Raw genomic sequence first — 52,586 nt, forward strand, 5'->3', positions numbered from 1 at the left:
CGAGCAATGGCCGGGCCTGCCGATCATCATCGCCAGCGGCTATGGCGGCGGGGCAGAAGCGGCCGAGCCGGGAACGGCACGGTTGGCCAAGCCCTACGACCTGTCCGCGCTCAGCGCTAAGTTCCGCTTCCTGGGGCTGGCCGTGGCCTGATCAGCACGCGCGGCGCAGCCATACCGGGCTACCACCAATCTACGGGAACCCCCCTGAATTTGCCTCGTTCATCAACGTGCAAGCCATGCAATCCGCTGGCGCCGTTGGAGAACACCATGTCGAATGCCGCCACGTCGCTGACCGCCAGTACCCGGCTCCTGCGGGTGCTAGCCGCGCTCGCCCTGCTGTTCGGCGCCGGCACGCTCACTGCCTGCAACATGATGGAAGGTGCCGGCGAGGACATCTCCGCCGGTGGGGATGCGCTGAACGACGCTGCCGAGGACGCGAAGGACTGATCGTCCACAACGCCGAACAAAGAGCCGCGTGGGCGGCACAAGAAAGGGTGGCTTCAGCTGGAGCCGCCCTTTTTTCATGGGACGAGGATCCTGCAGCGCTCGGCGCAGCAACGACCCGCTGGATAAAGAACGGGCCGCCTGCCTGGGGGGATGGCAAGCGGCCCGCAACTTCGAGGGAGGGTTGAAACGCACCGGCATGACGTCCGGTCGTTCCTGAAACGTCTATACAGCAGGAGGGTTCCGCACCAACTCGAAATAAGCAGCCGGCTCTTTAGGAAGGAACTTCGGGCGCCTGGTCCGACTTTGCCGATGGTGCGGTGCCGCACCTGTGCTGTTGCCACGCCAGTCGGAAGGCGAGCCTGATGCTGTGTTGGGCATTGCTGTTCTTTATCTTCGCATTTATCACTGGCGTAGTGGGATTTGCCGGTGTGGCGATGGTTTCCGCAAGCGTGGCGAAAATGCTCTTCTTCGTCTTCCTGGCCTTGCTCGCCCTTACATTCGCAGCCTATCTGGTGCGGGAATGATGCAGCCTGGGAAGAAGCCGCGGAAGCCGCGGGAACTTGGTTTAGGCCTGGCAGTTTTGCCGGCAGCCTGCCTCTGGTGCGGGCAGCCGAACGCGAGGTCACCTTGAGCATGCAGTTGATTTCCGTCAAACTCGGCACATCCCAGCCTGACATGGTCATGCGGGATCTGCCGGGCATGCCGCTTCCGTGGCCGCATCGCGTGATCTCGCAGCAACTTGGGTCGAGAAGGGACTGGGCCTTGTCGAGTTCGTCGAACCAGAGTCGCGCGGCGAGCAGCAAGACCTTTCCCGCCCGCAGCGACAAGGAGCGGTCCGCGATCGACGTGGACTACGACCGCTGGCTGAACCGCCGCATGCATCAGCTCTACGATCCCGTGCTCGACGAGGCCATTCCTCCGGAAATGGCCAAGCTGCTGCTCCAGTTCGAGGAGAAGCCGCAGGACGGCGAGGACGAGAAGTAGCGCCGGCAGGCGGGTGGATTGGCCGTGCCCGGTTGGGGAGGGCCGGTGGCTTGTTGTCCGGGGGAGTTGAAATGGCGACCATGGCGGCGGAGATCGCGCAATCCCTGCCTTATCTGAGGCGGTATGCACGCGCGATCACCGGCGATCAGCGGCGCGGCGACATCCAGGTCCAGCGCTGCCTGGAGCGGCTCCTGGCGGACCGGTCGAACAGCGCCGGGCTGTCGCTGCGGCTGCTGCTGTTCCGGACCCTGACGCGGAGCTGGAACGACCGGGCCGAGCCGGAGCCGGCGCCGCATGCGCCGATCGCCAACAACGCGATCCTGGACCACCGGGTGCGCGAGATCGCACCGGCCAGGCGCCAGGCGCTGGTGCTGTCCGTGCTCGAAGGCTTCACCACGGACGAGATCGCCCAGATCCTGGAAGTGGCGCCGGCGGAGGCCGAGCGGCTGATGACCCTCGCCAAGGCGGACCTGCGCGACCAGCGGCCGACCCGGATCATGATCATCGAGGACGAGCCGATCATCGCGTTGGATCTGGCCGGGATCTGCGAGCGGCACGGCCATCAGGTGGTCGGGTTCGCCGCCACGCGCGACGAGGCGGTGGCCAAGGCCCAGGAAGAGCGTCCCGGTCTGATCCTGGCCGACATCCAGCTGGCTGATGACAGCTCGGGAATCGATGCGGTCACCGACATCCTGAAGCAGATGACGGTGCCCGTGATCTTCATCACCGCCTTCCCCCAGCGGCTCCTGACCGGGCAGCGGCCGGAGCCGACCTTCCTGATCACCAAGCCGTTCGACGCGGACACCTTGGCCGTGTCGATCTCGCAGGCGCTCGCGACCGCCGCGGCGTGAGCGATCGGCGGCGCGGAAGCGGGACATGGTCGCTGGTCGATGCGCTGCCAGCACGTCTGCGCGGCCTGAAGGCTCGCCTCGCCGTGATCGTGGCGCTCGTGCTGCTGGTGCCCACTGCGTTTGCGATCGTCCAGGCGATGCGCGTGCTGAACGAGGACAGCCAGCGCCAGCGCGCCACCCTGGAGCGCACGCTCACCCTGTTCGTAGGCTATCACGACCAGATGGCCCTGCAGGCCGCCAGGCTCCTGCTCAGCCTCGCGGAGCGGCCCGCCGTGGTCGAGGCGGATCCCGTCGTCTGCAGTGATGCGCTGGCCGCGGAAGCCAACCAGAACGCCATGCTCCTGGTGCTCGCCCGCGCGGACGCGGAAGGCAGGGTGATCTGCAGCTCGCGCCCGAACGCGGTCGGGGTCTCCTATGCCGAGCGGCCATGGTTCCGGCAGCTTGCCAGCGGGCAGGCCAACCTGGTCTCGAGCGGGGTCATCATCGGGCGGACCCCGATGGTCGGGCGCACCATGGTGGTGGCCGCCACCATCGGCGGGCAGCGCCGGCCCTTCGACGGCACGATCAGCGCCGGCCTGGCGCTGGAAGCGCTCATCGCCCTGCCGCGCTCGATCCAGCTGCCGGCGGACGCGGTGGCACTGGTGGTCGATACGGACGGGGCGATTGCCACGACCCGCGGCGAGGTCGAGCCTTTCGGCCTCGATCCGGAGGCGATCCGGGGCCTGCTGGCCAAGCCGGGCGTGCCGCTAATTCGCGCCGACAACGAGGGCCGGACCTGGCAGTTCCTGGCTCGCCGCAGCGACGTGCCGAGCATGCGCACCGCGGTGCTGGTGGGGCTGCCGGTGCAGCGCTGGAGCTGGCTCGACGCCCGGTTCCAGAGCGGCATCCTGCTGCCGACCTCCATCCTGTTCCTGTCGGTGTTCGTCGTCTGGGTCGCGACCGACATGCTGATCACCCGGCCGCTGCTCAGGCTGGCGAAGGCGGTGCGGCGCTGGCGGCGGGAAGGCGAAATGCCGCCCTTGATGCTGGACGGGGCGCCGGAGGAACTGGAGGAGCTGGCCCACGCCTTCACCCGCGCGGCCACCGAGATCCGCGAACGCGACGCGCTGCTCCACGCGTCCCTGCAGGAAAAGGACCTGCTGCTTCGCGAGATCCACCACCGGGTCAAGAACAACCTGCAGATCGTCACGAGCCTCTTGAACCTGCGCGCTGGCTCCCTGCGCAATGCCCAGGCGCAGCGGGCGATGCGCGAGGCGCAGCTGGGTATCAAGGCGCTGGCCCTGGTGCACCGCAAGCTCTACGAGCGCGTCGACCTGAAGCAGGTGGCGCTCGACGAACTCCTGGAGGAGCTGTGCAGCCTGGTCCATGACCTGAGTGGCGAGCTTTCCCCGCAGGTGAGCCTGGCCGTTTCCCTGGATCCGGTCGTGGTGGTGGCCGATCAGGCGACGCCTCTGGCGCTGCTGTGCAGCGAGCTACTGACCAACGCCGCCAAGCACGCGTTCCCCGACAATCGGCCCGGCACGATCGAGGTCCGGCTGGAGCGGCTGGAGGACGGGCGGGCTCGGCTGACGATCGCCGACGACGGCGTCGGCCTGGAAGGCACGCCGCCGGCGGCGCCGGATGCTGCGACCGGGCTCGGCACCAGGCTCGTCCAGATGTTCGCCCGGCAGATCGGCGGCGACCTCTCCGTCGAGAGCGGAGCCGGTGGCACGCGCACCACCCTGGTCTTTACCCCGCTCAAGGCCTAAGTCTCAAAGGAGTGAGGTGACGGATCGATGCATCCTGCAGGCGGAACCTTCCCCAGCCTGGTGCGTTGATGCGGTACTGGACCAATGCTCGGATGGTCGACCACGGGGGGGCCGCTGAGGCAGATGCGAACGAGGGAGCGATTGATCCATGTCAGTTTTCCGTGAGGATATCGTCGCGCTGCTGCCTCATCTGCGGGCATTCGCGCGCAGTCTGACCTCCGGTAACAGTGCCCTGGCCGATGATCTTGTGCAGGACACTATGGTCAACGCGCTGCAGGCGCAGGCACAGTTTCAGGAAGGCACCAATCTCAAGGCCTGGATGTTCACCATCCTGCGCAATCGCTTCCACAGCGTGATCAGCCGCAAGCATGTCACGGCCGAGGTCGAGCAGGACGAGACGATCGAGAACCACTGGTGGCAGCCAGCCTACCAGGAAAGCGCCATCGAGCTGGATGCCTTCCGCCGCGCGTTTCGCCATTTGAGTGCCACTCATCGCGAGGTGTTGGTCCTCGCTACCGTCCATGAGCTGCCCTACGAGAAAATCGCCGAGATCTGCGGCTGCGAGGTCGGCACGGTGAAGAGCCGTGTGGCCCGGGCACGGTCCATCCTCAAGAAGATGGTGCTGGAGGGGGAACTGCCGGTCGACGCGTCGAAGGTCCCGGTGCGCCGGATCGAGCCGAAGGTTGACATCGCGGTGCCGAGCGAGGCCCGCCGCCTGGCCGTGGCCCAGGCCGTCCAGGAGGATCTGGCGCGGCGTACTGGCCGGCCCATCCACTGACGACCTCTTCTTAGGTTCTTTCGTTCCTGCTGGAGGCGCCGCAAGGCGCCTCCTTTGCATTCTAGTACCGGTTCCGGTGCAAACGGCGGTCGCCGGCCGCGCCGGATTGAGGGGCCGGGTCTTGTGGAGGAGGAGGCAGGGCCAAGCCATAGCCACGCTGATGCGGATCGAAGATGGTCCGCCCCGGGCGCCGGATGCGGCGGCCCAGATCCATGGCAGAACGGATGGCGCAGCATGAAGATCGGGAGCCGGCTGGCGGTCGGCCGGGCAGGGATGATGGTCGTTTGCTGGTTGGGGGTACTGCCTGCCTGGCAGTGCCCGGTCTGCATCGGCCTGGAGGACCAGAATGGCTAGTCCGCGGGTGCTGCTGCTGGTCAACCCGAACAGCCGGCGCGGTGCCCTGTATCTGGATCGGCTCCTCGACCTGTTCGTCAGCCTGAAGGTCGAGGTAGTCCGGCCCGACGGGGATGGCAGGCTGGATGCGACCAAGGTGATCCGGGAGCACGTCGGCCGGATCGACATGGTCGTGGTTGGCGGCGGCGACGGCTCCGTCCATGCCGCCCTGCCGGGCCTGCTCGAGAGCAATCTGCCGCTGCTGGTAGTGCCGCTCGGCACGGCCAACGACCTGGCGCGGGCGCTGGAACTGCCCACCGACCCGCTGGAGGCGGCTCGGCTGGTGGTGAATGGCAGGCAGCGCCGGATAGATGCGGGGCGGGTCAACGGCGTGCCGTTCGTCAACGTCGCCAACATGGGGGTCAGCGTGGACATCGCGCGCACCCTGAACGGCGACCTGAAGCGCCGCTTCGGCGTGCTGGCCTATGCGATCGCGGCTTGGCGGGCTCTGTCCCGCCCGCGCCGCTTCCGTGCGGTGATCCGCCTGCCCGGCGAGACCCTGCAGGTGCGCAGCATGCAGCTCGCGGTGGGCGCCGGGCGCAACTATGGCGGGGGCATGGTGATCAACGAGGATGCCCGCATCGACGACGGTCTGCTCTGGCTCTACAGCATCGCACCCCGCTCGCTCTGGCAGCTGGTCAAGGATGTGTTCGCGCTTCGGGCGGGACGGCACCGCGATGCGGAACGGGTCACTACCCGGTCGGCCCCCTGGTTCGAGATCCGCACCCGTCGGCCGCGCACGGTCACGGCCGACGGGGAAGTGGTCACCCGCACGCCGATCCGCCTGGAAATTCTGCCGCAGGCGCTGCTGGTGGTGGTGCCGCGGCAGGTGGGAACCGGGGCGGCCACGACCGGTTGATGTGGCTGAGGAGGGATGGGCGCTGCTGCCTGTCCGGCTTGGCGCGCATCTTCACCATTATGGGATGCGTCGCTGCATTAACGAACTAACAAGGACGAGCGATCATGCACCCCAAGCGTCGTGCCGCCTTGGCCCTCATGCTGGCCCGCGACTCGCTGCTGTCGTGCCACCGTCTGGCGCGGCACATCGTCGACGAGGTCGACGGCGGCAGGGCGAAGGCTTGGGGACAGGCCTATGCACGGCGCATCGAGCTGTTCGAGAGCATGATGCGCTGCCTGATCGACTATGGCGTGCGACCGGGCGACCTGCAGGCCAAGCTCAAGTCGGTGCCGACCGAAGAGAAGGTGCCGGTGAACCTGGAGGCGGTGCTGGAGGCGGAAGCCCGGTTGGAGCGGCACCTCCAGTTCTCCCTGCGCAACACGATCGACGACCCGGAACTGTACCGCCTGCTGGCTCAGGCCTTCGAGCAGGTGCGTCAGTTCCGTGCCCATGGCGAGTTCCAGCGACTGCCGGTGTCGCGGCACGACGCGACGCCATTCCCCAGTACTTCCGCGCAGCTGGCCGGAGGGTTTGCCGGGACGGCGCTGCAATAGGCCCCACGTCGGATCGGGAGGGGGCTGACCGCTTTCGTGGCCACGTGCCGGTCATTCGGCGGGCGGCAGGCTGTCGAGCTGCTCCGCGCTGAGGCCGACCCGGATCGTCCCGTCGCCCTCCTGCTGCAGACTGGCGGTTTCGAGCCGGACCGGCTTGGCCCCGATGCCCAGGAAGCCGCCGAGCTCGACCACGACCGCTTCGACCCGCTGGTCCGCATCGATCACCAGATCGCTGACCCTGCCCACCGTCTGGCCGGTCACGTCCATGACGCTCTGCCCGACCAGTTCGCTGTCGCTGAACGCGTTCTGCGGAACACTCGACGTTTCGACATCCTGCGCAATGGCGGGAACACCGCCCAACAGGATGGCCGCCAGGAGAATGGCGGACCGCTGCATCAGACTGCTCCTTTTTCCAATCGCTGGTTATCTGGCGGAGCGCGCCGGAGAAGGTCGCACCCCTGCACCCGACTCAATCCGGTCCGGCGCCATGGGTTCCACGTGCTTGAAATCGGGGCGGGAACGCAGGAGTCGTTCCCGTGTTAAATCGACAGGCGAGGAGGACTTGGGCATGCCACAGGATCGGGAAGCGTTGATCAGGGAGCGGGCCTACCAGATCTGGATCGAGCGGGGCCGGCCGGAGGGACAGGACGAGGCGAACTGGCACGAGGCGATCGAGCAGGTCGAGCGCGAGCAGCAGGCCGGGGCGAAGATGGCCCAGGAGAATGCCGGCCAGACCATCGGCCGTCCCAAGCGGGGCTCGATCGTCGCCGACACCCGCCCGGCCGAGGAGCCGGAGAACCAGACCAGTGAACCGCCACCGGTGCATGCCGAAAAGCCGGCGCCCAAGACCAGGCGCGCAGGCTCCAAGACCACCGGCAATGTCGAGAAGAAGCCGGGCAAGGCGGCGAAGGCCGCGGTGGCGCCGGAGGCCGACCAGCCGGCGGCCAAGCCGCGCAAGAGCAAGGTCAAGTCCGCCAGCATGGAAACGCTCTGACCGGGCGGTTCCTCCAGACAGGTGAAAGGATCGGTATCATGACCGTTCAGGAGAAGCAGAAGGTGCCTCTGGGCGACCGCAAGAAGCAGCCCGACCAGGCCGATCTCGACGAGGCCCTGGAAGAAACCTTTCCTGCCAGCGATCCCGTGTCGGTGACCCAGGGAATTACCGGGATTCCCGATCGTGCCGACAAGGACGAGCAGCCGAAGAAGCCTCAATCCTAGTCCCAGAGGAACTTTGCAGCTACTCGGGTGTTGTTATGACGGCGGCCGGTGGTTCCATCCATAGACTATGGAGAAGCACGGGCAGGGGCGATGGGAACGAGTTCATCCCAGCCTCGATCACGAAACCCGCACCCGGGAGACAGGCTCATGAACTGGGACATCATCGAAGGCAACTGGAAGCAGGCCAAGGGCAAGGTCCAGCAGCAGTGGGGCAAGCTCACGGACGACGATTTCGACCGGGTCCAGGGCAAGCGCACCGAACTCGCCGGCAAGATCCAGGAGCGCTATGGCGTCACCAAGGACGAGGCCGAGCGCCAGATCGACGCCTGGGCACGCGACTACCGCCACTGAGCCGCAGCCTCGCCGGTTCATGTCGCCGCCGGTCGCGAGACCGGCGGCGACGCTGATTCCGGCGCCGGCTCAGATCCGGTCGAGCAGGCGGCGGATGCGCATGAAGGCGGTCTCCAGGCGCGTGGAGGACAGGGCGAAGCAGATCCGCAGATGCTGCTCGTTGCCCTCGCCGAACGTGTAGCCGGGTGCCGCGCCGACCTTTTCCTCGCGCAGGAGCCGCCGCGCGAACTCCAGGCCGTTCATCGGCGCCTTGATCCGCGGGAACAGGTAGAAGGCACCTTCCGGAATCAGCAGGTCCAGCTTCGGGTGACTGCCCAGAATCTCCTGCGCCATTGCCCGATTGCGGCCGCAGCGGGCCACGAACTCGTCGGCGAACGCATCGCCCTGGTCCAGTGCCGCCAGCCCGCCATACTGGACGAACGCGGTGGCACCGGTGTTGTTGACCTCGGAGAGCACCGCCATCGGCACGGCGAGCTGCTTCGGGTGCACCATCCAGCCCAGGCGCCAGCCGGTCATCGCCCAGCCCTTGGACCAGCCGTTCAGGATGAAGACCGGCTCCTCCGGCTCGGCCAGCGTAACGAAGGACGGGGCGGGCGACGGCCGGTCGAACACGTTGCGGTGGTAGACCTCGTCCGAGATGATCGCGATGCCGCGCTCGCGGCAGAGCATCAGCAGCGCCACCTGCTCCTCGCGCGACATCACCCAGCCGGTCGGGTTGGACGGCGTGTTGACGTAGACCGCCTTGGTCTTGGGCGTGATCGCCCGCTTGACGTCGTCCAGGTCGAGCCACCAGCGCTTGGGCCCCTCCTGCAGCCGCACGTCGACCGTGCGCCCGCCCAGCACCTCCACGACCGTGCGGATGTTCGGCCAGTAGGGCGAGACCAGGATCACCTCGTCGCCCGGCTCGACTAGGCACTGGCAGGTGATCATCACCGTCAGCATGGTCGAGCCGGGCACCGAGACCCGGTCCTCGTCCAGCTCGATGCCGTAATGCTTCTGGTGATAGCGGAGCAGGCCCTCGCGGATCGGCAGGTGGCCGCGGGTCCAGTTGTAGAAGGTCTTGCCGTCGTCCAGCGCCTGCTTGGCGGCCTCGTTCACGAAGGACGGCGAGTTCAGGTCGCTCTCGCCGAACCAGAGCGGAATGACCTCCGGATCATCCAGGCCTTCGCGGGCGATCTGCCCGATGCCGGACGGCTGGAGATCCAGGACGAACTGCCGGATCGGACCCATGCGACGACTACCTCGATCGGAAATTGTGGCGATACGCTGTCAGGCCAGCCGTGCCTCGAGCACGCGGCACCAGTGATGATAGAGCACGAGATGAACCTGCTGGACCAGGGCCGTATCGGTCGCGGGCACGGCGAACAGGTGGTCGACCTGGCCATCCAGCGCGTTGCCGCCGTCCCCGGTCAAGGCCACGGTGGTCATCCTGCGCTCACGCGCCGCCTCGAATGCCGCCAGCACGTTGGGCGACCGCCCGGAGGTGGTGAAGCCCACCAGCACCCCACCCTCCGTGCCATGGGCCTGGACCTGGCGGGCGAACACGTCGGCAAAGCTCGCGTCGTTGCTCCAGGCGGTCAGGAAGACCGGGTCGGCGGCCAGCGAGAGGACCCGATAGGGCCGCCGGTCGCGCTTGAAGCGGCCGACCAGCTCGCCGGAGAAATGCAGGCTGTCCGCTGCCGAGCCGCCATTGCCGCAGATCAGCATCGGCCGGTCGGCGGCCAGGGCCGCCACCATCGCCTCGGCGGCGGCTTCCACCCGCGCCTCGTCGAACGCCGCCAGGCTGTCCGCCAGCACCAGGCGGCTCGCCTCCGCCCAGTCCAGCCAGCTCGTTCCGTTCATCTCCACCCCAGGCACTTCCTTTCCGGGCGCTGCGTGCTGCGCGGGCGTGCTATAGCACCCGCCATGACGGAAGCGGAGACCAGGCAGCGCTTCGCGCAGGGCCTCATGCGCGCGGCGGGCGTGCGCGACCCGAGGGTCGCGGGCGCGTTCGCTTCCATCCCGCGCGAAACCTTCCTGCCACCGTCGCCCTGGCGCATCGAGGGGCCGGGCGGGGGCTTCGCCAGCAGCGATCCCGCAGCACTCTATGGCGATGTGCGGGTGGCGATCGAACCCGCGCACGATCTGTGGCAGGCGGAGCCGCAGCTTTGGGCCTTCGTGATCGATCGCCTGGCCGTGCCCGCCGGCGGCAAGGTGCTGCTGGTGGGTGCCGGCAGCGGCTACCTGGCCGCCATCCTGGCCGATCTGGTCGGCAGCACGGGTGTGGTCACCGCGTTGGAGGCCTTGCCGGCGCTGGCCGAACGGGCCCGCCTGGCGCTGCGGCCATGGGCGTGCGTCCAGGTCCTGGCGATGGATGCCGGCGATCTCGCCCGGCTGCCGTTCGACCGGATCCTCGTCACCTGCGGCATCACCGGCCTGCCGGTCGGATGGCCGGGCCAGCTCCAGCAAGGTGCCAGGCTGGCGGCACCCTTCACCGGTGCCGATGGCGGTGGCGTCCTGCTCCTCCTGGAACGCCGGCTGGACGGGATCGGGGTGACGCCGCTGTCTGGCGTGCACATCCAGCCGGCACTGGGCGGGCTGCGCGATTCGCGTCAGGAGCGGGTCCTGGACGGGGTGCTCCTTGCCGACAAGGAGGCCCTGTGGCGGGCCCGCAGCCTCCAACCGCAGGACAGGACCCGGCCGGCCGAGCGCATCTACGGTTTCGCCGGGCAGGTGCTGAGCATGCAACCGCTCGGCCAGTAGGAGATTCTTTACCACTATGACGCTAGCTTGGCCGGACGGAGCGGCTGCCCGCCCGGCAACCTGTCGGATTTCTTCTGCCCGATGAACCTTCCCGATCCCTTCGACCCCGGTCCTGGCGAACCCGCCGACGACTTGGCCACGACCTCGGGCGGGCCGGCCGGTGGGCCCGAGAGCCGGCCGGCCGACACGCCGCAGACCCGGTCGTCCGCATTCCGGCTGGCCTATCTCGATCCGGACTTCATGCTGCGCAAGGACCTGCGCCCGGTCCGCTTCCAGCTGGAACTGCTCAAGCCCGACCTGATCCTGGAAGAGCACGGCATCGATTCCACCGTGGTGGTGTTCGGCAGCGCGCGCGTGCCCAATGACGGCGAGGCCGAGGCGGCGCTCGCCGCGGCCGAGGCGGCCAGCGCCGGCAATCCGGACGATCCGCGGCTAACACGGGCGCTGGCGATCGCCCGGCGGCTCGCCACCCATGTGCGCGGCTACGCGGCGGCCCGGCGGTTTGGCCAGCTCATCGCCGAGTTCAGCAAGGCCCATCCCGGCCAGGAGCTCACCATCATCACCGGCGGCGGGCCCGGCATCATGGAGGCTGCCAATCGCGGCGCCTCGGAGGCCGGGGTCAAGACCGCGGGGCTGAACATCGTGCTGCCGCACGAGCAGGCGCCCAACCCCTATCTGACCCCGGAGCTGAGCTTCCAGTTCTACTATTTCGCGCTGCGCAAGATGCATTTCCTGATGCGGGCGCGCGCGCTGGTGGCCTTCCCGGGCGGGTTCGGCACGCTGGACGAGCTGTTCGAGACGCTCTGCCTGATCCAGACCGGCAAGAGCCGGCGGATGCCGGTGCTGCTCTACGACAGCGCGTTCTGGACCAGGCTGATCAACTTCGAGATGCTGGTGGAAGAGGGCATGATCAGCCCGGACGACCTGGACCTGTTCCAGTTCGTCGACGACGCCGACGAGGCGTTCCGGATCGTGACCGACTATCACCTGAACAACCCGCCAAAGCGGGTGGGGCGGGGCAGCGTCTGAAGACCAGGCCGCCGAGGAGAGATGGCATGCAGCTCTACTATGCACCCGGCGCCTGCTCGCTCGCGGCGCATATCACGGCGCGCGAGGCGGGGGTGCCGGTCGACCTGGTGAAGGTCGACATCCCGACCGGCCGACTGGAGGACGGGCAGGACTATCGTCAGGTCAACCCGCGCGGCTACGTGCCGGCCCTGGTGCTGGACGATGGCGAGCTGGTCACCGAGGCGCAGGTGGTGGTGCAGTACCTGGCGGATCTGGCGCCGGCCTCCGGCCTGTTTCCGTCGCCCGGCACCCGCGACCGGCTGCGGGTCCAGGAATGGCTGGGCTATGTCGCGACCGAGCTGCACAAGCCCCTGGGCTCGCTATGGGACCCGGGTACGCCGGAGGCATGGCGGCAACGGGTCAGGGAGCGGCTGCCGGTGCGGTTTGCCGAGGTCGACGCGCATCTGGCAGCCCGGCCCTTCCTGGTCGGCAGCGGGTTCACCATCGCCGACGCCTATCTCTTCGTGATCCTGAGCTGGACGCCGCATCTGGGCATCGACCTGACGCCCTATCCGGCGCTGGAGGCCTTCCTGGCCAGGATCGTCGAGCGGCCGAAGGTGCGCCAGGCCCTGGCCGAGGAAGGGCTGGGCGGCGCCGAGCCGGTTTGACGGGACCGGCAATCCGGCTATCATCGCGAGTGTCGACGGTTCCCCCGGCCACGGGGGAGGCAAGAGGGAACAGGGTGCGTGCCGGCTTGGCCGGCATCAGTCCCTGGCTACCCCCGTAACTGTGAGCGGCGAATCGACCTCCCGCGCATGACCACTGGGCAACCGGGAAGGTCGGAGGTCGGTGAGGACCCGCGAGCCAGGAGACCTGCCGTCGATCGTGCAACCATGTGCGCCGGGCGGGGTGTCCCGGCGGGAGGTCCGATCGTGAGCCATTCCTGCGCCCGCAGCCGCCGTTCCCGATGCCGCTGTTCCTGCCGGTCGCGCCAGGGCTTGTCGCCAGCTTCGCGGCACTGAGCATTGCCCGGCCGCAGGCCGGAGCACTTCCTGCGCCGCCCTGCACCGGCTGGCGCGCGCGAACCTCGGGAACCGCCATGATCCTCGCTGCCCTCGTGCCTGGACGTCCAGAGAGGCAGGTCCGATGAGCGGGCGTGCCACGCCGCCGGACCTCGCCCAGAACCTGCCGCCTTCGCCCTGCGTCGGCATCTGCCAGATCGACCGGGCCACCGGCTGGTGCGGGGGCTGCGGGCGCAGCGAGAAGGAGTTGGCCGGCTGGCGGGACCTGCCGGCCTTCGCCCAGCGTGCGGTCTGGGCCGACCTGCCCCGGCGCAACGCGATCCTGGGCCTGGGCTTCCGGCTCCTGCCGCTGGCGGGTACCGCCCTTCTGGAGCACCTGGCGGGCCGGTCGCTGCTGCCAGGCGCGCGCTGGGCGATCGGCGTCCATGGCGCCAGCGTCGAGTTCGCGGCCGATGGCGAGCCGGTGCGCGCCGCGCTCGAGGCAGGCGTCCTGCATCTCGCCACCCGCCTCGGCCGCGCGACCCTCACACTGCCGGCCGGCACGCGTGCCTTCGAGCTGGTCGACGGGCAGGGGCGAGCCACCAGGCTGGTGCTGGCGCTGCACCGCGCCCGCCTGCGCACGCCCAATCCTGCCGGCATCGAGCTGATCGGGCCGGACCGGGATGCGCTCGATCCGGGCGGGCGGGCTGCGGTCCTGGTCGATCTGGGCCTGGGCCGGCGCGCCTTGCGCTTTTGCGTGCGCAGCCACGACCCGGTGCTGCTGGCGAGGCTCGAGGCCCGGCGCGGGGCAGCTCTGCAGGACGCGCCGGATCTGGTCGCGGCCCTGGTGGAGGCGGCAGCCGGATGGGTCGCTATCTCGCCGTTCGGCCGGATCGAGGCCGAGGGTCGCATCCTGCGCAACGACCAAGCCGGGCCGCGCGCCCGTCTCTTGCCCGACCTGCTCGCCTCCGGTCGCGAGCTGGAGCCCGGCCTGGAACTGCCGCCCGACTACGTGGCCTGCGCCAGCCTGTTCCCGGGCGAGGCCGGCTTGCCGAACGGTGCGCCGCGGGCTACGGCTTCAGGAGAATGATATAATATAACATAAGTTGGTGCTGGCATGGCTGTGGTGAACCTGCTGGAGGCGGTGGGCCTGACCTGCTCGGTGCAGGGGCGGAGTCTGCTCGCAGGAATCGATCTTGTGGTGCGCCCGGGCGAGGTGGTGGGCCTGCTGGGCGAGAACGGTGCCGGCAAGTCGACCCTGCTGCACTGCCTGGCCCGCCTGCGCCGGCCCTCGGCCGGCCGTGTCCTCCTCGACGGCGCCGACATCTGGCGGCTTTCCGCCCGGGCAGTCGCCCGACGGGTGGCGATCCTTCTCCAGGAGGCAGCGCCGGATCCGGACCTGAGCGTGGCCGAGGTGGCCAGCCTCGGCCGCCTGCCCCATGAGGGCCGGTTTGGCGGCACGGACGCCAAGAGCCATGCCATCGTCGCCGAGGCTCTCGATCTCGCGGGCGTGGCGGCACTGGCCGATCGGCCGTTCGCACGGCTCTCCGGCGGAGAGCGCCAGCGGGTCATGCTCGCCCGGGTGCTGGCCCAGATGCCGGATCTGCTGCTGCTCGACGAGCCGACCAACCATCTGGACATCCGCTACCAGCTCGACCTGCTGGCCATGATCCGCGCGCGCAACTGCGCCGTGGTGGCCGCCCTCCATGACCTGAACCTAGCCTCCTCCTTCTGCGACCGGCTGGTCGTGCTGGCTAGCGGACGGATCGTGGCGACCGGCACGCCGGCCGAGATCCTCACGCCCGAGCTGATCCGCAGCACCTTCGCCGTGGCTGCGGAGGTCGACCGCCATCCCTTCCATGACCGGCCGCGCGTCACCTTCGACCCGGCCCCTCCGCGCCCGGAGCCACTGCCCGTATGAACCGCCGCCGCTCCCTGTTCCCCCGCTATCCGGCCCTGGCAAGCCTAGCCCTGCTGTCCCTGGTCCTCGCACCTGTCCCGGCCGCCGCCTCTGGCTTCCCGGTCACCGTGGAGAGCTGCGGACGGCCAATCACCTTCGACAAGGCACCGCAGCGGGCGGTGGCGCACGACCAGAACATCAGCGAGATCATGTTCGCGCTCGGCCTGCAGCCGCACATGGTCGGCCTCACCGGCATCACCGGCTGGTACAAGATGACGCCGGAATTCCGGGCGGCGATGGGCGACCTGCCGGAGCTGGCGCCCAAACATCCGACCATGGAGAACCTGCTGGCGGTCGACCCCGACTTCTTCTTCGCCGGCTGGTACTACGGCATGAACCCGGGCGGCGAGATCACCCCGGATACGCTGGGCGCCCATGGCGTGGCCGTCTACGAGCTGACCGAGAGCTGCGTCCACATCGATTCCGGCCAGCCCAGGGCCACGCTCGACACGCTCTATGCGGACGTGCGCAATGTCGGCGCGATCTTCGGCCAGCGGGAAAAGGCGGAGGCACTGGTCGAGGGCTGGCAGGCGCGCGTCGCCAGGATCCAGGGCCAGGTCGCCGGCAGCGTGCCGGTCGAGGTGTTCCTCTACGATTCCGGCGAGGACAAGCCGTTCACCGCCGGCCGCCATGCCATGCCGACCGCGCTGATCGAGGCGGCCGGCGGGCGCAACGTCATGGACGATGTCCCGACCAGCTGGGGTACGGTAGGCTGGGAAGCGGTGCTGGAGCGCGAACCAGACTTCATCGTCCTGGTCGACTACGATGCCGGCGGCTGGGAGAAGAGCTGGGCCTTCTTGCAGGAACATCACGGCATGTCCGGCTTGGCCGCGGTCCGGGAAGGCCGCTTCCTGCCGCTGCGCTACGGCGAGATCACGCCCGGCCCGGCCAATATCGACGCGGTCGAGAAGCTTGCCCGGGCCCTGCATCCGGAACGTTTCGGCGAGTGAGACGGTACCCAGCCCTTCCGCTCGCCCTGCTGCTGGTCGGCGGGACCATGGCCCTGGCGGTGGCCGCGGTGGCGGTGGGCTCCGCCGCGATCGACCCGCCCCTGGTCGGCCGCATCGTGCTGCATGCCCTCTTGCCCGGCACCATCGATGCGGACTGGCCGTCCGGGATGGAGCGGATCGTCCTGGAGCTGCGCCTGCCGCGCGTGATGCTGGGCATCCTGACCGGTGCCGGCCTGGCCGTGGTCGGGGTCGTGCTGCAGGCGGTGACCCGCAACCCGCTGGCCGATCCCTACCTGTTCGGCGTTTCCGCCGGGGCCTCGGTGGGTGCCGTGGCGGTGATCGCCCATCTGGGCGCGTTCGCCGGTCCCTTAACCCTGCCGGCGGCAGCGTTCCTGGGCGCCTTCGCATCGCTGGTCCTGACCCTGGCGGTGGCGGCCGGTGCCGGCAGGCGGCCGGCCCGCGACCGGCTGGTGCTGGCGGGGGTGGCCGTGTCCTTCGTGCTGATGGCGCTCACCAACTTCCTGATCTTCTCCGGCGACCAGCGCGCCGCCCATTCCATGGTCTTCTGGACCATGGGCGGGCTGGGCCTGGCCCAGTGGCGCCTGCTCACCTGGCCGCTGGCCGTGGTGGCCGCAGCCCTGGTGCTGGCCATGCTCGCCGCCCGGCGCCTGGACGCGCTGGCGCTGGGCGACCAGGCGGCCGCCAGCCTGGGCATCGACGTGGCACGGCTGCGCCTTGGCCTGTTCGCCCTCTCTGCGCTCGTCACCGGCACGCTGGTGGCGCTGGCCGGTGCGATCGGCTTCGTCGGGCTGATGGTGCCGCACGCGGTGCGTGCCCTGGTCGGCGGCCGCCACGCCCTGCTCCTGCCGCTGGCCGCCCTGGCCGGGGCGTGCCTGCTCACTGCCGTGGACATCCTGGCCCGCATCCTCCTGGCACCGCAGGAACTGCCGATCGGCATCATCACCGGGGCGATCGGCGGGGTGTTCTTCGTCCTGATGATGCGCTTCGGCCGGATCTGACGCTCAGCCCGCCGGGTCGCCATGCGCATGGTGGTGCCCATGCCCGTCCACCGGGATCACCGACAGGTGGCCGCTATGGACGCCGCGCTCGTTCAGGACCGCGTTGGCGAAGGCGCGGACCGCCTCCACCGGCCCGCGCAGCACCGCGATCTCCAGGCAGCGCTGCTGGTCCAGATGGATGTGCATCGTCGCCAGGCCCAGGTCGTGATGGTGATGCGAGGCCGCGGTCAGGCGCTTGGCGAGCTCGCGGGTGTGGTGGTCATAGACATAGCTGAGCGTCGCCACGCACTCGACCCGGGGCTCCGCTTCCAGCTTGGCCTGTTCCAGGCCGATCTGGGCCAGGGCGCGCAGCGCCTCGGAGCGGTTGGCATAGCCGCGGGCCAGCATGAAGGCCTGCAGCTCGCCGGCGAACTCGTCGGACATGCTGATGGTCGCGCGTTGCATGGCTCTCCCCGCCGGCCCGCTCCTGCCGGCTGCCTCCTGCTGGCTGGCGGGGAGCCTGGAGCGGGATCGGCGGGTGGGTCAACCACTCCGCTGGCGTCAGGCAGCCGGCCATGCCGGGGGATGGTGGCAGACCTGCCGCAGCGCGACCGGCGCATATCTCCCATGAAGGGAATTCATCTGGACCAAATTCGCCAATAAGTTTAGTTCATTCGCATCGACCTGCGATTGATGTGAGGCTTGGACGATGCGACCGCCCGTCCTGGCGCAGGCCTGCCTGCGCCGAGTTCCGGCAATCCTGCCGCTCCTGGCGACGCTCGGGCTGGCGGCATGCAGCGGCCCGAGCGTCTATCCCCTGTCGCAGGACCCCTATGGCGGCGTCGGTACCGTGGCCCCGGTGGGTGCCATCCTGCAACTCCCCCCGGACCTCGCCGACCTGCGTCTCGCGACCCGGCGCAGCGTGGTGAAGGGCACGGTGGTCGAGGAGGTCGTCCTGGCGAACGACACCGCGATCCCCAGGGAGAACCTGATCGTCACCCGCACCCGCTGGCGTGGCTCCGGGGCCTATCTGCCGAGCGTGGAGCTGCCCAACCCGTTCAAGCAGAGCGAGATCGAGCAGCATTTCCTCCAGCAATTCCCCGGCGCGCCCCTGGACCAGGTGACGCGGGAGCGCCGCAACGGGCGCGGGGTGCACCGCTACCTGATCGCCGATCTGGGGGATGCCGGCAGCTGCATCTACGCCTGGCAGTATTTCGATGCGCCCACCGAGACGCGCGGCGGGCTGCACAGCTTCGCGGTCGACCTGCGCTACTGCCAGCCCAGCCATGACCTGGCCGCGGCGCTCGACCTGTTCGACCGGATGGCGACCGTGGCGCCGCTCTGAGCGCCCGGCGGAACAACGAAAACGACGGAGGACGCCCTCAGGCCGACCGGATCGTCTGGCGTGAGGTGCATGATGAGTGGAGAACGCGGCCGGCCGGCCGCCTCGGGCGTTGCGGTGGTCCACCGCCGCGCGGGCCTGGGGGCGGCTTCGTTCCTGTGGCTGACGCCCTGGGTCGTGGTGATGGCGGCCATGCTCTGGCTGGGCGCCCAGGATTTCGGCGTCGCCAACCAGACGGTGCTGGCGCTCACCCTGCTGGCGATCCTGATCGGCCTTAGGGTGAGCGGCCTGGCCCACTTGTGCCGGACCTTCTTCATCTTCACCGCCGCGTTCCTGAGCTGGCGCTACCTGTCCTGGCGGGTCGCCGACACGCTGCCCGATCCGACCTCGCTGGCCTTCGTCCCGGGCATCCTGCTGTTCGCCACCGAGATCTACGGCATCCTCATGCTGTTCCTGGGCGTGTTCGTGAACATCCGGCCGATCGACCGGCCGGTCCCGCCGCTGGCGGCCGATCCGGCCGTGCTGCCGAGCGTGGACGTGTTCGTGCCCAGCTACAACGAGGACGAGACGCTGCTGGAGACCACGCTGATCGCCGCCCGGCGGATGCGCTACCCGGAGGGCAAGCTGAACGTCTATCTCCTGGACGATGGCGGCACCGTCCAGAAGCAGAACGACAAGGACCCGAAGAAGGCGCAGGCGGCGATCGCCCGCAACCGGACGCTGCAGATCCTCTGCGCCAGGCTCGGCTGCCACTACCTGACCCGCGAGTTCAACCAGCACGCCAAGGCCGGCAACATCAACGCGGCACTCGGCCGGACCGAGGGCGAGCTGATCCTGATCCTCGACGCCGACCATGTGCCCACCGAGGACCTGCTCGAGCGGACCGTCGGCCATTTCGCCGAGGACCCGAAGCTGTTCATGGTGCAGAGCCCGCATTTCTTCATCAATCCGGACCCGCTCGAGCGCAACCTCGACACGTTCGGCCGGATGCCCAGCGAGAACGAGATGTTCTACCAGGTGGGCCAGCGCGGCCTGGACAGCTGGAACGCCTCGTTCTTCTGCGGCTCGGCGGCGATCCTGCGCCGCGCGCATCTGATGTCGATCGGCGGGATCCAGGGCACCTCGATCACCGAGGACGCGGAGACCGCGCTGGAGCTGCATTCCCGCGGGCTGACCAGCCGCTATGTCGCCCGGCCGATGATCGCCGGCCTGTCGCCGGAGACCTTCTCCAGCTTCATCGGCCAGCGCTCGCGCTGGGCGCAAGGCATGATCCAGATCATGCTCCTGAAGAACCCCTTGTGGAAGCGCGGGCTCACCTTGCCGCAGCGCATCTCGTATCTGTCGAGCATGGTGTTCTGGCTGTTTCCGGTAGCCCGGATGCTGTTCCTGATCACGCCCTTGGCCTATCTGTTCTTCGGCCTGCAGATCTACCGTGCCTCCTACCAGGAGTTCGTGGCCTACGGCCTGACCCATCTGGCCGCCAGCCTGATCCTGACCAACTACCTGTTCGGCAAGGTGCGCTGGCCGTTCATCTCCGAGCTCTACGAGATCGCCCAGGCACCGTTCCTGGTGCGCGCGATCGGCAGCGTGCTGCTGCGCCCGCGCGCGCCCACCTTCAAGGTCACCGCCAAGTCGGAGACGCTGGAGCGCAACTTCGTCTCGGAACTCGCCCGCCCGCTCCTGTTCCTGCTGGGCCTGCTCTCGGCCGCAGCGATCGCCGGCCTGTGGCGCTGGCATGCCTTCCCGCTGGAGCGCGAGAACATCGCGATCGTGCTTGGCTGGAACCTGTTCAACCTCCTGTTCGTGCTGGGGGCGATCGGGGTGGTCCACGAGCACAAGCAGCGCCGGGGCATGCCGCGCGTGCCGCGTTCGCTCGATGCCCTGGCGACGCTGGGCGGTTCGGTGGCTCAGGTGCGGATCTCCGACCTGTCCATCGGCGGCGCCCAGCTCGTCCTGAACGAGAGTGCCGAGGTCTATCGCGACCTGGCGCACGGCAATGGCAGCCTCACCGTCGAGCTGGGCGACGGCGGGCGGATCATTCCCTTCGAGATCCGTCACGCCGTGGTGGAGGACGAGCGGCTGGTGCTGGGCGTGCGCTTTGCCTGCGAGACCGACGCGCAACGCGCCGACGTGGTGACCTTGTGCTTCGGCTCCAGCGACGCCTGGGTCGGCTTCCAGGCCGAGCGGCAGCATGGCCGCACCATCCTGGGCGGCTTCGCCCACTTCGCCCGCCTGTGCATCGTCAAGGGCACGCTCGGCATCCTCGCCGGGCTGCGCCAGGGACAGAGCCGCACCGGACCCTTCCTCGTCACCCGCGACGCCCGCCAGGTGATCCTGCCCCAGGGAGCGAAGACCGATGCCCCGCTGCACTGAGCAGGCCGCCCGCCGCACCCGCCTCCTGGCCGCGACCGCGGCGATCCTGCTGGCCTGGCAGGCCGCGGCGCTTGCCGAGGAGGCCGGGGCTTCGTCCGTTGCCCCGGCGCCCGATGCCGTCCTGCCGACAATGGATGTCGCCCAGCCGGTGGCCGAAGCCGCCCAGCCGGCGACCGACGCCAGCGTCGAGCCGACCCTGGGGGCATCGCCCGAGGGCCTGCCGGACCTCGCCATCCCGCTGCTCGCCCACGACCTCGACCTGCATGGCAGCCAGGACGAGGCGGTGGTGCCGTTCAACCTGGCACCCGGCGATGAGTTCACCGGCGCCACCCTGGCCTTGTCCTACAGCAACGCCCTGGCGGTGCTGCCCGACCGCTCCCGGCTGGCGCTGACCCTGAACGGCAAGCCGCTCACCGACCTGCCGCTGGTGGGCGCGCAGGGGGCTGCCGGTGCCGAGATCGACCTGCCGCCCGGCCTGTTCCGCACCGGGCGCAACGAGCTGGGCATCGCGCTGGCCCAGGCACACCGCCTGACCTGCTCCCGCGAGCGCTTCGGCGAATTGTGGACCAAGCTGAAGCGGGACGGCACCAGCCTCGCCCTGCACCGGCCGGGCCCGCGGGCAGCGGTGACGGCGGACGGGCTGGTGGGGCTCCTGTCCGCCTCGGCCTATGACGGGGAGCCCCTGGCGATCGCCGCCGCCGCCTCGCTGGCCGGCCCCGCCGGCGTCGAACTGGGGGCGCGCGTCGCCCAGGCCGTGGCGCTGGTCCGGGGCGACCGGCCGCTCACGGTGGCGGCCCTGCCGTTCGAGAAGCTGGACTGGCCGGCCCTGCACGGCCGCAACCACGTGCTGCTGGGCCAGATCGACGAGTTTCGCCGCCTGCTCGATCCCGCCAGCTTCGCCCAGCTCGCGGCCGAGCGGATGCTGGTCCGCCGCCTGCCGGGCGATCCCGACCATCTGGCCATCCTGTTCGCCGGCGAGGATCCGGCGGCGGTCGGCCGGACCGTCGAAGGCTTCGTGGCCGGGGCGGCTCGCCCGCTCGATCCCCCGCCGCTGCCGGAGATCGATGGCGGTGCCGTCCTCACCCTGGCCGAGCTGGGCTTTCGGACGCGCGAGCTGCCGCTGGGCGTCACCGAGCCGCTCGATCTCACCTTCCGCCTGCCGCCCAGCTTCTACGCGGCCGACGGCCAGCGCCTCGAGCTGGCCCTCAACTATGCCTATGCCGGCGGGCTCCAACCCACCTCCGCACTGGTGATCGAGGTCAATGGCATTCCCGCCAACATGATCCGCCTGGACGACCCGCGCGGCCGCATCGTCGATGGCGCCAGGGTCGACCTGACGCTCGGCATGTTCCATCCGGGTATCAACCGGATCTCGATCCACCCGATGCTGGATCCCACCTCGACCAAGACCTGCGACAGCGCGGCGCCGATGCTGAGCCTGTTCGAGGACGGCCGCATCACCATGCCGGACTTCGCCCGGCTCACCCATGGCGGCCAGCTCTACGACCTGGTCGACGACGGCTTCCCCTATGGCGAGGAGCCGGCCGCGGTGATGGTGTCCGCGCGCGACCCGGCGGCACTCGGTGCTGCCTGGACCTTCCTGGGCAAGCTGGCGCAGCGCCGGGGCGAGGTCCTGGACCGGCTGAGCTTCGTGTCGCCCGGCGCCACGCCCAGCGAGCACCTGATCGCGGTCGGCACCGCCGACGAGCTGTCGCCCTCCCTGGTCGCCAGGCTCGACCTGCCCTGGACGGAGCCGGCGGAGCCGCCGGCCGTGCCGGTGGCAGCTGGTGCCGCCACCACGCCCGTGGCCGCCAGCGTGCCTGACCCTCGCGCGGAGTGGCAGTCGCGGATCGGCCCGGAAGCCGGGGAGGGCGTGCTGGAGCGGCTGCGCCGGCTGGTCGTGAGTGCTGCGGATGCCGACGTCGCCACGCCGGTGCCACAGCGGCCGGCACGCCCGGCAGCACCCGGGACCGGCGGGGCCATGCTGGTGGAGGTGGCCTCGCCTTGGGCGGCGCAGCGGGTGGCGACCGTGCTGGTGGCCGACCGGGCCGACCATCTGGGGCCGGGCCTGGACCGGCTGATCGGGCCCAAGGTCTGGCCGACCCTGGGCGGCGACCGGGCGCAGTGGCAGGCCGACAGCGACCAGGTGGTGGCCGAGCGGCGCAACCCGCCCTTCATCCTGGACACGCCCGAGCAGGACCCGGGCCAGCTCCGCCTGACCGTGCTCACCTGGCTGGCACAGAACCGCTGGACCTGGCTCGGCCTGATGCTGGCGGCGGTGACCTCGGCCAGCCTGATGACCAGCCTCGCCCTGCGCATGCGGCGCCATTGAGGGGGCGGATGCCGGAGCGGCGCAACGTGATCCTCGCCATGTCGGGACTGCTGCCGGACCTGCCAGGGCTGGGTCCGGTCGCACGCTGGCTGGGCGACCGCCGGGCACTGCCGGCGGGAGAATGGGACGTCTGGCGTGGCCGGTTCCTGGACGGGGGCCGGGTGGTCGACACCGGCAACGGGCGGGTCAGCCACACGGAGGGCCAGGGCTATGGTCTCCTGCTGGCGCTGGCCGCGGACGACACCGCCGCCTTCGACGCGATCCTGGCCTGGACCGACCGGCACCTGCCGGTCCGCCCGGACGGCCTGCTCTCCTGGCGCTGGGATCCGGCCCGGCCGGACGATCCGGTGAGCGACCCCAATGCCGCGATCGATGGCGACCTGCTGATCGCCTGGGCACTGATCCGGGCCGGCCAGCACTGGAGCCGGCCGGAGCTCACCGAACGCGGCCTGGTGGCCGCCCGGGCGGTACGCAGTGCCGGCGTGGTGCGCCATGGCGGGATGCAGCTGCTCCTGCCGGGGCCGGAAGGCTTCATCCAGCCCGAAGGTCCGGTGATCAACCTGTCCTATTGGGTGTTCCCGGCATTGCGCGCCCTGATGGACGCCGATCCGCATCCGGCCTGGGCGCAGCTCGTGATCAGCGGCCACCGGCTGCTGACGAGCCTGCGCTTTGGCCAGCGCCAGCTCCCGCCGGACTGGACGCTCCTGGCCGAGCCACCCCGGCCGGCTCCGGGCTTTCCGCCGGTGTTCGGCTACAATGCCCTGCGCATCCCGCTCTATGCCGCCTGGAGCGAGCCCGGTGCCATCGACCTGGTCCGGCCGATCTTCTCGATCTGGCAGCGGGCCGGAAGCGAGCCGCCGGCGGTCATTCCCCTGGACCCGACCTCGCCGTTCGAGGTCGGGGTGACGCCCGGGATCCGCGCGATCCTGGCCCTGCTCCGCCATCTGAAGGACGGCAGCGCGCCGGACTTCCCCTCGATCCAGAACGAACCCGACTACTATGCCGCCACGCTCGTGCTCCTGACGCGGCTGGCCTTCGACGAGGTGTCCCGGTCATGAAGCTCCGCCCCTTCCCGCCGCTCCTGGGCTTGGCGGTCGTGGCCCTGCTGGGCAGCGTGTCGCCCGGTAGCCTCCTGGCCCAGGAGGCCGTCGACGACACCGGCATCACCGTCCGGCTGCAGGGTGGTGCGCCCGCCGGCGAGGACGTGGTCGACGAGGCGCTGCTGCGCTACCTGGCCAGCCGGGGCGACCGTGCGGCGGCCGAGGTCGAGATCGCGCGGCTCAAGGAACTGCACCCGGACTGGGAGCCGCCCACCGACCTGTTCGGCGGCCTGCCCAGGGTGGACGAGGGGCCGCTCTGGCAGCTCTACGAGAGCGGCGACTATGCGGCGGTGCGCAGCCGCATCGAGGCGCTGCGCAAGGAGCGGCCGGACTGGACGCCTCCTGAGAAGCTCGTGACGCTGATGGCGGTGAACGAGGCGCGCGCGGCGAGCGAGGCGGCGGCGGCCGCGGGTGACTGGGCAAGCATAGTGGCGCTGTTCGAAGCGCAGCCGGCCGCCGCCACCTGCGAGCATGTCGACAATCTCTGGCGCCTGGCCGAGGCGCAGCAGCGCACCGGTGCCGGCGCGGCGGCGCTGGCCACCTATGCGCGCATCATCACGACCTGCCCGGATGCCGACCACCGCTTCGCCACCCTGCAGAAGGCGAAGCTGCTGGTGTCGCCGGCCGAGCTGGAGCGGCTGGTCGGGCTGGAAAAGGCGCGTGCCGGCTCCCCGGACCGGGTGGCGAAGCTGGAAACCCTGACGGCCAGGCCGGCGGCATCGGCGGGGAGCCGACCGGCCGGACCCGACTTCAGCCGGATCTACAAGCCGGGGGCCTCGGTGGGGGACGCGCGCGTGGTCGCCGACGCGGTGATCCGCCGGCGCGACGCGGCTGCCGCGCGCAAGATCGGCTGGATCTACCAGGCGGCCGGCGACGATGCCGCGGCGGCACCCTGGTTCCAGCGCAGCCTGGACTGGGCGCCGGGCGAGGAGGCCGCCCGCGGGCTGGCCATGAGCCTGGCAGCCCTGGGCAAGCTCCCGGAGCTGGATGCGCTGGCGACGCGCTATCCCGATGTGGTCACGGAAGCGCGCGGCGGCCAGGTGGCGGTCGCGGTGGACCGTGGCGACCTCGCTACCGTGCTCAAGCTCACCCGCCGGACCGGCAAGCCGGCCGAGCTCCTGATGCGCAGCTGGGCCTACATGAAGCTGCTGCGCCCGACCGAGGCGCAGCTCAGCTTCGCCCGGGTCATGGCGGCACCCGACGCCATGCCCTTGCAGCGCGACGAGGCGGTCTACGGCCTGATCCGCGCCCAGATCGCCCAGCACCTGTTCCAGGACGCGGCCCAGAGCATCGAGCGCTACGGCCTGCCGCCCGACCAGTACAACGAGGTGCAGGCCGAACTGCTGAACCAGGAGATCCAGGTGGCCTTCCGGCAGAAGGACTACCGCCGTACCGTGGCACTTTTGGAAAAGCGCCGCGACTTCGCCCTGCCCGACCGCGGCCTGGAGATCCAGGAGGCCTGGGCGCGCTACCATACCGGCGAGATGCACACCGCAAGGCGGATCTTCACCCGGCTGGACCGGATCGTCAGCACCGAGGAGACCGAGGCGGGCCTGGCCCAGGTCTCGCGCAAGCTCGGGCCGAGCTGGTAGCCGCAGCGGGCGGCGGGGAGGGCAGCCACCCCAGGCGCTAGCCCGACCGCTCCCGCCCCGAGATCAGCAGCAGCCCCAGGATCAGCCCGCCGAACAGGATCGCGCGCCAGCCGGGCGAGGCGTTCACCACGGTGATCAGCGCGGTGATGGTCACCAGCAGGATCGAGCCGGCGATCGTGCCGAGATAGGTGCCGCGCCCGCCCAGGATCGAGGTGCCGCCCAGCACCACCGCGGCGATCGAGCCCAGGAGATAGGGCTCGCCGATCCCGACATAGCCCTGCCGGTTCATGCCGAGCAGGAGCAGGCCGGCCAGGCCCGCGCAGAAACCCGAGGCGGCATGCACGGCCAGGATCGCCTGGCCCGCACCCACCCCGGCCAGGCGGGCCGCCCGGTCGTTGGTGCCGAGCGCGAACAGCCAGGAGCCCAGCACCGTGCCGTGCAGCACGAACAGGGTCGCGGCCGCGACCAGGAGCCAGGTGACGATCGTCATCGGCAGGCCGAACAGGTCGCCGTTGCCGAGGAAGGTCACGGCCGGGTTCACCGTGCTGACCGCACTGCCGCCCGCGATCAGGATCAAGGCACCCTGCAGGATGGTGGCGGTCGCCAGCGTCAGGATCAACGGGTGGACGCGCAGGAGCACGACGCCGAGCCCGTTCAAGGCGCCGATCGCCGTGGTGATCGCCAGCGTCATCAGGGCGGCACCCATCCCGCTGGGATCGAAGGGGAAGGTGAGCAGCGGCAGGATGATCGCGGCGAAGGTGATGATGGCCGCCGCCGACAGGTCGATGCCCCCGCCGATCACCACCAGCGTCTGCCCGGCGGCGACGATCCCGGTGATCGAGGCCAGCTCCAGCAGGTAGCGCAGATGGCCGATCTTGGCGAAGCCGGGCTTGAGCAGGCCGGCCGCCACCCACAAGGCCACCACGACCAGCCAGCCGAGCGTCACCCGGTGGCGGAGAAGGGCGCTCATGCCGCACGCTCCCGCAATCGCTTGATGCCCATGGCGGCCACGATGATCAGGCCCTGCATCACGTACTGGGCCACGGGTGGCAACCCTAGGAAGAACATGACGTTGACCAGCACCGCCAGCAGCAGGCTGCCGGCCACGGCACCGCGGATGGTGCCCTGGCCGCCCAGAAAGCCCACCCCGCCCAGCACGGCCGCGGTGATCGACTGCAGGGTGAGCGGGTTGCCGATCAACGGATCGCCCGCCCCGGTCTGAGCCGCGACATAGACCCCGGCAAAGGCGGCGAGCCCACCCGAGATCGCATAGGCGGCGATCCTGGCCAGCGCCACGTTGACGCCTGAGCGGAAGGCGCCGGCCGGGTTGTCGCCGGCGGCATCGATCGACAGGCCCAGCGGTGTGGCGCGCAGCACCCGCCACGCGATCAGGATCAGGATCAGGATCAGGAGTGCGGTCGGATGCACGCCCACCAGCCCCTCGGACAGCCAGCCCGGCATCGAGCCGCCCGGCCGCGGCATCACCAAGAGGGCCGCACCACCGATCAGGAAGGAGGAGGCCAGGGTGACGATGATCGCCGGCAGGCCGAACAGTGCGACGATCGTGCCGACCAGGCCGCCCGCCGCCACGCCGATCGCGACGGTGGCGGTGATGCCGAGCCCGGCGCCGAGCGCGCTCTCGCCCACCAGGGTCGCCGCCAGCACCGTACCGAGCCCGACCATGGCGCCGATCGCGAGGTCGATGCCACCCATCAGCATCACCAGGGTCTGGGCGATGGCGACCAGCGCCACCGGGAACCAGTTCTGGGTGAAGCGCGCGATCCCGGCCCAGCTCAGCAGGCCCGGGTGGAGGAAGGCGTAGAGCGCCAGCAGGAGGGCCAGCAGGACGAACAGGCCGATCTGGCCGCGATTGCGCCGCCAGATCAGCCGGGCGTGGAGAGCCGCGCCCGACGGTACCTGCCTCATGCCGCCTCCTGCCGCGCCACGCCCAGCGAGGCGCCGACGATCGCCTCCTCGCTGGCCTGCCCATGCGGGAGGTCGGCGGCGATCCGGCCGTCGCGGAACACCAGCACCCGGTCGCACAGATGGACCAGCTCCAGCGCGTCCGAGCTCAGCAGGATCACCGCCATCCCGTCCGCGGCCATCGCCTTCAGCCGCAGGTAGATCTCGCGCTTGGTATCCACGTCGACGCCGCGGGTCGGATCGTTCAGCAGCAGCACCTTCGGCGAGAGCGGCAGCCAGCGGGCGAGTGCCACCTTCTGCTGGTTGCCGCCGGACAGGAGCTGCACCGCCCGCTCCGGACCGCCGCCACGCACGTTCAGCTTCGCCGTCAGCTCCCGGGCGACCTCCGCCTCCCGAGCGAACCGGCGCAGGCCGCGTCTGGCCAGGCGGCGCATGCCCGGCAGGGTCAGGTTGAAACGGATCGACAGCGGCAGGAGCACCGCCTCGCGCTTGCGGTCGGCCGGCACATAGGCCAGGCCCCGCCCGATCGCGTCCGCAGGGTTCCGGCTCGGCCGGTCAATCCCGCCCGTCGTCAGGCGCTCCGCCTGCGCCTCCAGCGCACCATAGAGTGCCAGCAGCAATTCCTCCTGGCCCTGGCCGAGCAGGCCGCCAATGCCCAGCACCTCGCCCTGGCGCACGGCGAGATCGACACCCTGGACACCCGGTGCCGTCAGCGCCCGGGTCTCAAGTGCCAGCTCGTCCCGGACGGTCGACCGGAACGGCGGGAACAGGTCACCAGGCTCGCGGCCGACCATCAGCCGGACCAGGGCCGGCGGGTCGACCCCTTCCATGGTCCGGTCCGCGGTGCGGGTGCCGTCCTTGAGCACGGTCACCCAGTCGCACAAATGCATGACCTCGTTCATGCGGTGCGAGATGTAGACCAGTGCCACGCCTTCCCGCTTGAGCTCGGCCAGCACCTTGAACAGGGCCTGCACCTCGTGCGCGGTCAGCGACGAGGTCGGCTCGTCCAGGATCAGGACGCGCGGCTGGCGGTAGAGTGCCTTGGCGATCTCGACCAGCTGGCGCTTGCCGAGCGGCAGTTCCTCCACCGGCTGGTCCAGCGCCACGTCCAGGCCGAGCCGGTCCAGGACCCGGCCGACCTCGACCGCCAGCCGGCCATAGTCGATCAGGCCGCGCCTGGTCGGCACGGCGCCGAGCGCCACGTTCTCCACGACCGACAGATGTGGTGCCAGGCTCAGCTCCTGCTGGACCACGGCGATGCCGTGGCGCCGCGCCAATGCCGGGGTCAGCCGCGCGCAGGGCTGCCCGTCCACCCGCAGCCGGCCTTCGTCGGGCGACAGCACCCCGGAGAGCAGGTTGACCAGCGTGCTCTTGCCAGCACCGTTCTCGCCCAGCAGCGCATGGACCCGGCCCGGGACGATCTCGATCGAGACGTCCTTCAGGACCGGGTTGCCGAAGAAGCGCTTGACCAGGCCCTCAGCCGCGAGGACCGGGGCCGTACTGCTCACTTCAGGCCGAGCAGCTGGTCGAACATCGCCAGGTCATAGGGCGAGTAGATGTAGCCGTCGGCGGGAAAGTCGCCGGCGCGCGCCAGGTACTCGTCGATGTTGGAATTATCGATGATCGGCAGAGGCACCTCGACATAAGGCTGGATGTCCTTGCCGTTCAGCGCCTGCACCGCTGCATAGACGCCGAGCCCGCCCAGCCAGTTCGGCTGCATGGTGGCCCAGGCGGTGAGGTCCTTCTCCTTCCACAGCTCCAGGAACTGCCGGTAGTTCTCGCCGGTCATCGGCGGCAGATCGCGGCCCTGGCGGTCCATGGCCAGGATGGCGCCCGCGGAGAGCGCGCCACCGAGCGACAGGATCCCGTCGATCTCGGGATGCTGGAACAGGAGGCTGGTCATCGCCTCCTGGGCGGGTGCCGAATTATAGGCGGTGTTGGTCTCGGTCAGTACCTCCAGGCCGGGATTGGCCTCCAGCACCGGCGTCGCACCGGCGCGGCGGTCCTCGCTCACCGAGATGCCGGCCGGGCCGTTCATGATGATGATCTTGCCCTGGCCGCCCAGCTTGTCGGCGATGAACTCCGCCGCCTGCTTGCCCCATTCATTGCTGTTGGTGTTGATCTTGACCGTGAGCTGGTCGGTGTCGACCAGGCTGTCGACATTGGCGACGGCGATGCCCTTCTCGCAGGCCTGCTCGATCACCCGGTTCAGCGCGGTGGACGAGCCCGCGATCACCACGATCGCATCCACGTCCGCGTCGATCATCGACTGGATCTGGGTGATCTGGTTGTTGGCGTTGCCCTCGGCATCGGTGATGACGAGATTGTCGACCAGCCCGTCCTTCTTCAGCTGCTCGACGACATCGGTGATGGTGCCCTCGGTCTGCTTCATCCAGGTGGGCACGGAATAGATGTTGGCCCAGCCGACCGTGAACGGCGGCTTGCGGTCGCCCTTGATGCATTTGGCGGCGGCCTCGGCCGTCGCGGGTGCCATGAGCTGCGTGCCGGCGACCAGTGCGGCCGCGGCAAGACCGAGAATGGATCTGCGCATCTTCTATATGTCCCTCCCTGTGGACGGGCTCGATTACAGCTGCTTTTCCCCAAGCTGAATACGGTAATCACGCGCCGCGTTGGCGAAGAACATCGCCCGGCGCTCGTCTTCGCTGAAGCCTTCGAAGATCCGGTCGAACGAGCCGAACACTTCGTCCCAGGTCGCATGCAGCGCCGCCACCGGGAAGTCGCTGCCGACCATGCAGCGGTCCGGCCCGAACGCGTCCACGCAGGCCATGGTGACCTCGCGCAGGCTGTCCAGCGTCCAGTGGTGGTCGTAGGCGACTAGGTCCGACAGCTTGATCCGCATGTTCGGCTCCCTGGCCAGGAGCTTCAGCCCGTCCCGCCAGCGCGCCATGCTCTCCGCATCCCGGTCGGCCGGGCTGCCCACATGGTTCAGGATGATCGTGGTGCCCGGATGGCCTGCCGCCAGCTTCGCCGCGTCCGCCATCTGGCCCGGGTAGATCATCATGTCGAAGCTGAGGCCGAACTTCTCCAGCAGCCGGAAGCCCTGGAGCCACTGCCCGTCCTGCATCCAGTCCGGCCGCGCGGCGAAGCACTTGTTCGGGTCGTCGTGCCAGGAAAGAATGTAGCGGATCCCGCGCACCCGTGAGAATTGCGTCTGCTGCTCCAGCACCGCCTCGACCTTGGGGTCGTGCAGCGGTGCCGTGGCCACGATCGCCGACGGCAGCCCGTCCCGTTCGGCCAGTTCCTCCAGCCAGCGCGTCTCGCCCACCGGATCGTCCGCCAGCCAGCCGGCCTCGACATGCACCGTGCCGACCAGGTTCCAGTTCTTCGCGTCCTCCCGGATCTGCTTGGGCAGATAGTCCCGGTAGAGCGGCGTCGGGTCGCCGAACACCATCTCCTTGCCGGGCTGGGGCACGATCCATGGGTGCTTGCCCATGGAAATATCCCAGAAATGGTGATGCGCGTCGATCAGCGGGCCGGTGTAGCTCATGCCGAAAGCCCCAGGTCCTCGGCATAGGCGAACAGGGCAGGGGTGCCGCCCGTGTGCACGAACACGATGTCCTGGTCCTTGCTAAAGCGCCCCTTGCGCACCTGGTCGATCAGCCCGGCGAACGCCTTGCCGCTATAGACCGGGTCCAGGATCACGCCCTCGGTCTGCGCCAGGAGCTGTAGCGCTTCCCGGCAGCCCTCGGTCATCACGCCGTAGCGCTCGCCGATATACTCGTCATGGCTGTCGAAGTCGGTGGGAGCGAGCTCCGTCTCCATGCCGATGATGGACGCCGAGCGGTTGGCGATCCGGGCGATGTCGGTCGCCCGGTCCTCCGCCCACTTGATCGGCGCCACGTTCACGACCCGGGTCCCGCGCCCCAGCGCCTTGAACGCGAGCGCGATGCCGGCCGGGGTCATGTTGGCGCCGGCGATGTACAGGGCCGCGGGATCGATGCCCGCCACCCCGAACTGATCGTGCAGCTCCAGCCCGGCATCGACATAGCCGACCGCCCCCAGCGCCAGGTTCTGCAGGTCCATCGGCGCCACGAGATAGGGCTTCTTGCCCTGAGCCCTGAGTTCCTCGGCCTTCTCGTCGAGATAAGGCTGCAGCAGCTCCACGCTCGGCAGGTCGACCACCGTGACCTTGGCGCCCAGCAGCTTGAACAGGAGGAAGTTGCCCTGCAGCTTGGGGCCCTTCTCGCCGTGGACCACGACCAGATGGATGTCCAGGCCGAGCTTGGCGGCGGCAGCGCTCATCTGCCGGCACCAGTTCGACTGGGTGTAGGCGCCGGCCACGATCGTGTCGCAGCCCTTCGCCAGCATGTCGGCGAACACGTATTCGAGCTGGCGGGTCTTGTTGCCGCCGAACGCCAGCCCGGTCGTGTCGTCGCGCTTGAGCCAGATCTTCGGCCCGCCCAGCGCCTCGGTCAGGCGCGGGCAGAACTCCAGCGGGGTCGGCAGATGGGCGAGCTTGATGCGCGGCAGCGCATCGAGCTTGGCGCGCAGGGCTTCAGGGGAAATCGTCATCATGCTCTCAGGCAGCCATCGGCCGAGTGGTCTTGGCGAGCTCACGGAAGTTGTCACGGATATGCTCCGCGGCGCGGATCGCCAATGCCGTCACCGTCGGGGTGGGGTTGACCACGCCGCCCGTGGTCAGCACCGAGCCGTCGATGATGAACAGGTTCGGCACGTCCCAGCACTGCTGGTGCTTGTTGACCACCGACATGTCCGGCGACTTGCCCATCCGCGCGGTGCCGAGCAGATGCCAGGCCGGCGTGCGGTAGATGCCGTGCTCGTCCATGTAGTCCTGGAGCTTGTACTCGAACGCACCCGTCGCCTTGGCGATGTCGACCAGCCGGTCGGACATGAACTTCATCATCTTCATGTCGTTCTCGCCCGGCCGGTAGTGCAACTCCGCCACCGGCACCCCGTCGGCGTCGCGCTGCGTGGCCGACAGCGTCACCCGGTTGTCCGGGTTGGGCAGATCGTCGCCGATCCCGAAGATCCCGAAGTTCCGCCCGAAATGGCGCCGGAACCACTGGTGATGGCCCTTGCCCCAGGGCGCGCGCGCCTGGGTCATGTGGCCATTGGCCTGCTCGCCGGCACCGCCGGTGGTGACGCAGTTGAAGTTGAAGCCGTTGACGAAGCCGCGGCTGGTGTCGGTCTCCGCGAACTCGCGCGAGATCAGCGCCGCCACGTAGCCGGTATGGGAGGCCAGCGGCTCGTCGACCCACATCTCGCAGGCGACCAGCGTGTGGTGCAGCAGGTTGCGGCCGACCTGGTCCGAGCTGTTGGCGAGGTTGTCGGAGGCCAGCAGGAGGCGCGGCGTGCCGACACCATTGGCCGCCAACACCACCACGTCGGCGGTCACCTTGTGCTGCCGGCCGGTGTTGCGGTCGACATAGATCGCCCCGGTGGCGCGGCCCGAGCGGTCCTTCTCGATCCGGATCACCCGGGCATAGGTGCGCAGCTCGGTACCCGCCTCCAGCGCCCTGGGCCAGACCGACAGCGAGAACTTGCTCATCGAGCCGCGCGGGCAGCCGGTGCAGATCCCGCAGCCATTGCAGGCCGGCCTGCCATCATAGTCCGAGGAGATCACGCCCGCCGGCACCGGCCACCAGTGCCAGCCGAGCTTGTCGAACGCCTCCGCCATCTTCCGGGCAGGTGCGCCCATCGGCAAAGGTCCGGTCGGGTAGGCCGGATGGGCCGGCATGGCCGGGTCGCCCTCCAGGCCGCTCACCCCGATCAGCGCATCGGCTTTCTCGTAATAGGGAGCGATGTCCTCATAAGTGATCGGCCAATCCGGCTGCAGCCCGTGCTCGGTGCCCTTGCGGAAGTCGGACGGGCGGTAGCGCGGCCAGAGCGCGCCATAGACATTGGTCGAGCCACCGACCCCGTTCCACATCAGGACCTGGGAGCTGTCGCTGTTGACCGGGAAGTCGTCGGCGTTCGGCCGGCGGACATTGACGTCCGCGTTCCAGCGGGTGCGCCGGTCCCATTGCCAGTCCGGCCGGTAGTGCGGGTGCTCTCTTGGCTCCACCCAGCCGCCCTGCTCCAGGCAGATCACGTGCAGTCCGGCCTCGGCCAGGACCAGCGAGGCCAGGGAGCCGGTAGCACCCGAACCGATGATCAGGACGTCGGCATGATCGTTACGCGCGGCCATGGCGCTCTCCCAGATGATCGAGGCCCGAAATGTCGACCGGCTTGACCTCGTCGGTCGGGATGTAGAAGCCGCGATTGTGCTTCGGCCGGTCGCGCTCGCGGTCGAACGGCTCCAGACGGTAGCCCTTGAAGATCGGCACCGGGTCGTAGGGCTGGCCGAGTGCCCGGATCGCCGGGATCACACCGGGGCTCTCGTAGTAGCCGAGATAGGTGGCCGTGCGGATCAGCGTGAACAGCCTGGGCTGGCTCGCCTCCAGCTTGGCGACCACGCTCGTCCGCTGCTCCTCGTCCAGCGGCCCGAGCGGTCCGCCGCAAGCCTCGAGCGCCTGCTCGACCTGAAGGAGCGCATCCTCGCCCAACTCCTCCAGGAGCCGCATCCCGAGAATGCCATGCACGCCTGCCAGCGACGCGGAAGGCCAGTCGTCCTCGCCCGGAATCAGCACGTCGACCAGGTCACGCAGCATGGTCGACAGCCGTATGGCCTCGCTCACCCCAACCACTCCCATCACAGTCTTGCTTCCGACGCGGGATCGAACAGATGGACCCGCGCCGCCAGCGCGCCGAAGCGCACCTTTGCCCCCACTGCCGGCGCCTCGTCCGGCTCGCACAATCCCTTGACCGCCTGCCCGCCGATCTCGGCATCCACGTAGGAGACCGGCCCGATCGGCTCGACCAGGAACACGTCGCCCTCCAGGGTCAGGTCGCGCTGGGCGTTCGCCATCAGGTCGGTCGGGCGGATGCCCAGGATCGCCTTCCGCCCGCCCCGGATCGCGCCCAGGCTCTGCTCGGCCACCACGCCGGTCGGCAGGGACAGCACGGTCTGGCCGACCCGGCAGCGGATCACCCCGTCCTCCAGCCCGGTCTCGACCTCGAAGAAGTTCATGGCCGGGCTGCCGATGAAGCTCGCCACGAACAGGTTGGCGGGCTTGCGGTACACCTCCATGGGCGGCCCGATCTGCTGCAGCTTGCCCGCCCGCATCACCGCGACCCGGTCGGACAGCACCATGGCCTCCTCCTGGTCATGGGTGACGAACACCGCGGTCGTGCCGATCTCGCGCTGCAGCCGCTTGATCTCGGTGCGGGTCTTCACCCGGAGCGAGGCGTCCAGGTTGGACAAGGGCTCGTCCATCAGCAGCACGGCCGGGTTGCGCACCACCGCGCGGCCCACCGCGACGCGCTGGCGCTGCCCGCCCGAGAGCTGCACGGGCTTGCGGTCCAGCAGGGCGCCCAGGTCCAGCATGTCGGCGGCAGCATCGATCTGCCTGCCGATCGTCGCCTCGTCGAGCCGCTGCTGGCGCAGGCCGAACGCGATATTGTCGCGCACGCTCATGTGCGGGTAGAGCGCGTAGTCCTGGAACACCATGGCGATGTTGCGCTCATGCGGATCGCGCTCGGTGACGTCGGTCCCGTCGAACAGGATCGAGCCCGCCGACGGCTTTTCCAGCCCGGCGATGCAGCCGAGCGCCGTGCTCTTGCCGCAGCCCGACGGTCCCAGCAGCGTCAGGAACTCGCCGTCGGGCAGCTCGATGTCGAGCCCGGCCACCGCGAACACGGCGCCGAACTGCTTGGTCAAACGGTCGAGCTTGACGCTGGCCACGTGGTCTCCTCGCTCAGCCTTTGATCGAGCCGGACAGCATGCCGCTGACCAGCCAGCGCTGGAACAACAACGCGAGCACGACCGGCGGGATCACCGCCAGCACGGATGCCGCGAACATCGGCCCGTAGTCGTAGAACCGGAGCTGGACGAGGAAGCCCGCGATGATCACCGGGATGGTCTGCGCATTGGGCGTGCCGGTCAGGATCAGGGCGAAGATGAACTCGTTCCAGCTCACCATGAAGCAGAAGATCGCGGTCGCCACCAGGCCCGGCAGGGACACCGGCAGCACGATCTTCCAGATCGCCTTCAGGCGCGAGCAGCCGTCCACCAGCGCCGCCTTCTCCAGGTTCGGCGGCAGGCCCTCGAAATAGCCCTTCATCATCCAGGTCGAGAGCGGCAGGATCAGCGAGCAGTAGGCGATCACCAGCCCGGTGCGCGTGTCCAGCAGCCCCAGCGTCTTGAACACCAGGAAGAAGGGCAGGATCAGGGCCAGCGACGGGGTCATGCGGGTGAGCATCAGCCCCCAGAGCGTGCCGCTCATCAGCCGGCTCTTGCCCGAACGGGCATAGGCGTAGCCGGCGAGTCCGCCCAGGATCAGGTTCACCACCGTCACCGCGACTGCCACGATCAGGCTGTTCCAGATGCCGAACGGCACGCGCGACGCCTGCACGCTGGACTGGCCGCCGGTGGCGGTGTCGGGGAACAGGACGTAGCGGAAGTTCTCCAGCGTGAACGGTCCCGGCACGACGGTGGCCGGCTGGCGCACTAGGTCGGCCGAGGCCTGCAGGCTCATGATCACCAGCCAGGCGAACGGCACGAACGACCAGACGAAGATCAGCACGACCGCCGTCCACATCGCGATCTTGCCGATGAGATGCCGGGTCCGCGGCGAGAAGGTCTTGCGCGGCGTGTAGGCCGGCAGGCGCATCAGCCGCGCCTTGGTGTGCCGCACGCCCTCGATCACCGCCTGCTTCAGGTTGGACGGGTCGGCCGGCTCCAGCGTGGTCGGCGCCGCCAGCGCCTTGACCCCGGCCGAGGTCGGGAAGAACAGCTTCAGGTAGAGCCAGGCCAGCACCAGGCAGAGGATGGTCAGGATGTAGAGGATCGCCGCACCTTCGCCCATCCGCATGAACTGGAAGGCCATGGCGTAGCCCATCCAGGAGAACACGGTGGTGGCGCTGCCCGGACCGCCCTTGGTCATGGTCCAGAACAGGTCGAAGGCCATGATCGAGTTGATCGTGGTCAGGATCATGATCAGCAGCAGCATGGGCCGGAGCCATGGCACCGTGATCTTGAAGAACCGCGTCACCGGCCCGGCCCCGTCGATCAGGGCCGCCCGGTGCAGGTTGTCCGGCATCGACTGCAAGCCGGCCAGGATCAGCAGGGCGGTGAGCGGCGCCTGGTTCCAGACATGGACCAGCGCCACGACCGCGAACGCCACGGTGCCGCTGCCCAGCCACGGGATCGCCTGGCTGGTCAGGCCGAGGTCGAGCAGCAGGCCGTTCAGCGGCCCGTAGGAGCCGTCGAACACCCAGCCCCAGAGCACGCCGACCGTGACCGGCGCCATCGCCCAGGGAATGAGCACGACCGAGCGCAGCAGGCCGCGCCCGGGGAAACGCATGTTGAGGACCAGCGCCATCCCCATGCCGAGCGCCAAGCCCGCCGCGACCGTCACGCCGGCGAAGATCGCGGTGCGGACCAGGGCCCAGATGAAGTCCGGCTGGGGGATGATCGAGGTGTAGTTGCCGAGCCCGACGAAGATCCACTTGCGCGTCAGCATGTTGATGCGGTGCAGGCTGAGCGCCAGCGAGTAGATCAGCGGCAGGCCGATCACCAGGAACACGACCAGCAGCGTCGGGAAGCTCAGGAGGAACGGCAGCCAGTCCCGCTTCTCCTTGCGGGCAGGGGCCGCCGTGCTGCCGCCCAATGCCAGGTCGCGTACGGTCGTGCTCGCCACCAGCTCAGTCCGGATACATCTGCTTCAGCTCGTCGTACTTGGCCTGCAGCCGGTCGACGAGCTGGTCCTGGCTGGTCTGGCCGCGGAAATAATCCTGCGCCTCGCCCATCATGTACCAGTCCCATTCGGGGAACCACACGGACTTGGCGACGTCGCGGGTGGTGCCGGTCTCGTGCTGCTTGCGGGAAACCTCCAGGTCCTTCCACTTGGACATGGCGGCCTCGACGTCGGGGTCCTCCATGACCTCCTTGTGCGCGGAGCCCAGGCCGAAATCGAGCGCCCAGCGCTTCGCGACATGGTACTGGCCGTCCTTGGCCTTGCCGCCGAAGAACTGCATCAGGTTCCAGACGCGCTCCTCGTCGATCGGGTTGGCGCCCATCTGGTAGGCCGCGGTCCAGATGAAGGTGGAGCGGGTCTTGCCCGGCATGATCACGTTCTTGCAGGCGCCGGCGATCTGCGAGGTCTCGGGCGTGTTGAACACCTTCTGGTCGTATTCGTGGACGACCATGTAGGTGTGCGCGCCGGTCGCGAAGTTCGGCACCGATTCCGCCTGGTGGGTGAACACGTCCGGCGGGATCAGGCCCTCGTCGTAGAGGGTCTTGTTGAGCGTCAGCACGTCCTTGAACGGCTGGTCGAACACCGGCTGGAAGTTCTCGTCGAAGACCTTCGCACCCTCGGAATACCACTGCGAGAACAGCGTCCAGGACATCATCGACCAGCCGCGCGCCCAGGCGGCGATGTACGGATACTCGGCGATCTTGTCCTTCTTCAGCTTGCGGCACTGATCGAGCAGCTCTTCCCAGGTCGTGGGCGGCTCGATCTTCGCCGCTTCCAGGTGCTTCTCGTTGCACACGAAGCTGTTGAAGCCGGTATAGTAGGGCAGGCCGCCCAGCTCGCCGTTCGGCAGCGACAGGTTCTTGACGTTGATCGCATACATCTTGTCCTTGATCTCATCGAGACCAGGCAAGCCATCGAGGGTCCGGCTCCAGCCCGCCGCGTTCCAGCGCAGCAGCCGGTCCTCCTCGGAATACATCATGTCGATATGCTGGCCGCCCATGAGCTTGGTCTCGGCGACCGCATGATATTCGCCAGGCACCAGCTCGTAGGTCACGTTCTCGTCGTAGAGCTTCTTGAAGGTCTCGACGTTCTCGGCGACGATCTGCGGGTTGTACTGCCAGCCGATGAAGGTCATCGGATCGGCCGGGGCGGCGTGCGCCCGGCTCATCAGCCCGGGCAGCGCCATGCCCGCCGCGGCGGCCAGACCGCCCTTCAATACCGCGCGCCGGCGCGCCAGGAACGAGTCGAGTTCCGATCGACGGAAAAGGTCGCTCATCAGGCTCATCCCCCCTCGGATGACGGTCTCATGCGTCCCGCTCGACCGTCGTGCGGCACGCCTGCGTCTCGGGTGCCCCTTTAGGAATTGGCTTCTATTGGGCGTTTTCCTGGGCTCTTTCGGATCGTAAACATTCTTGAGTGTACTTGAAAACCAGTAAAATGACCGCTCTGCTCTGGGGCGGCACCGATGACGCCGCGAGGGGGAAAGCTTGTTCGATCTGGTCCTGAAAGGCGGCCGCCTGTTCGATCCCGGCCGCAACGTCGACACGGTCGCCGATATTGGCTTCCGCAACGGGCGCGTGGCCGCCATCGACGCGAACATTCCGGCCGACGCCGCCCGCGACGCCCAGGACGTGACCGGCCTGATCGTCACGCCCGGCCTGATCGACCTGCACACCCATGTCTACTGGGGCGGCACCTCGCTCGGCGTGGACGCGGACGAGATGGCCCTGCGCGGCGGCACCACCACCTTCGTCGACGCCGGCAGTGCCGGGGCCGGCAACTTCAAGGGCTTCCGCCGCCACGTGATCGAGCGGTCGAAGAGCCGGATCCTCTGCTATCTCAACATCTCCTATGCCGGCATCTACGGCTTTTCGAAGAACGTGATGGTCGGCGAGTGCGGCGACATCCGCCTGCTCGATGCCCGCGAGGCAGTGGCCTGCGGCCGCGAGCACAGCGACCTGATCGTCGGCATGAAGGCGCGGATCGGCCGGATCGCCGGCGGCACCAGCGGCATCGCCCCGCTCGACATCATGCTGGAGGCCGCCGACCGGCTGCAGCTCCCCTGCATGACCCATCTGGACTACCCGCCGCCCGGCCGCTCCGAGGTGATCCCGCGGCTGCGCAAGGGCGACGTGCTGACCCATTGCTACAAGACCTTCCCCAACGACATCCGCGGGGGCGACGGCCATGTCCGCGCCGAGATCAAGCAGGCGCGCGAGCGCGGCGTCTGGTTCGACATCGGCCACGGCATGGGCTCGCTCGACTTCGAGGTGGCGGAAGCGATGATCGCGGACGGCTTCTTGCCCGACACGATCTCGTCGGACGTGCATGCGCTCTGCATCGACGGCCCGGCCTTCGACCTCTTGCGCACTTTGTCCAAGTTCCTCTGCCTGGGCATGACGCTGGAGCAGGTGATCACCGCTGCGACCACCACGCCCGCCCGCGCCATCGACCGCTCCGACCTGGGCAGCCTCGCCATCGGTGCGGTCGGCGACGCCACCGTGCTGACCGAGCGGCAGGGCAGCTTCGACTACATGGATTCGCTGGGCCGCAGCATGACCGGCGACCGCCGACTGTTCTGCCGGGGTCTGGTGCGCGGCGGCGAGTGGACAGAGAACGAGGAGCAGGATCTTGGCTGAGACGGAACGGGGCGTGGACACGCCGGCGCTGGTGATCGAGAAGCGCGCCTTCGACGCGAACCTCGCGACCATGGCCAGGATCGCGAAGGAGCGCGGCATCCGGCTCCGCCCGCACGCCAAGAGCCACAAATGCGTCACCATCGCCAGGGCGCAGATAGCGGCCGGCGCGGTCGGCCAGTGCTGCGCCAAGCTCGGCGAGGTCGAGGTCATGGCGAAGGCCGGCATCCGCGGCCTGCTCCTGACCACGCCGCTGCGCGGCCCTGAGAAGATCCGCCGCCTGCTGGACGTGCTGCGCATCGCCCCTGATACGACCATCGTGGTCGAGGACGTCCCGGCCGTCCGCGCGCTGGCCGAGGCGGTGAGTGCCGCCGGCCTTGCTCTGGACCTGCTGATCGACGTCGATGTCGGCACGCACCGCACCGGCCTGACCTCGCCCGAGGCCGCCCTGGAGGTCGCGAGCGCCATCGCCGCGTCCCCTGGCCTGACCCTGAAGGGCGTCCAGGGCTATGCCGGCCATGTCCAGGCGATCCCTGACTATGCCGAGCGGCGCGCCCATTCGCACGCGGCGCTGGCGATCATGGGCAAGGTGCGCGACGCCCTGGTGGCGGCCGGCCATCCCTGCCCGATCGTGACCGGCGGCGGCACCGGCACCCACGATTTCGACCATGAGACCGGGGTGCTGAACGAGCTGCAGGTGGGCTCCTACCTGTTCTCCGACGCGATCTATGACGGGGTCGCCATGACCCCCGACGGCGCTCGCCGCTGGCAGAATTCCCTGTTCGTGTACACGACCGTGCTGAGTGCGCAGCATCCGGGCTTCGCCACCACGGATGCCGGCATCAAGAGCTTCTCCACCGACCACAATGTCGTGCCCGTGATCGCCCGCGGCGCCCCGGAAGGCTCGACCTACGCCATCTTCGGCGACGAGTTCGGCAAGGTGGTCCTGCCCGACCCGTCCGCGCGCCTGGAGAACGGCACGCAGCTCGCCTGCATCGTGCCGCACTGCGACCCGAACGTGAACCTGTTCGACCGCTACCACGTCGTGGAGGACGGCCGCCTGGTCGACGTCTGGCCGATCGAGGCCCGCGGCAAGGTCGCCTGAGCGAGGGAGGCGGCGATACGATGTCGACCCGCAAGGCCCGTCTCGGCAACGCGCTGCGCGCCATCCGCCGCCGCCTCGACCTGAGCCTGACCGAGGTCGCCGCCCGCACCGGGCTGGCGATCTCAACCCTGTCCAAGGTGGAGAACAGCCAGCTCTCGCTGACCTACGACAAGCTGGTCCAGCTCGCCGAGGGTCTGGAGGTCGACATCAGCGCCTTCTTCGAGCCGGACCCGGCCGCCTCGGACCGCCTCCACCCCACGGTCACCGCCCGGCGCAGCATCGCGCGCAAGGGCGACGGCCTCCTGGTCCACACCGAGAACTACGACTACCGCTATGTCTGCACCGACCTGACCCACAAGGCGATGGTGCCGATCCTGATCACCATCCGCGCGCGCTCCATCGTCGAATTCCCCACGCTGAGCCAGCATGCCGGTGAGGAGTTCCTCTACGTCCTGCGTGGCCGCATCACCGTCCACACCGAGTTCTACGAGCCCGCCGAACTCGCCACCGGCGAATCCATGTATCTCGACAGCACCATGGGCCACGCCTTCCTCACGACCGGCCCCCGCCCGGCCCAGATCCTGAACGTCTGCCACAGCCCGAACGCCGGGCACTTCCGCAGCCTGCTGGACCTGGCGCGGGCGCGAGAAAGTCCCGCGCAGGGGCAGGACGAGGCATGGCTGGAGCATCGATGACCCGGTCCAGAAGAATGCTTCAGAAGCCGTAGCCGAGCCGGATGCCGAGATTGGTGAGGCCGTCGTTGTTCTTGCATAGCCGGGCATTGGACATGTGCTCGGCGGACAGCATGACCGAGACGGTCGGCGCCACGCGATAGCCGAGCGACAGGGTCTCGTGGAAGTTCACCCGGCAGCCATAGGCGTTGTCCCTGGGGGACGAGCCCCCCAGGGACCCGTCATGGATGGCCCCGCCGATGCTGAGATCGGTGAAGATCCGGTCGGTGAGGCCGATGGTCCAGCCGAGGTCGGCATAGGCGAGGCTGGTGCCGCCGTTGGTGCTCACCGTACCGCCCAGGCGCGGGCGAGGCGCGAAGGCCCAGGCAAGGAAGTCCGGGCTCCTGAACAGAATCTCGCCATTGATATCGACCCCATCCCGCTCATGGGCCGGGCCGGTCAGGTCATGCGCATAAACGCCTGCGTGGACTTCATGGAGCTCGGAGAAGGCTGGATAAGGATTGGCCAGGACCGGCAGACCCAGGCCGGACGATACCATGCACCCGGCAGCTACGCTGATGACACGACGTTTCCAGAAGGATGGGGCCATCGCATTCTATCTCCGTTCCACTCCGAGCATGTTGTCCGTCGACCACTTCCCTTGATGTCTCGACATGTCCGTTCGATGCGTCCTTCAACCCAGGCCGGACGCTCTGCTGGCAGCAAAATTCATGCCAGTTACTTGGTCGAATCCAGGCTGCGGCGTCTTTGCCTCAACGGCTCACGCTGATGGCGATCTTGCCCCGCACCCGGCCGGTCATGCTCAGCGCCAGCGCATCGGCTGCCGCCGCCAGGGGCAAGGACCGGGCCACCGGAACCGTCAGCTTCCCGGCATCCGCCAGGTCGGCCAGCTTCTGCAGGTCCCGGCCGTTCGGCCTGACCCAGATGAGGTGGCCACCCTTCTCCTCGGCCGCCGGATCCACGATCGAGGCATGGCGGCCGCCTTCGCGCAGCACCGCCTCCGTCACGTCGACCACGCCGCCCACGAAGTCCGCCACGATGTCGACGCCCGCCGGCGCCATCTGCCGGATCCGCTGCGCCAGTCCGTCGCCATAGGTCACGGGCTCGACCCCGAGTGCCCGCAGGAAGTCGTGGTTCTTCTCGGAAGCCGTGCCGATCACCCGGGCGCCATGGGCCTTCGCGATCTGCGATCCCAGGATGCCCACGCCGCCCGCGGCCGCATGGATCAGGACGACATCGCCGGCCTTCAGGCCCAGCCGCGTCAGGACCTGGTAGGCGGTGAGGCCCGCCAGCGGCAGCCCGGCCGCCTGGTCCCAGTCCAGGCTCGCCGGCCTGCGCGCCGCCGCCTCGGCCGAGACCGTGACGAACTCGGCGAAGGTGCCGTCATGGATGAAGCTCTTGCGGGCATAGGCGATGACCTCGTCACCCGGCCGGAACTCCGGCGTGTCGAAGCCTACTGCCTCGACCACGCCTGCCACGTCCCAGCCGGGAATGGCCGGAAAATAGGCCTGCATGATGCTGTCGAGGTGACCCGCCATGATCTTCCAGTCGACCGGATTCACCGAGGCGCTGCGGACCCGGATCAGGATCTCGCCCGGCCCCACCTTCGGTGTGGGTAGCTCGGACTGGCGGAGGATTTCCGGACCGCCATAGCGGTCGAAGGTCATGGCCTTCATGCGGGGCTCCTGGAAGGGGAGGCGGAGGGGACGCCCGGCCTGCAGCGGCTGAGATGACTCAACCCCGCCCGAGGAGGGCCGGTTCCCTGGGCCTCCTCCCCGCACACCGCCGCGCGCCGCGGCAGTCGCTGTACATGGCCCGACTAGGTTCTGTCGCCAAAGCTGGTGAATGGTTGACATGATCGCATCTGGGCTGGGTGACGATACGTACCCTGCTGACGGACGTGATGTGGAGTGGGCTCAAGCCCCTGCTGCCGCCGCAGAAACCCAGGACCGGGCGGCCCTCGATCGACCACCGTAGGTTCATCGAGGCCGTGCTCTGGCTGGCTCGCACCGGCTCGCCCTGGCGGGATCTACCAACTGAGCTGATGAACTGGCGCACGGCTTGGCGGCGTCTCCAGCGGTGGACGCAAGCTGGCATCTGGAGCCGCATTCTGACTGGCTTGAGGGCCGTGGCAGCGGACGCTGGCTGGCAGGTGCACATGCTGGACAGCACCGTTATCCGTGCCCATGCCTGTGCCGCAGGAGCACGTGGGTCGGCAGGCGAGCAGGCACTTGGCCGTTCCCGCGGCGGCTTCTCAACCAAGCTGCATCTTCGCGCCGATGCCCATGGCCGACCGGTGGCGCTGCATCTGACCGGAGGCGAGCGTCACGACCTGTTGGGCGTCGCGCCACTGTTCGAGCAGGCGGCCTTGCGCACCGGCCAACGTGGCCGGCCGCGCTGGAAGCCGGTTGCCGTCATCGCCGACAAGGCCTACTCGGCTGCATGGCTGCTCGACGGCCTGCGGCGCAAGCGGATCGTCCCGATCATCCCGAACCGGGTGGACCAGCCACACAATCCAGAGTTCGACCGTGCGACCTACCGGCAGCGCAACTTAGTCGAGCGTCTGGTCGGCAAGATCAAGCAGTTCCGCCGCGTCGCGACCAGGTACGACAAGCTCGCCGCCCACTACCTCGCCTTCGTCCAGATCGCCGCGCTGATGGTCTGGCTACGCAGCTTTGGCGACACGACCTAGCCGGTCGGCAGCAGCTGGCACTTCGTCAGGTTGGCTCCGTTCGCCTTCGCGAATGCCAGGTACTCCCGCCACCAGTCGGCGTTCCTGTCGAAGGTCGCGCGGCCGGTGCCGTTCGGTCCGAGCGTGCCCCAGATGACGACGCCACTGGCGCCCTGCTTCTTCAGCGTGTCGAGCTGGTGACCGAAATAGCGCCTGGGCAGGAGCTTGTTGGCCAGGGCCGGCTGGTTGAGCTTGTTGTGGAACTGCATCCAGATGAACGGGTAGACCGGCTTCTTCCATTGCAGCGCCAGCTTCATCGAGCGCTGCACCATGGTGGTCCAGACCTCGAGCGTCTTCTTGCGCCGTGCCTCGGCCGTGGCGCCGACATCGTCGTACCAGTTCACGTAATAGGCCGGGAACAGCGCGTCGACCGCTTCACCCAGCCGGGACGCCTCGGCATTGGCGCGGGCGAGCAGTGGCGGTGCCTGGAGGAACTCCGCGTACTGCATGCTGGCCGGGTTGCCGAAATAGCTGCTCTGGTAGCCGAAGAAGTCCTTCACCGGCGCCTCGCCATAGATGCCGTAACGCAGGCCCGTGCCGAGCTTCTGCTTCAGGTAGCGGTGCAGGGCGATGTAGCGGTCGGTCTTCTGCCGCACCACCGCCGGCTGGTCGGTGCGCTTGATGCTCCAGGAGCCCTCGACGTTGACCGCGGCCAGCCGGTCGGCCGAGCCCGCCGCGGCCTTGCGGATCGCCTCCAGCTTGCTGTCGATATAGGCGGTGTCGATCTCGTCCCGGATCTTGCCGCCCTTGAAGAAATAGCTGGCCGTCAGCAGCGGCAGCCGGGTCAGCCCGCACTTGTCCAGGCCCTGCGGCTGGTTGGCGAAGGTGAAGTTGTAGTAGAGCCGGAACGGCTTCGGCGCCGGGACGGTCGTGGCGGCGGCCGCCACGACCTGGAAGGCATCTTCCTGGAAAACACGCCCGTCATCCGCGGAGGTGACCAGATCACCGGCTCCGGTGCTGCTCAGAACCTCTGCTGGCAACGGCAGGCCGGGCCCATGGCGAGCTGCAATATCCATGGGTTCGACAATGTCTACTGGAAGATTTCCGTAAGATGCCGGGCTAAGTATCAGAAATGAAGCGGTGAATATCAGGGCCGAAGTCGAAGCTATCGATAGCATCCGCAACTGGTTGCTCCTGAAATCAGGGTTCAGCCAGGAGATGAATGATTGCCGTGATCCAGTCAATCAGACGATGAACGAACGCCGCCTGATCAGCGGTCGGGAAGCAGCTGGCAGGCGCTGAGATCCACCCCGTTGGTCCGAGCGAAGGCGAGTAATTCTCGCCACCAGTCGGCGTTCTTGTCGAAGCTCGCCCGGCCGGTTCCATCAGGCCCGAGCGTGCCCCAGATCACCACGCCGTCCGCGCCGAGCTTCTTCAGCGTCTCCAGCTGGTAGCCGAAGAAGCCCTTGGGCAGGAACTTGTTGGCCAGCTCCGGCAGGTTGATCTTGTTGTGGTACTGCATCCAGACGAACGGATAGACCGGCCGGTCCCAGCTTTTCGCGACCTTCAGCGACTCGCGGGCCGCCACCGTCCAGCCCTGCACCGTGAGCTGCCAGCGCTCCGCCTCGGTACGGCCGAGATCATCGGACCAGACCGTGTATTGCGGCGGGAACAGCGCGTCGGATCGGCGCGCCAGCCGCTCGATGCCGAGATTCACCTGGGCGGCCAGTGCCGGTGCCCGGATGAAGTCCTGGTACTGCACGCTGGCCGGATGGCCGAAATAGTCGGTCTGGTAGCTGAAATAGTCCTTCAGCGGCGCCTCGCCGTACACGCCGAACCGGTACTTCCGGCCCAACCGGTCCTCCAGATAGGTCAGCACGTCCAGGTAGCGGTCGACCTTCTGCCGCACCACGGCCGGGGCATCGGTGCGCTTGATGCTCCAGGCCCCTTCGATGTTGACGATGCCGATATCGCCGCTCTTGGGCGTGAACATCGCCTCGATCTTGGCCAGGCGCTGGTCCACATAGGCGCGGTCGATCCGGTCGGCGGTCTTGCCGCCCGGGAAGAACAAAGACGGGGTGAGCAGCGGCAGCCGGGTCAGGCCGCATCTGTCCAGGCCGTCCGGCTGGTTGGCGAAGGTGAAGCTCTGGTAGAGCTTGAAGCTCTTGGCCGGCGCTTCCTCCACCGGCTGCGGCATCTGGGTCAGGGGGAAGCTGCGCAGGCGCAGGCTGCCCGGCCGAGCCGGGTCGTAGACGCCCCAGGGCGGGTCGGCCGCCAGGGCCAGCCCGGCGGCGGCAGCGGCGACCATGAGGCCGAGCGCCAGGACGATGTGATGGACGACCCGTATCAAGCCTGGCTCCTTCCCGAGCGGCCACGGGCAGGCCCGGATGCCCGTGTTCCAGCATGGGCAGATGCCATAGCCGGATCGCCCATTTCTGGAAACCCGCCGGCTTGACGCCCAGGCGCCTGCGGCCCATGGCGGTGGCGACCGCTAGGAGATGCCCGCCATGACTTTTCGCTGCGACGTGCCGGCCGTTCCCACCATCCAGCAGGACGACCAGGCCGTGCGCATCACCCGCTGGGACTTCGCGCCCGGTGCCGCCACCGGCTGGCACGAGCATGGCTGGCCCTATTTCGTGGTGATGCTGGTGGAGGGCACGCTGCGCATCCACGACGGCGAGAAGGTCACCGACGTGCCGCTCGCCCAGGGCCAGTCCTACGGGCGGCCGTCCGGCATCAAGCACGACGTGATGAACGGCTCGCCCCACCCGATCGCCTTCATCGAGATCGAGATCAAGCGGCCGGACCTGCTGCCGCGGTAGGCCGGCCCCATCCTGCGGAGACGGCTGCGCGCGCTCTTGCTGGCGCTCGTTCCGCGGGGCGCCGGATAGGAAGCGAGCCTGACCCAGGCCAGTCGAGTGACCCGCCGGTTGATTCGGCCGCGCAGGCTCCGTCACCGGACAGGCTCACTCGAGTCGCCAACGTCAGGCTTTCTCGGCCTCCGGAGCATGTCGGGCCAGCTTCTGCGCGGTAGCCTCGCACACGATCTGCAGCTCCCCGACCAGGTGCTCGATCTGCCGGCCCGCCAGCGCCTCCTGCTCGATCGCCCGTGCCAGGATGCCGATCCGCAGCAGGCCGAAGCTCGGCGCCGTCCCGGCCAGACGGTGAGCAGGCTTGGCAACCTCGGCCGGATCGTCCTTCAGCCGCTGGATCTCCGCCACCAGCTCCCTTGCCGAGACCAGCGCATCATGCAGGAATTTCGCCGCTCGCACCGGCCCGGCCATCTTGGTGAGTGCCGCGATGCGGGTGTGGTCGAGCAGGGGACCGGCCGCAAGGGAGTCGTCCGGCGCTGCAGGAACGGCCGGCGCCGGTGCATCGCCCGTCGGGGCGGCGGGCCGGCAGATCCCGGCCAGGGTCCGGTACAACTCTCCCCAGGCGATCGGCTTGGTCAGCACGTCGTTCATGCCGGCGTTCAGGCAGCGGCGCCGTTCGGTGTCCATCACGTTGGCGGTCAGCGCCACGATCGCGACGCTGCCGTGGGGAGCCGGCAGTCGCCGGATCCGCTGCGTCGCCTCGATCCCGTCCATCTCCGGCATCTGGACGTCCATGAGGACGATGTCGAACACCTCCGCGGCAGCCTTTTCGACTGCTTCCCGGCCATTCTGGGTAAAGGTGATGGAGTGGCCGCCCTTGGTCAGGATGGCGAGCAGCAGGTCGCGGTTCAACTCGACGTCTTCGGCCACCAGGATTCGCAGCGGCGGGCATGAGGTCGGATCCGGATCGGCCTGCTGCTCGGCGAGGCTCCGGTCTCCTTCGGGCAGGCGGAGCTCGAACCAGAACAGGCTGCCCTGGCCGGGTCTGCTCTCGCCACCGATCCGGCCGCCCATGAGCTGCACGAGATGCTGGCAGATCGCGAGGCCGAGCCCGGTGCCGCCATAGCGCCGGGCGATCGAGCGGTCGGCCTGGGTGAAGGCATGGAACAGGCCCTTCAGCCGCTCCGGGTCGATGCCGATGCCGGTGTCCCGGATCTCGAACCGGAACCAGTCTCGTGCGGCACCATCACAGCGGCGGATGGTCACCCGGACGCCGCCCTGGCTCGTGAACTTCAGCCCGTTGCCGATCAGGTTGACGAGGATCTGGCGGAGCCGGGCCGGATCACCCTGGACCACCGGTGGCAGCTGCGGGTCCGGGTCGAAGTCGAGCGTCAGCCCGTGCTCGACCGCCTGGGGCGTCATGATGGACTGCACCTGCACTATGACCGTGGTCAGGGAAAAGTCGACCTCGTCGGGATGGAGGCCGCCGGCTTCCAGCCGGGAGAAGTCGAGGATGTCGTTGATCACCCCCAGCAGATGCTGGCCGGAGACCCGGATCGAACGGACATAGTTCTGCTGGCGCGGGCCCAGCGGCTCGCTCGCCAGAACATCGGCCATGCCGAGCACGCCGGTCAGCGGCGTGCGGATCTCGTGGCTCATCGCCGCCAGGAACTGCGCCTTCGCCCGCTCGCTTTCCTCGGCCTTGGCCTGCGCCAGCCTGGCCTGGGTGGCGGCCGCTTCCGCCTGGCCGAGCGTCGTGCGCAGAAGCGCGATGTTCTGTTGACGCACGAAGGTGATCCAGCCGGCGATCAGGCTGAAGGCGAAGCTGGCGGCAATGGCGATGGCCACCTGCATCCGCCATTCGGCGAGCAGTGCGGCGGCCGGCTTCGCTGCAACCACCCACAGGTCCAGCTCGCCCACCTCCGTGACCGAGACGACATGCTCGGCCAGCTTCATGTCGCCGGCCGCCGCAGTGCCCGAGCGCAGCCATTCGTCCAGGCCAGGCGGACGCGGCGGTGCCACATCGACGCGCGGCCAGTGTCTGGCATCCAGGGCGTAGAGCTCGCCCGACCCGTCGACGAGCGCGATCGTCTCCTCCGAATCGGCCAGCAGGTCGGCGAACATCCGGGCGTACAGATCCACGTTCGCCCTCACCATGACCACGCCGACGAGCTGGCCGGTGGCGGAACGGAGCGGCCAGCTGACCGGCACGATCCGGCTATAGGGCCAGGCCCGGGCAGTGAGCGGATGGCCGATCGCCATGCCGCTGGCACGGTTCTCCAGGTGGACCCTGAAATACTCCCGGTCGCTGAGGTCGAAGCTGCTTCCCGTAATGACGCTGGTGAGCCGGACCCTGCCCTCGCCGTTGGTGATGATCACGTTGCGACTGCTGGTGCCCTTGTCGTACGCGATGATACTGCTGGACAGCCGTTGGTACACCCGGGCGATGCTGAATTGTCCCTGGGCCAGTTCCTGGACGGCGATCGACACGAGCAGGTCCAGTGCATCCAGGTCCCTGCGCACGGAGCTGGCCGCGGCGAGGCTGGTGGCGGTCAGCCGGGCCTCGGCCGTGGCCAGAACCCGCTGGCGATATGTTTCCAGCAGCGGGGAGGCCAGGAGGGCGCAGCAGGCCAGGCAGCCGAGCGCCGTCAGGAGCCCCGCTCGCCACGGGCTCAGGGAATTGAATCGCTGCCATAGCGAGGTGAAGACGCTTCCTGGACTAGGCGACATCAGGAATTCTTGGATTGGTGTGCCCGCATGGTGGAAGTGTTGCTACAGATCCCCCCGGGAAGAAAGGTTGGTCGCCTTGTTTTCCGCGCTACCGGTAAGATTGGTGAAGAAATGTTTCCCTGTTGATGCGCCTCCTCTCTCCGGCACTGGCCCGGCGCCCTGCCTGGGCCAGGCCAACGCAGACAGATCTCTCCTGATTGTCGGCATCGGGCACGACGTGATGAACGGCCCGTCCCACCCGCTCGCCTTCGAAATCGATACAAGGCGGTCGGATCAGCTCCTGGACATGGCCTTCGCTGCCCGTTCCGTGTCGCATTCCGGCGTGCGCCGCATGGTCGGCGCGCGCTGGATCTGGTCGGGCGTCGCGCATTGCGGCAGGTCGGCCTTGGCCACCGCGTCCAGGAACCGCGCGCGTTCCGCCGCCGCCTCCGGCATCAGGAAGTCGCCGCGCAGCGCGAATTCACGCTCGGCCGAGAACTGCGGATCGCTTTGCAGCAGCCTGGCCCGCCAGTGCTGCAGCTCGTCCGTCCGGCCCAGTTGCGCATAGATCAGGGTGTTCCATAGCCGCGCCCAGTAGTCGTCGTTGCCCGTGGCCTCGGCGGCCGCGGCCGCCTCCTCGAAGCGGCCCGCCATGAAATAGACGTTCCGCTCCCGCCAGCGATACATGTGGCGCCTGGCGGGATCGAGGCGCACGGCCCGCTCGACCAGTTCCACCCCGCGCGCGGTCTGTCCCCCGATCGGCAGATCGACCGCGCCCAGTTCCGACATCAGTTTGACGTCCCGCTGGGCCATGTCGTTCACCAGCTGGATCTCGCTCCACCATCGGCGCATCTCGTTGCCGTAGAGGTAGCGCTGGGCCAGCAGGTATCTGGCCCACGCGTTCCTGGGCCCGACCTGCACGGCCCGCTCGGCTGCCTCCAGCCAGCGTGCCATCGCTTCATCGTGAGAGCCCCAGCCATTGTCCACCTGCTGGCGATAGGCGGCGGCCAGTTTCGCGAACGGTGCCGGATCGGCAGGGGCGAGGTCGCTTGCTCGCTCCGCCAGTTCGATCGCCCGCGCGTTCGCCTCCGGCGTGGTCTCGTCCAGTTCCTCCCCGGCGAGCAGGTAGAGGTCGAACGCCTCCAGACTATCCCCCTGCTTGCCCCGTGCCGAGGCGAGGCGGTCGATATAGGCAGCCCCGCCCAGCGTGATGGCGATCCGCTCCGCGAGTTCCTCCTCGACCGTGAACAGGCCCTTGATGGGCCGGTCATAGCGCTCGGCCCAGATCTGCCGGCCGGAGGCGGCGTCGATCAGGGAGACGTTCGCGACCAGGCGGCTGCTGTCGCCGTCCAGGCTGCCGTCGACCACGTAGCCTACCCCCAGCTCCCGCCCCACCCGGCGGGGGTCGCAGTCTGCGTCGCGATAAGTGAACGTCGTGCCGCGGGCCATGACATCCCAGCCGAGCGCGGTCAGGTCGCCGATGACATTCTCGATCATGCCGTCGGCGAGCCGTCCGAGGCGGGGATCGTCGGAGCGGTTTTCCAGCGGCAGGACGGCGATGGACGGCCCGCCCGCGGGTGCGGGCACCGGCCACCAGAGTGCCAGCGCCCCGCCGGCCAGTCCGGCCATGCCGGCGATCGCCGCGGCCATTGCCCTTCGCCGCCCGATCCACCGCCCCCGGCGCATGCCGAACCGGCCGGGTGTCCCGTCCAACCGCACGCGGTACGCCCGCACCAGCCGCTTGATGTTCTTGACCCGCTGCTCGCCCGCGAACTCCAGCGGCAGGTCGAGCTTGCCTTGGAGGTGGTCGTAAGCAGTCCCTGAGACGACCACCCCGCCCGGCTCCGCCAGCTGCTCCAGGCGTGCCGCGACGTTCACCCCGTCGCCATAGATGTCGCCGTCGCTCTCGTGGATCACGTCGCCCAGGTTGATCCCGATCCGCAGGCGCAGGCGCAGGCGCTGGTCGCCGGGCAGCGCGGCTTCGCGCCGGGTCATGCCCTGCTGGATCAGCACGGCACAGCGCACCGCATCCACGACGCTGGCGAACTCGGCCAGCAGCCCGTCGCCCATCAGCTTGACGATGCGGCCCTGGTACTCGGCGATCAGGGGTTCGACGAACTCCTGGCGATGCGCCTTGAGCCGGGCGAGGGTGCGGTCCTCGTCCTGCTCCATGAGCCGGCTGTAGCCGACGACATCGGTCGCCAGGATGGCGGCGAGCCGCCGCTCGATCCGTGATGCTGCCGCCATGACTGTCCCTCGGCGGGGTCGGGCGGGCAGCATAGCAGAAATGCGGTGCTGCCGTAGGCTCCGAGCTTTCCGCCGGGGACAGGATGCTGCCGGATCAGGCGGCGCGCTGGTGGCGGCCTTCCTGGACCTCCTCGACGATCTTGCCGACGAAGGCGTCCAGGTCCTTGGGCGAGCGGCTGGTGATGATGCCCTGGTCGACCACCACCTCCTGGTCGACCCAGTTGCCGCCGGCATTGGCGACGTCGGTCCGGATCGACCCGAACGAGGTCACCTTGCGGCCACGCAGGGCGTCGGCTTCGACCAGCAGCCAGGGACCGTGGCAGATCGCGGCCACCACCTTGCCGGACGAGACGAACTGCCTGACCAGCTCCACCGCCTTGGGCTCGGTGCG

50 protein-coding genes and 1 riboswitch are annotated in these 52,586 nt (G+C 68.9%); of the genes, 28 read left to right on the plus strand and 22 right to left on the minus strand.

Translation table 11 applies throughout. From position 1 onward, the window contains the following. Nucleotides 1-267 precede the first annotated feature (267 nt). From VNS22_RS12035 to VNS22_RS12070, 8 genes are all read left to right on the plus strand, one after another. Nucleotides 268-447, plus strand: a complete 180-nt coding sequence (locus VNS22_RS12035) for an entericidin A/B family lipoprotein (RefSeq protein WP_325732703.1) — start codon at nucleotides 268-270, stop codon at nucleotides 445-447. A gap of 362 nt (nucleotides 448-809) precedes the next feature. After that, on the plus strand, nucleotides 810-971 hold the full coding sequence (locus tag VNS22_RS12040; protein ID WP_325732705.1) for a DUF1328 domain-containing protein: 162 nt from the start codon (nucleotides 810-812) through the stop codon (nucleotides 969-971). A gap of 76 nt (nucleotides 972-1,047) precedes the next feature. Next, nucleotides 1,048-1,431, plus strand: a complete 384-nt coding sequence (locus VNS22_RS12045; protein ID WP_325732707.1) for a hypothetical protein — start codon at nucleotides 1,048-1,050, stop codon at nucleotides 1,429-1,431. A gap of 71 nt (nucleotides 1,432-1,502) precedes the next feature. After that, complete coding sequence (locus VNS22_RS12050; protein ID WP_325732709.1) at nucleotides 1,503-2,282, plus strand: response regulator; 780 nt, start codon at nucleotides 1,503-1,505, stop codon at nucleotides 2,280-2,282. Beyond that, nucleotides 2,279-4,030: a sensor histidine kinase gene (locus tag VNS22_RS12055; protein ID WP_325732710.1), complete on the plus strand. Its 1,752-nt coding sequence runs from the start codon at nucleotides 2,279-2,281 to the stop codon at nucleotides 4,028-4,030. The genes VNS22_RS12050 and VNS22_RS12055 overlap by 4 nt, the downstream gene beginning before the upstream one ends. A 148-nt stretch (nucleotides 4,031-4,178) precedes the next feature. Continuing rightward, complete coding sequence (locus VNS22_RS12060; RefSeq protein WP_325732712.1) at nucleotides 4,179-4,808, plus strand: sigma-70 family RNA polymerase sigma factor; 630 nt, start codon at nucleotides 4,179-4,181, stop codon at nucleotides 4,806-4,808. A gap of 346 nt (nucleotides 4,809-5,154) precedes the next feature. Beyond that, nucleotides 5,155-6,060: a lipid kinase gene (locus VNS22_RS12065; protein WP_325732714.1), complete on the plus strand. Its 906-nt coding sequence runs from the start codon at nucleotides 5,155-5,157 to the stop codon at nucleotides 6,058-6,060. 104 nt (nucleotides 6,061-6,164) lie between these two features. Beyond that, nucleotides 6,165-6,653 carry a hypothetical protein gene (locus VNS22_RS12070; protein WP_325732716.1) on the plus strand — a complete coding sequence of 163 codons (489 nt, stop codon included), beginning with the start codon at nucleotides 6,165-6,167 and terminating at the stop codon, nucleotides 6,651-6,653. Nucleotides 6,654-6,704: 51 nt separating this feature from the next. Here VNS22_RS12070 and VNS22_RS12075 read toward each other — a convergent pair whose 3' ends face one another. Continuing rightward, nucleotides 6,705-7,049, minus strand: a complete 345-nt coding sequence (locus VNS22_RS12075) for a PRC-barrel domain-containing protein (RefSeq protein WP_325732718.1) — start codon at nucleotides 7,047-7,049, stop codon at nucleotides 6,705-6,707. 172 nt (nucleotides 7,050-7,221) lie between these two features. Here VNS22_RS12075 and VNS22_RS12080 point away from each other — a divergent pair, with 172 nt between their 5' ends. The 3 genes from VNS22_RS12080 (at nucleotide 7,222) to VNS22_RS12090 (ending at nucleotide 8,222) form a co-directional block, all read left to right on the plus strand. Further along, nucleotides 7,222-7,647 (plus strand): DUF2934 domain-containing protein, encoded by a 426-nt coding sequence (locus VNS22_RS12080; RefSeq protein ID WP_325732720.1) that lies wholly within the window; start codon nucleotides 7,222-7,224, stop codon nucleotides 7,645-7,647. Nucleotides 7,648-7,685: 38 nt separating this feature from the next. After that, the gene (locus tag VNS22_RS12085; RefSeq protein WP_325732721.1) at nucleotides 7,686-7,871 is read left to right on the plus strand and encodes a hypothetical protein; all 186 of its coding nucleotides are present in this window, start codon (nucleotides 7,686-7,688) and stop codon (nucleotides 7,869-7,871) included. Between the two features lie 147 nt (nucleotides 7,872-8,018). Continuing rightward, entirely contained in the window at nucleotides 8,019-8,222 is a 204-nt protein-coding gene (locus VNS22_RS12090) for a CsbD family protein (protein ID WP_325732723.1), read from the plus strand. A 69-nt stretch (nucleotides 8,223-8,291) separates the two neighbouring features. On the opposite strand, the gene VNS22_RS12095 is transcribed toward VNS22_RS12090, so the two are convergent. Both VNS22_RS12095 and VNS22_RS12100 read right to left on the minus strand, forming a co-directional pair. After that, the gene (locus tag VNS22_RS12095) at nucleotides 8,292-9,452 is read right to left on the minus strand and encodes a pyridoxal phosphate-dependent aminotransferase (protein WP_325732725.1); all 1,161 of its coding nucleotides are present in this window, start codon (nucleotides 9,450-9,452) and stop codon (nucleotides 8,292-8,294) included. 39 nt (nucleotides 9,453-9,491) lie between these two features. After that, nucleotides 9,492-10,064, minus strand: a complete 573-nt coding sequence (locus tag VNS22_RS12100) for an SIS domain-containing protein (protein ID WP_325732727.1) — start codon at nucleotides 10,062-10,064, stop codon at nucleotides 9,492-9,494. Between the two features lie 63 nt (nucleotides 10,065-10,127). On the opposite strand from VNS22_RS12100, the gene VNS22_RS12105 reads away from it, so the two are divergent. The 7 genes from VNS22_RS12105 (at nucleotide 10,128) to VNS22_RS12135 (ending at nucleotide 16,902) form a co-directional block, all read left to right on the plus strand. Further along, nucleotides 10,128-10,964, plus strand: a complete 837-nt coding sequence (locus VNS22_RS12105; RefSeq protein WP_325732729.1) for a hypothetical protein — start codon at nucleotides 10,128-10,130, stop codon at nucleotides 10,962-10,964. An 81-nt stretch (nucleotides 10,965-11,045) separates the two neighbouring features. Next, nucleotides 11,046-11,993, plus strand: a complete 948-nt coding sequence (locus VNS22_RS12110) for a TIGR00730 family Rossman fold protein (RefSeq protein WP_325732730.1) — start codon at nucleotides 11,046-11,048, stop codon at nucleotides 11,991-11,993. Nucleotides 11,994-12,019: 26 nt separating this feature from the next. After that, complete coding sequence (gene gstA, locus VNS22_RS12115) at nucleotides 12,020-12,640, plus strand: glutathione transferase GstA (protein ID WP_325732732.1); 621 nt, start codon at nucleotides 12,020-12,022, stop codon at nucleotides 12,638-12,640. A gap of 19 nt (nucleotides 12,641-12,659) precedes the next feature. Then, nucleotides 12,660-12,867, plus strand: a riboswitch (cobalamin riboswitch). A 251-nt stretch (nucleotides 12,868-13,118) separates the two neighbouring features. Next, nucleotides 13,119-14,063 carry a DUF1289 domain-containing protein gene (locus VNS22_RS12120; RefSeq protein ID WP_325732734.1) on the plus strand — a complete coding sequence of 315 codons (945 nt, stop codon included), beginning with the start codon at nucleotides 13,119-13,121 and terminating at the stop codon, nucleotides 14,061-14,063. Nucleotides 14,064-14,090: 27 nt separating this feature from the next. Continuing rightward, the gene (locus VNS22_RS12125; RefSeq protein ID WP_325732736.1) at nucleotides 14,091-14,894 is read left to right on the plus strand and encodes an ABC transporter ATP-binding protein; all 804 of its coding nucleotides are present in this window, start codon (nucleotides 14,091-14,093) and stop codon (nucleotides 14,892-14,894) included. Next, entirely contained in the window at nucleotides 14,891-15,883 is a 993-nt protein-coding gene (locus tag VNS22_RS12130; RefSeq protein ID WP_325732738.1) for an ABC transporter substrate-binding protein, read from the plus strand. Before VNS22_RS12125 ends, VNS22_RS12130 begins: the two co-directional genes overlap by 4 nt. A 47-nt stretch (nucleotides 15,884-15,930) precedes the next feature. Then, nucleotides 15,931-16,902 carry a FecCD family ABC transporter permease gene (locus VNS22_RS12135; RefSeq protein WP_414653349.1) on the plus strand — a complete coding sequence of 324 codons (972 nt, stop codon included), beginning with the start codon at nucleotides 15,931-15,933 and terminating at the stop codon, nucleotides 16,900-16,902. A 3-nt stretch (nucleotides 16,903-16,905) separates the two neighbouring features. Here the strand turns inward: VNS22_RS12135 and nikR are convergent, their stop codons facing one another. Then, nucleotides 16,906-17,346 carry a nickel-responsive transcriptional regulator NikR gene (gene nikR / locus VNS22_RS12140; protein WP_325732742.1) on the minus strand — a complete coding sequence of 147 codons (441 nt, stop codon included), beginning with the start codon at nucleotides 17,344-17,346 and terminating at the stop codon, nucleotides 16,906-16,908. Between the two features lie 244 nt (nucleotides 17,347-17,590). Between nikR and bcsN the strand changes: the two genes are divergently transcribed. From bcsN to VNS22_RS12165, 5 genes are all read left to right on the plus strand, one after another. Then, the gene (gene bcsN, locus VNS22_RS12145; RefSeq protein WP_325732744.1) at nucleotides 17,591-18,226 is read left to right on the plus strand and encodes a cellulose biosynthesis protein BcsN; all 636 of its coding nucleotides are present in this window, start codon (nucleotides 17,591-17,593) and stop codon (nucleotides 18,224-18,226) included. A 72-nt stretch (nucleotides 18,227-18,298) separates the two neighbouring features. Further along, nucleotides 18,299-20,596, plus strand: coding sequence for a UDP-forming cellulose synthase catalytic subunit (gene bcsA / locus VNS22_RS12150; protein WP_325732746.1), 2,298 nt, complete (start codon nucleotides 18,299-18,301; stop codon nucleotides 20,594-20,596). Further along, a complete protein-coding gene (locus VNS22_RS12155) occupies nucleotides 20,580-22,928 on the plus strand; it encodes a cellulose biosynthesis cyclic di-GMP-binding regulatory protein BcsB (RefSeq protein ID WP_325732748.1) in 2,349 nt (782 codons plus the stop codon). Before bcsA ends, VNS22_RS12155 begins: the two co-directional genes overlap by 17 nt. Nucleotides 22,929-22,936: 8 nt before the next feature. Beyond that, nucleotides 22,937-23,986: a glycosyl hydrolase family 8 gene (locus VNS22_RS12160; RefSeq protein ID WP_325732750.1), complete on the plus strand. Its 1,050-nt coding sequence runs from the start codon at nucleotides 22,937-22,939 to the stop codon at nucleotides 23,984-23,986. Continuing rightward, nucleotides 23,983-25,620 carry a hypothetical protein gene (locus VNS22_RS12165; RefSeq protein WP_325732751.1) on the plus strand — a complete coding sequence of 546 codons (1,638 nt, stop codon included), beginning with the start codon at nucleotides 23,983-23,985 and terminating at the stop codon, nucleotides 25,618-25,620. The genes VNS22_RS12160 and VNS22_RS12165 overlap by 4 nt, the downstream gene beginning before the upstream one ends. A 37-nt stretch (nucleotides 25,621-25,657) precedes the next feature. Here the strand turns inward: VNS22_RS12165 and VNS22_RS12170 are convergent, their stop codons facing one another. The 11 genes from VNS22_RS12170 to VNS22_RS12220 are packed head-to-tail and all read right to left on the minus strand — an operon-like array spanning nucleotide 25,658 to nucleotide 38,598. Continuing rightward, complete coding sequence (locus VNS22_RS12170; RefSeq protein ID WP_325732753.1) at nucleotides 25,658-26,590, minus strand: ABC transporter permease; 933 nt, start codon at nucleotides 26,588-26,590, stop codon at nucleotides 25,658-25,660. Beyond that, nucleotides 26,587-27,546: an ABC transporter permease gene (locus tag VNS22_RS12175; RefSeq protein WP_325732755.1), complete on the minus strand. Its 960-nt coding sequence runs from the start codon at nucleotides 27,544-27,546 to the stop codon at nucleotides 26,587-26,589. The genes VNS22_RS12170 and VNS22_RS12175 overlap by 4 nt, the downstream gene beginning before the upstream one ends. Continuing rightward, nucleotides 27,543-29,051, minus strand: a complete 1,509-nt coding sequence (locus tag VNS22_RS12180) for a sugar ABC transporter ATP-binding protein (RefSeq protein WP_325732757.1) — start codon at nucleotides 29,049-29,051, stop codon at nucleotides 27,543-27,545. The genes VNS22_RS12175 and VNS22_RS12180 overlap by 4 nt, the downstream gene beginning before the upstream one ends. After that, a complete protein-coding gene (locus VNS22_RS12185; RefSeq protein ID WP_325732759.1) occupies nucleotides 29,048-30,094 on the minus strand; it encodes an ABC transporter substrate-binding protein in 1,047 nt (348 codons plus the stop codon). Before VNS22_RS12185 ends, VNS22_RS12180 begins: the two co-directional genes overlap by 4 nt. A 33-nt stretch (nucleotides 30,095-30,127) precedes the next feature. Then, nucleotides 30,128-31,051, minus strand: coding sequence for an amidohydrolase family protein (locus tag VNS22_RS12190; protein ID WP_325732761.1), 924 nt, complete (start codon nucleotides 31,049-31,051; stop codon nucleotides 30,128-30,130). Then, nucleotides 31,048-32,076, minus strand: coding sequence for a D-cysteine desulfhydrase family protein (locus VNS22_RS12195; protein ID WP_325732763.1), 1,029 nt, complete (start codon nucleotides 32,074-32,076; stop codon nucleotides 31,048-31,050). Before VNS22_RS12195 ends, VNS22_RS12190 begins: the two co-directional genes overlap by 4 nt. Nucleotides 32,077-32,083: 7 nt before the next feature. Beyond that, nucleotides 32,084-33,712, minus strand: coding sequence for a GMC family oxidoreductase (locus VNS22_RS12200; protein ID WP_325732764.1), 1,629 nt, complete (start codon nucleotides 33,710-33,712; stop codon nucleotides 32,084-32,086). Next, nucleotides 33,699-34,202, minus strand: a complete 504-nt coding sequence (locus VNS22_RS12205; RefSeq protein ID WP_325732765.1) for a gluconate 2-dehydrogenase subunit 3 family protein — start codon at nucleotides 34,200-34,202, stop codon at nucleotides 33,699-33,701. Before VNS22_RS12205 ends, VNS22_RS12200 begins: the two co-directional genes overlap by 14 nt. A 14-nt stretch (nucleotides 34,203-34,216) precedes the next feature. Then, nucleotides 34,217-35,308: an ABC transporter ATP-binding protein gene (locus VNS22_RS12210; RefSeq protein WP_325732766.1), complete on the minus strand. Its 1,092-nt coding sequence runs from the start codon at nucleotides 35,306-35,308 to the stop codon at nucleotides 34,217-34,219. Nucleotides 35,309-35,321: 13 nt separating this feature from the next. Continuing rightward, nucleotides 35,322-37,265 (minus strand): ABC transporter permease subunit, encoded by a 1,944-nt coding sequence (locus VNS22_RS12215; RefSeq protein ID WP_325732768.1) that lies wholly within the window; start codon nucleotides 37,263-37,265, stop codon nucleotides 35,322-35,324. Nucleotides 37,266-37,269: 4 nt separating this feature from the next. Next, nucleotides 37,270-38,598: an ABC transporter substrate-binding protein gene (locus VNS22_RS12220; protein WP_325732770.1), complete on the minus strand. Its 1,329-nt coding sequence runs from the start codon at nucleotides 38,596-38,598 to the stop codon at nucleotides 37,270-37,272. A 211-nt stretch (nucleotides 38,599-38,809) separates the two neighbouring features. Between VNS22_RS12220 and VNS22_RS12225 the strand changes: the two genes are divergently transcribed. Genes VNS22_RS12225 through VNS22_RS12235 form a run of 3 tightly spaced genes read left to right on the plus strand, consistent with a single transcriptional unit; the run spans nucleotide 38,810 to nucleotide 41,758 of the window. Continuing rightward, entirely contained in the window at nucleotides 38,810-39,961 is a 1,152-nt protein-coding gene (locus VNS22_RS12225) for an amidohydrolase/deacetylase family metallohydrolase (RefSeq protein ID WP_325732772.1), read from the plus strand. Beyond that, entirely contained in the window at nucleotides 39,954-41,063 is a 1,110-nt protein-coding gene (locus VNS22_RS12230) for a DSD1 family PLP-dependent enzyme (protein WP_325732774.1), read from the plus strand. The genes VNS22_RS12225 and VNS22_RS12230 overlap by 8 nt, the downstream gene beginning before the upstream one ends. Nucleotides 41,064-41,083: 20 nt before the next feature. Next, nucleotides 41,084-41,758: an XRE family transcriptional regulator gene (locus VNS22_RS12235; protein WP_325732776.1), complete on the plus strand. Its 675-nt coding sequence runs from the start codon at nucleotides 41,084-41,086 to the stop codon at nucleotides 41,756-41,758. A 19-nt stretch (nucleotides 41,759-41,777) separates the two neighbouring features. On the opposite strand, the gene VNS22_RS12240 is transcribed toward VNS22_RS12235, so the two are convergent. Together VNS22_RS12240 and VNS22_RS12245 are read right to left on the minus strand one after the other, a co-directional pair. Further along, nucleotides 41,778-42,293, minus strand: coding sequence for an acyloxyacyl hydrolase (locus VNS22_RS12240; protein WP_325732778.1), 516 nt, complete (start codon nucleotides 42,291-42,293; stop codon nucleotides 41,778-41,780). 214 nt (nucleotides 42,294-42,507) lie between these two features. After that, entirely contained in the window at nucleotides 42,508-43,431 is a 924-nt protein-coding gene (locus VNS22_RS12245; protein ID WP_325732780.1) for an NADP-dependent oxidoreductase, read from the minus strand. Nucleotides 43,432-43,628: 197 nt separating this feature from the next. On the opposite strand from VNS22_RS12245, the gene VNS22_RS12250 reads away from it, so the two are divergent. Continuing rightward, complete coding sequence (locus VNS22_RS12250; protein WP_414653348.1) at nucleotides 43,629-44,447, plus strand: IS5 family transposase; 819 nt, start codon at nucleotides 43,629-43,631, stop codon at nucleotides 44,445-44,447. Here the strand turns inward: VNS22_RS12250 and VNS22_RS12255 are convergent. Continuing rightward, nucleotides 44,444-45,373, minus strand: a complete 930-nt coding sequence (locus VNS22_RS12255) for a hypothetical protein (RefSeq protein WP_325732782.1) — start codon at nucleotides 45,371-45,373, stop codon at nucleotides 44,444-44,446. The two genes, VNS22_RS12250 and VNS22_RS12255, sit on opposite strands and share 4 nt — an antisense overlap. Before the next feature lie 323 nt (nucleotides 45,374-45,696). Next, entirely contained in the window at nucleotides 45,697-46,776 is a 1,080-nt protein-coding gene (locus VNS22_RS12260; RefSeq protein WP_325732783.1) for a hypothetical protein, read from the minus strand. A 157-nt stretch (nucleotides 46,777-46,933) separates the two neighbouring features. Here VNS22_RS12260 and VNS22_RS12265 point away from each other — a divergent pair, with 157 nt between their 5' ends. Further along, nucleotides 46,934-47,248, plus strand: a complete 315-nt coding sequence (locus VNS22_RS12265; RefSeq protein ID WP_325732785.1) for a cupin domain-containing protein — start codon at nucleotides 46,934-46,936, stop codon at nucleotides 47,246-47,248. A 162-nt stretch (nucleotides 47,249-47,410) separates the two neighbouring features. Here VNS22_RS12265 and VNS22_RS12270 read toward each other — a convergent pair whose 3' ends face one another. The 3 genes from VNS22_RS12270 to VNS22_RS12280 form a co-directional block, all read right to left on the minus strand. Next, the gene (locus VNS22_RS12270; RefSeq protein ID WP_325732787.1) at nucleotides 47,411-49,969 is read right to left on the minus strand and encodes an ATP-binding protein; all 2,559 of its coding nucleotides are present in this window, start codon (nucleotides 49,967-49,969) and stop codon (nucleotides 47,411-47,413) included. Between the two features lie 273 nt (nucleotides 49,970-50,242). Beyond that, nucleotides 50,243-52,195: an adenylate/guanylate cyclase domain-containing protein gene (locus VNS22_RS12275; protein ID WP_325732789.1), complete on the minus strand. Its 1,953-nt coding sequence runs from the start codon at nucleotides 52,193-52,195 to the stop codon at nucleotides 50,243-50,245. Between the two features lie 94 nt (nucleotides 52,196-52,289). Next, on the minus strand, nucleotides 52,290-52,586 hold a 297-nt coding region (locus VNS22_RS12280), incomplete at its 5' end, for a DJ-1/PfpI family protein (protein ID WP_325732791.1).

It is taken from the genome of Geminicoccus sp. (genome assembly GCF_035556675.1).
GTDB lineage: Bacteria > Pseudomonadota > Alphaproteobacteria > Geminicoccales > Geminicoccaceae > Geminicoccus.

Excerpts from the sequence above, each read along its gene's own strand:
- VNS22_RS12035 (WP_325732703.1), top strand. The coding sequence starts at position 268 with ATGTCGAATGCCGCCACGTCGCTGACCGCCAGTACCCGGCTCCTGCGG.
- VNS22_RS12040 (WP_325732705.1), top strand. The coding sequence starts at position 810 with ATGCTGTGTTGGGCATTGCTGTTCTTTATCTTCGCATTTATCACTGGC.
- VNS22_RS12050 (WP_325732709.1), top strand. The coding sequence starts at position 1,503 with ATGGCGACCATGGCGGCGGAGATCGCGCAATCCCTGCCTTATCTGAGG.
- VNS22_RS12060 (WP_325732712.1), top strand. The coding sequence starts at position 4,179 with ATGTCAGTTTTCCGTGAGGATATCGTCGCGCTGCTGCCTCATCTGCGG.
- VNS22_RS12065 (WP_325732714.1), top strand. The coding sequence starts at position 5,155 with ATGGCTAGTCCGCGGGTGCTGCTGCTGGTCAACCCGAACAGCCGGCGC.
- VNS22_RS12070 (WP_325732716.1), top strand. The coding sequence starts at position 6,165 with ATGCACCCCAAGCGTCGTGCCGCCTTGGCCCTCATGCTGGCCCGCGAC.
- VNS22_RS12075 (WP_325732718.1), bottom strand. The coding sequence starts at position 7,049 with ATGCAGCGGTCCGCCATTCTCCTGGCGGCCATCCTGTTGGGCGGTGTT.
- VNS22_RS12080 (WP_325732720.1), top strand. The coding sequence starts at position 7,222 with ATGCCACAGGATCGGGAAGCGTTGATCAGGGAGCGGGCCTACCAGATC.
- VNS22_RS12085 (WP_325732721.1), top strand. The coding sequence starts at position 7,686 with ATGACCGTTCAGGAGAAGCAGAAGGTGCCTCTGGGCGACCGCAAGAAG.
- VNS22_RS12090 (WP_325732723.1), top strand. The coding sequence starts at position 8,019 with ATGAACTGGGACATCATCGAAGGCAACTGGAAGCAGGCCAAGGGCAAG.
- VNS22_RS12095 (WP_325732725.1), bottom strand. The coding sequence starts at position 9,452 with ATGGGTCCGATCCGGCAGTTCGTCCTGGATCTCCAGCCGTCCGGCATC.
- VNS22_RS12100 (WP_325732727.1), bottom strand. The coding sequence starts at position 10,064 with ATGAACGGAACGAGCTGGCTGGACTGGGCGGAGGCGAGCCGCCTGGTG.
- VNS22_RS12105 (WP_325732729.1), top strand. The coding sequence starts at position 10,128 with ATGACGGAAGCGGAGACCAGGCAGCGCTTCGCGCAGGGCCTCATGCGC.
- VNS22_RS12110 (WP_325732730.1), top strand. The coding sequence starts at position 11,046 with ATGAACCTTCCCGATCCCTTCGACCCCGGTCCTGGCGAACCCGCCGAC.
- gstA (WP_325732732.1), top strand. The coding sequence starts at position 12,020 with ATGCAGCTCTACTATGCACCCGGCGCCTGCTCGCTCGCGGCGCATATC.
- VNS22_RS12120 (WP_325732734.1), top strand. The coding sequence starts at position 13,119 with ATGAGCGGGCGTGCCACGCCGCCGGACCTCGCCCAGAACCTGCCGCCT.
- VNS22_RS12125 (WP_325732736.1), top strand. The coding sequence starts at position 14,091 with ATGGCTGTGGTGAACCTGCTGGAGGCGGTGGGCCTGACCTGCTCGGTG.
- VNS22_RS12130 (WP_325732738.1), top strand. The coding sequence starts at position 14,891 with ATGAACCGCCGCCGCTCCCTGTTCCCCCGCTATCCGGCCCTGGCAAGC.
- VNS22_RS12135 (WP_414653349.1), top strand. The coding sequence starts at position 15,931 with ATGGCCCTGGCGGTGGCCGCGGTGGCGGTGGGCTCCGCCGCGATCGAC.
- nikR (WP_325732742.1), bottom strand. The coding sequence starts at position 17,346 with ATGCAACGCGCGACCATCAGCATGTCCGACGAGTTCGCCGGCGAGCTG.
- bcsN (WP_325732744.1), top strand. The coding sequence starts at position 17,591 with ATGCGACCGCCCGTCCTGGCGCAGGCCTGCCTGCGCCGAGTTCCGGCA.
- bcsA (WP_325732746.1), top strand. The coding sequence starts at position 18,299 with ATGAGTGGAGAACGCGGCCGGCCGGCCGCCTCGGGCGTTGCGGTGGTC.
- VNS22_RS12155 (WP_325732748.1), top strand. The coding sequence starts at position 20,580 with ATGCCCCGCTGCACTGAGCAGGCCGCCCGCCGCACCCGCCTCCTGGCC.
- VNS22_RS12160 (WP_325732750.1), top strand. The coding sequence starts at position 22,937 with ATGCCGGAGCGGCGCAACGTGATCCTCGCCATGTCGGGACTGCTGCCG.
- VNS22_RS12165 (WP_325732751.1), top strand. The coding sequence starts at position 23,983 with ATGAAGCTCCGCCCCTTCCCGCCGCTCCTGGGCTTGGCGGTCGTGGCC.
- VNS22_RS12170 (WP_325732753.1), bottom strand. The coding sequence starts at position 26,590 with ATGAGCGCCCTTCTCCGCCACCGGGTGACGCTCGGCTGGCTGGTCGTG.
- VNS22_RS12175 (WP_325732755.1), bottom strand. The coding sequence starts at position 27,546 with ATGAGGCAGGTACCGTCGGGCGCGGCTCTCCACGCCCGGCTGATCTGG.
- VNS22_RS12185 (WP_325732759.1), bottom strand. The coding sequence starts at position 30,094 with ATGCGCAGATCCATTCTCGGTCTTGCCGCGGCCGCACTGGTCGCCGGC.
- VNS22_RS12190 (WP_325732761.1), bottom strand. The coding sequence starts at position 31,051 with ATGAGCTACACCGGCCCGCTGATCGACGCGCATCACCATTTCTGGGAT.
- VNS22_RS12195 (WP_325732763.1), bottom strand. The coding sequence starts at position 32,076 with ATGACGATTTCCCCTGAAGCCCTGCGCGCCAAGCTCGATGCGCTGCCG.
- VNS22_RS12200 (WP_325732764.1), bottom strand. The coding sequence starts at position 33,712 with ATGGCCGCGCGTAACGATCATGCCGACGTCCTGATCATCGGTTCGGGT.
- VNS22_RS12220 (WP_325732770.1), bottom strand. The coding sequence starts at position 38,598 with ATGAGCGACCTTTTCCGTCGATCGGAACTCGACTCGTTCCTGGCGCGC.
- VNS22_RS12235 (WP_325732776.1), top strand. The coding sequence starts at position 41,084 with ATGTCGACCCGCAAGGCCCGTCTCGGCAACGCGCTGCGCGCCATCCGC.
- VNS22_RS12240 (WP_325732778.1), bottom strand. The coding sequence starts at position 42,293 with ATGGTATCGTCCGGCCTGGGTCTGCCGGTCCTGGCCAATCCTTATCCA.
- VNS22_RS12245 (WP_325732780.1), bottom strand. The coding sequence starts at position 43,431 with ATGAAGGCCATGACCTTCGACCGCTATGGCGGTCCGGAAATCCTCCGC.
- VNS22_RS12265 (WP_325732785.1), top strand. The coding sequence starts at position 46,934 with ATGACTTTTCGCTGCGACGTGCCGGCCGTTCCCACCATCCAGCAGGAC.
- VNS22_RS12270 (WP_325732787.1), bottom strand. The coding sequence starts at position 49,969 with ATGTCGCCTAGTCCAGGAAGCGTCTTCACCTCGCTATGGCAGCGATTC.
- VNS22_RS12275 (WP_325732789.1), bottom strand. The coding sequence starts at position 52,195 with ATGGCGGCAGCATCACGGATCGAGCGGCGGCTCGCCGCCATCCTGGCG.